Origin of the sequence: Pseudomonas fluorescens (assembly GCF_000967965.1) — a bacterium.
In the GTDB taxonomy this organism is placed as follows: domain Bacteria; phylum Pseudomonadota; class Gammaproteobacteria; order Pseudomonadales; family Pseudomonadaceae; genus Aquipseudomonas; species Aquipseudomonas grandcourensis.
Genome location: NZ_LACC01000014.1, coordinates 54,965 through 112,490, shown reverse-complemented (window position 1 = coordinate 112,490; position 57,526 = coordinate 54,965). Strand labels below are relative to the sequence as shown.

The following is a 57,526-nucleotide window of genomic DNA, read 5'->3' as shown; positions in this document are numbered from 1 at the left end:
CTGCACGTGCCAGACGCGGTGCAGTTCATAGCGCGTCAGGTCCTGGTTGATATGCCCCGGCTTGATGATGTCGTCGTACTTGACCTTCGGCGACTGCAATTTGTAGTTGTTGTACGGGATGTACAGCTCCTGTTTGCCCACCAGCTTCCAGTCATAACGATCCGGAGCACCGTTCATCATGTCGGTGTTGTCGGCGGTGCGCATGCCGTCGGAACCGTTGCCCGGGCCATCGTAAGCCACTTGCGGTGCTCGCCGTACGCGACGCTGACCGGCGTTGTAGACCCACGCCAGGCGCGGTTCCTTGACCTGGTCGATGGTCTCGTGGATCAGGATCACGCTGCCGGCCATGCGCGACGGCGCGGTGATTTCCTGTTTGTAGTAGTACAGGACGTTATCGGCCTGCCCGGCATCGACACCTTCCATCAATTGCGGGAAGGCCAGCTTGTCTTCGTATTCGACGATGGAGTAAGAGCCGTTGGTTTGCGGAGCCGCCTGGGCCGCTATACGTTCCATGTTGCCACCGCGATAACGGTTGGTGTGGTTCCAATAGATCTCCACGCCGTTCTTCGGGATCGGGAACGGGTAGTAACGGGTCTGGGTGAAGTTCACCAGTCCGTTGCCATCGGGCGTCAGCTCGGTGGTCACCGCGCTCTTTTTCGCGATGTCATAGACGTTCTGCGGTGACGCCGCGGTGCGCTGGGTCTTGTACACCGGGATCTTGTAGCTGTCCGGATAGCGCTTGAACATCGCCAGCTGGCCTGGGGTCAGCTTGTCCTTGTACTGGTCGACGTTGGCTGCCGTGATCACGAACTGCGGTTTTTCACCGGCAAACGGATCGCCGAGAAAACCATTGTCGAGTGCCGCCGCACCGGGCTTGAGGCCCCCGGTCCAGGCCGGAATGCTGCCGTTGGCATTGCCCTCTTTCTGCGCCCCCAACGGCGTCAGCGTAGTCCCCAGTTGCGACGCCTCCTGCGGAGAAACCGCGGCCATCACACCGCTGGCCAGCAACGACAGACTCAGTGCGCCAGCGCGCAGAATTAAACGTGCGTTCATGTTCAGTTTCCTCTGGCAGGGTTGCATCAGAAATTCACGCCGAAGCTCAGCGCGGCGTAGTCGCGGTCGACGTTGGTGTTGAAATCGCCACCGAAGTAGTTGGTGTAACTCAGGCTGGCGGTGTAGGTGTTCTGGTAGTCGGCGTCGACACCGAGGCTCACGGCCTTGGAGCCTTCATCGAAGTTCGGGCCGAAACCCTGCACGTCGTGAGACCAGGCAAGGTTCGGCGACAGGTTGATACCGGCGATCACGTTCGGGTAATCGAGCTTGCCGCGCAGGCGATAACCCCAGCTGCTGCTGGTGTAGAAGCCATCGTTGTTGCACTCCTGCGCCGGGTTGCTGGCGTTGGGCAGGCCCGCTGCGGTCCCACGGCAAGTGGCCGCTCCCGCTGCGCCCGGCAGTTCGCCGGAACCGAAGGCCGGACTGCGACCGAAGCGCAAGTCCGTACCGTCCGCCTTGCCCAGGCCGTTGATCTTGTTGTAACCCACCTCGCCCACCAGGGTCAGGCGACTGGCGCCGAAGACCTGATCGAAGAACTGCGTGGCAGTCACCTGCGCCTGGGTCACCGGCATGCGCTTGTAGCCGTTGACCTCGGCCCCCAGAGTGCGTCCGGCGAAACCGGTGGTGATCAGCGGTGACGTCGCGCCGAAGGTCGCGGCGGACAACAGGTCAGCGGTGTTCAGCTGCAGCGGCATGTTTGGCCGGTAGCTGAGTTCGCCACCGAGCGATACGCCGGCGACGTTGGTCTGGAAGCTCAAGCCATACAGACGAATGTCTTCCGGATAATCGATGAAGTAACGCGCACTGCGCGCCGAGGTCACGCCACCGGCCGGGTTGCTCATCTGAGTGATGCTCAGGAACGGGTTGCGGCTGTGGTAATTCATCGCGTAGGCACCGAACTCGGTGTCGTTGGCTTCCGGCACATACCAGCGCAGCGCCAGGCCATACTGGCCACCGTCGCGGGCATCGTTGTCCTTCAGGCGCGGGATGAACGCGTCGTCGGTGCCGGCAGCAATGGCAGCCAAACCGCCAGTGTTCTTCGCGACACCCGGTGGCAGGTCGAGACCGGCGATCACCAGGCGGTCATCACAGCCTTGCGGCACGCCGTCATTGCCGAAGAACGTGCCGCAGTTGTCGACCACCGACTTGTCCCATTGCAGCTGGTAAAACCCTTCGGCGGTGATGTTGTCGGCCAGGCCCTGGGACACATAGAGCAGGTTGACCGGGATCAGGCCCTCCTTCACTTCGGCACCGGGACGACGCAGCGCGGCGACGTCAATCGGGTTGATGCTGTTGATCGAGTTGCCGATGAAGGTACTCTCGCCCCAGCTCACCACTTGCTTGCCCAGGCGCACGTTGCCGACCTGATCGCCAATCGAGTAGTTGTGGTAGACGAAGCTGTCGAGGAACATCGCGCCGGACGACTTGGCCGCACGGTCACGCCCCGAGTCGTCGATGTCATAGAACGGACGGCTCTCGTCCATCAGCTCGAAGTCGTACCAGTATTTGCCGCGCACGAAGGCGCCGCTGTCGCCGTACTTGAGCTCCAGGTCATGCACGCCCTTGAAGATCTTCGAGAAGGTTTCACCCTTCTTGAAGTTCAGGCGGTTGTCGTCGGTGGTCCGGGACGCAGACTTGCCGCCGGTGACACCCTGGGAGTTGAAGTTGGAAATGAATTGCTTGTCTGGATCAGCTGCCGACCAGCTCGCGCCAATCGACAGCGACGAATCGAAACTGCCCTGAATTTCCCCGATATTGAAAGCCACAGCGTGAGCCTGATTGCTCGCGCAAGTGGCAACCATCACAGCGACGGCCAGCAGACTCGGCTGGAAGACTCCGCGCATTGTTTTTGTTGTCATGCGGTTTCTCCGGTTAAGGATTAAGTGTTGGAGCGCCCATGCTAGCGGCGCTCCGTTGGGGGTCTCACACCCGAACGGGTGATTTGAAACAGCGTTATTGATGGGGTTTTGTGCCGCGTAACAACCCGGTTTGAACAACGCTCACCGTGCGTTACGCTCGGTGACACTCACCCGGTAAAAGTCGGTGTTCGCTTGTCGATAAACGCCGCCACGGCTTCGCGGTGATCGGCGGTCTGGTGCGACAGCACCTGGAACGTCGCCGACATTTCCAGCAGCGTGTCGAGTCGGGTGTGCAAGGCCTCGCGCAACAAACGCTTGGCCAGGCGCACGGCGTGAGGCGGGTTGGCGGCAATCGACGCGGCGATGTCCCGCGCCGCATCCAGCAACTGCTCGGCGGGAACAACCCGGGACACCAGGTTCCATTGCTCGGCCTGGCGAGCGTCGATCATTTGCCCGGTCAGGGTCAGTTCGGTAGCGCGGGACAAACCGATGATGCGTGGCAACAACCAGGCACCGCCGTCGCCAGGGATGATCCCCAGCTTGACGAAGCTCTCGGCAAACTTCGCGTGCTCCGACGCCACGCGGATGTCGCACATGCACGCCAGATCCAGCCCCGCGCCGATGGCCGCGCCATTGACCGCGGCGATTACCGGTACTTCCAGATTGAACAATGCCAAGGGCAAGCGCTGAATGCCGGTGCGATATTCCTGACGCAATTGCATGCCCGACATCTGCGCGTAGCGATCCATGTCGCGCACGTTGCCACCGGAGCAGAACGCAGTGCCGGCGCCGGTGATGATCACTGCACGCACACTGCTGTCGCGTTCGATTCGCTCAATGGCTTCGAGGAATTCCGGCACCGCGCTGTTGCCGGTCAGCGGGTTGCGTCGCTCGGGGTCATTCATCGTCAGGGTGACGACATGACCTTCCTGTTCGTATTTCAAAAACGCGCTCATGAATGATCCTCAGGCCGATGGGGACAGGGTGACGTGACGCACGAAATGGCTGGCGCAGGTATCCGGTTGTTCGAGAAACGCCTGGCCGACGATGCCGTTCCACCAGGTTTCCGAGCCGTCGCTGATGCGCCACTCGTGCAGGCGCCGGGTGAACAATTGCAAGTTCAGTTCTTCGGTCACGCCGATGGCGCCGAACAGTGCGTGGGCGATGGCAGTGACTTGAGGCACGGCCATGCTGGTCCGCGCTTTGGCAATGGCCGTCGCCATCAGGTCCGGCACCTGCAAATCGCCGGCAAACGCCAGTTCAGCGGCGATGCGCGCGGCGGCCACTTGCTCGGCCATCACGCTGAGTTGATGCTGCACGGCCTGGAATTTGCCGATGGCCTTGCCGAACTGCACCCGGTCGTTGCAGTACTCCAGCGTCATGGCGAGAACCTGCTCCATGGCCCCGGCGATGGTGGCGGCGTGAATGGCGGCGTTGAACACCCGAACTTCTTCGCCGTTATTGCCGATTGCGCTGCCGAGTGAATCCTGCGGCCAGTACAAGGTGGCGCATTGACTGCCGTGAACGCCCGTGGACTCGCGCCGGGCGAGGCTGCAATCGAGCAGCTGCAACTCGCCTTCCAGGTTGACCAGGGCGAAATCAGCCAACAAACCAAACGCCACACGCGGCACACACAACAGGCCATCGGGCTGGCGACAGGCTGTACCGGCCAGGGTCACCATGCCGGTCGGTGGTGTGATCGGGCAGTCACGCAGCAGAGCGCGGGCGGCAATGCTTTGCGCCGCCGGGACCGGCAGCGCGCAGCGACCGAAGGCGACAAAAATCGGCAGCAGTGCATTCAGCGCAAGTCCCGCTCCACCAGCGACTTCTGGCGTCAGCAATTCGAGAAAGCCGCTGTCTTCCAGGGCACTCCACAGCGTTGCGGCGCTGTCTCCGCCTTCCACAGCACGGACCAGTGCCGGCGTGCAAAAGTCGCTGAGGATCTTTTCAATGGCTTCAGTGAACATGAAGTTTTTCCTATTCGAAGTGCATCAGCGCAGGCCAAGGCCGCGGGCGATCATGCCGCGCAGGATTTCCCGGGTGCCGCCGCGCAACGAGAAAGTCGGCGCGACCTGGTTCAGGTAGGCGACCGTGCGGTACAGCTCCTCATCGACGGGTACATCCGGATGGGCGCTGATCGCCGAGGCAATCGCTGACGGGATCGCCTGTTCGAATTCAGTGCCGATGTCCTTGACCAACGCGGCTTCCACCACCGGGCTTTCGCCCCGGGCGAGCAACGCCGTCAGCGCCAGCGAGAGATTGCGCAGGCAGGTCAACTGCGTGAGGAAACTGCCGAGCAACGCGGATTCCTGTGCAGTGGCGCCGTGACGGCGCAAGGTGTCGGCCCACAGATCGAGCAACACCACGCTGGAGTAGAAACGTTCCGGCCCGCTGCGCTCGAACGCGAGTTCGGCATTCACCTGCTTCCAGCCGCTGCCCTCCTCGCCCACCAACGCGTCTTCGCCGAGCAAGACGTCGTCGAAGGCCACTTCGGAGAAATGCGCGTCGCCCGCCAGGTCGACAATGGGACGCACGCTGATGCCCGGCTGCCTGAGGTCGATGATGAATTGCGACAGCCCGTTGTGACGGTCCTCGGGCGAACCACTGGTGCGCACAAGAGCGATCATGTAGTCGGCGTGATGGGCGTTGGTGGTCCAGATCTTGCGACCGCTCAGGCGCCAGCCTTCAGGGCAGCGGGTGGCGCGGCTGCGCACGCTGGCCAGGTCCGACCCCGAGTTCGGTTCGCTCATACCGATGCAGAAAAACGCCTTGCCGGCGCAGATGCGCGGCAGGAAAAAATCCTTCTGCGCGTCGTTGCCGAATTTCAGGATCAACGGCCCGCTCTGGCGGTCGGCGATCCAGTGTGCCGCCACCGGAGCACCGGCCGACAGCAGCTCCTCGACCAGCACAAAGCGACTGAATGCATCCAGCCCGGCACCGCCATAAGCGGCCGGCAAGGTCAGGCCGACCCAGCCACGTTGCGCCAGTTGGCGACTGAAACCGGCGTCGAAACCGGTCCAGCTGCGGGCCCGCACATCCGCCGGGACGCTCGGCAGATGCTCGGCCAGAAATCCTTTGACCTCGGCACGAAAGGCCTCGGCGTGTGGCGGTAGCGCGGTCAGGCGAAAGGCGTCGAGCAAGCTGCTCACTGGGCACCTCCACTGACTTTGCCGTACAGCGTCACCACGCATGCACCGCCCAGCCCGAGGTTATGGGCCATGGCCAGACGTGCACCGTCGACCTGACGCTGATCGGCGTTGCCGCGCAATTGTCGGGTCAGCTCGTAGCACTGCGCCAGACCGGTCGCGCCCAAGGGATGGCCCTTGGAAAGCAGGCCGCCGGACGGGTTGATGACGATCTGTCCGCCATAGGTGTTGTCGCCGTCCATGACGAACTTCTCGGCTCCGCCCTCGGGGCAGAAACCCAGGGATTCGTAGCAGATCACTTCGTTCTGGGCGAAGCAGTCATGCAGCTCGCAGATATCGATGTCCTGCGGGCCGACACCGGCCTTCTCGTAGACCTGGCTCACGGCGGCGTGGGTCATGTGGGTACCGACCCAGTCGAGCAGCGACGGCTTTTCGAAATTGAAGGACTCCGGGGTGTCGGTGGTCATCGCCTGGGCGACGATTTCCACATCGCGGCGCAGGCCATGCTTTTTCGCAAAACGCTCGGACACCAGGATCGCCGCGGCACCGCCGCAGGTTGGCGGGCAGGCCATCAGGCGCGTCAAGACGCCTGGCAGAATTACCGGGTCGTTCATCACGTCTTCGACGCTGAGCACCTTGCGAAACAATGCGAGCGGGTTGTTGGCTGCATGACGGCTGGCCTTGGCGCGCACGGCGGCGAAGGTTTCCATTTTGGTGCCATATTTGTGCATGTACTCGCGCCCGGCACCACCGAAGGTACGGATGGCCTGGGGCATGCCATCCATATCGGCGGTGAGACCGCGCAGGATCGGCAGGAAGCGCTCGCGGGTTGGCGGGCGGTCGTCCCAGTGGGATTTCAATGCGCCGGCCTGCATCTGCTCGAAACCCACCGCCAATACGCAATCGGCCGAACCGGACTCGATGGCCTTGCGCGCCAGGAACAGCGCGGTGGAACCGGTGGAGCAGTTGTTGTTGACGTTGACCACCGGAATCCCGGTCATGCCCACTTCGTACAGCACGGTCTGGCCGCAGGTGGAGTCGCCGTAGACATAACCGGCATAGGCTTCTTGCACCAGTTTGTAGTCGATGCCCGCATCAGCCAGGGCCAGGCGTATCGCTTCGGAGCCCATCTGCACATAGGTCGGGCTTTCGCTGGGCTTGCGGAACGGGATCATGCCGACGCCGGCAACCAGGACTTTTTCGCTCATGGTGTCACCTGAAAATGAGGGGGAAGGATCACAACTGGCGCGCGATCAGTTCGCGCAACACTTCACTGGTGCCACCAAAGATGCGCGTCACGCGCATGTCGACGAAGGCGCGGGCAATCGGGTACTCGAGCATGTAGCCGTAGCCGCCGTGGAGCTGGACCATGTCGTCGATGCACTGCCAAAGCGTCTCGGTGGCGTACAGCTTGGCGATGGCCGACTCCTGCACGGTCAGGCGACGGCGCATGTGTTCGGCGATGTAGTGGTCGATGGTCAGGCGCACGGCGGTGGCCTTGGCCTTGATGTCGGCCAGCTTGAATTTGGTGTTCTGGAAGTCCCACACGGTCTGGTTGAAGGCCTTGCGGTCCTTGACGTACTCGACGGTCTGCTCCAGCAGGCGTTCGAGCTTGGCGGCGCAGTACAGGGCGATCACCAGACGTTCCTGCGGCAACTCTTCCATCAGGTGCATGAAGCCTTTGTTTTCTTCACCGAGCAGGTTGCCCACCGGCACGCGCACGTCGTCGAAGAACAACTCGGCGGTGTCGGCAGCGTGCTGGCCGACCTTCTCCAGCTTGCGGCCACGACGGAAACCCTCGCGATTGCACTCGACCATGATCAGGCTGCAACCCTTGGCGCCCGCACTCGGGTCGGTCTTGCACACCACCACGACCATGTCGCAAGTCAGGCCGTTGCTGATGAAGGTCTTGCTGCCGTTGATCACCCACTCGTCACCGTCACGCACGGCGGTGGTGCGAATGGCCTTGAGGTCGGAGCCGGTGCCCGGTTCGGTCATGGCCACCGCCAGCACGGTTTCGCCGGAGCAGATTTTCGGCAGCCATTGCTGCTTCTGCTCTTCAGTGCCCAGGCGCACGATGTAGGGGGCGACGATGTCCGAATGCACACCCAGGCTCCAGCCCGAGACACCGGCACGGTACAGCTCTTCGATCAGTACCGCCGAGTGACCGAAGTCGCCACCGCCACCGCCGTATTCGGTGGGCACGGTGAGGCACAACAGGTTATGGCGGCCCGCCTTGAGCCAGGTTTCCCGGTCGACCTGCCCGGCCTCGTCCCACTGCGCCTGCTTGGGCAGGCATTCACGCTCGAAGAAACGCCGCGCGGTTTCACGCAGCATTTCGTGGTCTTCACGGTAGACGGTACGGTTGATGTGCATCGGGATCTCCAGTGGGTTGCCAGGCAGGCACGCGCCTGGTTCGTGGGTCCACTGTATTGGCGGGGGGTGGGTGATGAAGCCACCCGGATCGGGTAGCGGATTGCGGGGGATTTGAACAACGAAAATCAGGCAGGCAACACACCCCCCTGTAGGAGCGAGCCTGCTCGCGATGGCGGCGTCACATTCAACACATCCGTCGTCTGACACTCCGCTATCGCGAGCAGGCTCGCTCCTACAAAGTTTTGTGGTGTGGTTACTTGCGCAGTTCGCGCTTGAGGACTTTGCCCGCCGCCGACAGTGGCAGCTCGTCGCGGAACTCCACGCTCTTGGGGCACTTGTAGCCGGCGATGAATTCACGACAAAACAGCCGCAATTGCTCCTCATCGGCCTGGGCACCGGGCTTGCACACCACCACCGCGTGAACCGCCTCGCCCCACTGCTCATGGGGAACACCGATCACCGCGCACATCGCCACGGCCGGGTGTCGCGACAGTATGTTTTCGACTTCCGCCGAGTAAACGTTTTCCCCACCGCTGACGATCATGTCCTTCAAGCGGTCGACGATGAACAGGTAACCCTGCTCGTCCATCCACGCCGCGTCGCCGGTGTACAGCCACCCGTCGCGCAACGCCCTGGCGGTTTCCTCGGGCTTGTTCCAGTAGCCCTGCATGATGTTCGGTCCGCGCACAATGATCTCGCCCACCGTGCCGCGGGGCACCTCCTGGCCCTGCGGATCGACAATCTTCACGTTAACGCCCAGGCCGCCACGCCCTACCGAGCGTGAAAGGCCGCTGATGCGCGCCTCTGGCGTGTGATTGCACGGCAGATTGCTGGACACCACCGGGCAGGCCTCGGTCAGTCCGTAGGAATGTGAAAGTTCGATGTCCGGCAGTCTGGCCAGCACTTGCCCGACCATATCCCCGGCGCTGGGTGAAGCGCCGTAGGTCAGGCGTTTCAGGCTGCCCAGGTCATACTTGTCAAAGTCAGGATGAGCCAACAGCGCAAGGATCATGGTCGGCACCAGCAACGTCTCGGTGACCCGTTCGTGCTCAATCATCTGCAAGGCCTGCAAGGGGTCGAAACTCGACACCAGCACATGGCTTTCACCGGCCAGAAACTGAATCAGTGCACGGGCCATGCCGGCGACATGGAACAACGGCGCGACATGCATCAACAGGCCGCCGTGGATCGGCGGCATGTCCACCATGCGAGGCATGCACGCCGACCACAGGTTCAGGTGCGACTGCATGACACCCTTGGGAAACCCGGTGGTGCCGCCGGTGTACATGATGCAGGCAAGGTCTTCACCGCCCCGCCCGGCGTCTTGCACTGGCGCAGTCTGGGCAATCAATTGCTCGAAACCCGACATGCCGGCCGGCACGTCACCGTCACCCGCATAAATCAACAGCGGCGCACGACGGGCCCTGGCACAAATGCCTTCGGCCAGCGCTACGAAGTGCTCATCGACGATGAGGATGCCAGTACTGCAATCGTCCAGCGAATAGACGATTTCCGGCACGCTCCAGCGGATGTTCACCGGATTGAGCACCCCGCCGCCCCACCACACGCCCATGATGTATTCCAGGTAGCGGTCGGAGTTCAGCGCCAGCATGCCGACCCGGTCACCGGCCGCCATGCCGAGTTTCTGCAAGGCACCCGCCAGGCGAGCCACCCGTTCGCCAAATTCACGGTAGGTGTGGCGACGCTCGCCATGGATAGTCGCGATGTGGTCCGGGTTCTGTTGCAGCGTGCGTTGCAGGCATTGGGTCATGTACATGCTGTCAGCTCACGCCCCGATCCGTGCCGCGCCAGAACGGTTCACGCAGATCGCGCTTGAGCACCTTGCCCGCACCGGACAACGGCAGTGCAGCACGGAACTCCACGGATTTCGGGGTCTTGTAGCCGGCAATCTGCCGACGGCAGTGTTCAATGATCTGGGCGCTTGCAACCTCGTTGTCCGGCTTGAGCACCACCACCGCGTGCACCGCTTCGCCCCACTGGGCACAAGGAATGCCGATCACTGCGCAGGCGGCGACGGCCGGGTGACTGGCGATGGCGCTTTCCACTTCGCCGGAATACACATTCTCGCCACCGCTGACGATCATGTCCTTGAAGCGGTCGACGATGTAGATGAAGCCATCGGCGTCCATGTAGGCGCCATCGCCGGTGTGCATCCAGCCGCCGCGCAAGGCCTTGGCGGTTTCCTCGGGGTTGTTCCAGTAGCCGAGCATGATGTTCGGGCCGCGCACCACCACTTCGCCGACGGTGCCGCAGGGCACTTCGTTGTCCTGTTCATCGACGATGCGCACCGTGACCCCCAGCCCCGGGCGCCCGGCCGAGCGCAGACGGCCATTGGCGATGCCTTCGGCGCTGTGGTTTTCCGGGCCGTTGGCGGAGATCGGCGGCGCCGCTTCGGTCATGCCGTAGCCTTGGGTGAACTCGACATTCGGCAAGGCCTTGAGCGCCATTTCCAGCAAGGGCACGGCAATCGGCGAAGCGCCATAAGTGAGGCTGCGCAGGCAGCTCAGGTCATGCCTGGCGAAATCGGGGTGCATGATCAGCGCCTGAAGCATGGTCGGCACGATCAGGATATCGGTGATGCGCTCGCGCTCGATGGTGCGCATCACGTCCAGGGCATCGAAGGCCGGAACGAAAATGCTCGGCAGCCCCAGCAGCGAAATCAGGATCACCCGCGACAGCGCCGCCAGGTGGAACATCGGCGCGATGTGCAGGGTCAAGGCGTCCGCCGGCACCGGTACGTCGGCGGCGCGGGCCACGGCAGCGGTCCACAGGTTCATGTGCGACTGCATCACGCCTTTCGGTCGGCCGGTGGTGCCGCCGGTGTACATGATGCTCGCCAGGTCATCGCCGCCGCGAAACGCGTCGTCCACGGGCGTGGCTTCACCAATCAATTGCTCGTAGGACAGCATGCCCTCTGGCAACGGCCCGTCGCCAATGTGAATCAGCAATGGCCGCACCCTGGCGCTGCCGGCAATGCCTTCGGCCAGGGGCAGGAAGGTGTCGTCGATCAGCAGGATGCGGGTGTCGCAGTCGTCCAGCGAATAGACGATTTCCGGCACGCTCCAGCGAATGTTCACCGGGTTGACCACGCCACCGCCCCACCAGGTCGCCAGGAAATACTCAAGGAACCGGTCGGAGTTCAGGCCCAGCAGACCGACGCGATCGCCGGTCTGCATCCCCAGTTGCTGCAAGGCCCCGGCCAGGCGAGCCACCCGGTCGGCCAGTTCGGCATAGGTGCGGCGGCGGTCGCGAAAGACCGTCGCCACGGCATGGGGACGTTGCTGCAGCACGCGGTGCAGGCCTTGGGTCAGATACATGAGGTTCTCCTGTGAATTATTGTTGTCAGGTAACGAACGCGACTCTGGGGATCAGGTACCGGTGTATTTCGGCGAACGCTGCTCGACCTGTGCCATGCGCCCTTCGGCGTGATCTTCGCTGTCGCGCAGCAAGCCCCAGTGCAGATGGGCCTGGGTGACGAAGTCCCGGGGTGCGAGATGGGCGCTCTGCAAGGCCAGGCGCTTGATCGACTGCACCGCGAGCGGGCCGTTGGCGGCAATGCGCTCGGCCAGCTCCAGCGCCGCTGGCAGCAGACGGTCCCTGGGCAACAGATCGATGATCAAACCGATGTCCAAGGCCTGCCCGGCGTTGATCGATTCCCCGGTCAGCGCCATTTTCATGGCATGGGCCGCTGGAATTGCGCGCAGCAAGTACTGCACGCCACCGGCCGCCGGAATGGTCGCGTCGCACACCTCAGGCAAGCCGAACGTGGCGCTGGCCGAGGCAATGCGCAGATCGCATTGCAGCGCCAGCTCAAGACCGCCACCCAGGCAGGCACCATTGATGGCGGCAATCACCGGTTTCCAGATGTCCAGGTCACTGAGGTCGAACAGCCGGCTGTAGCCGCCCTCCTCGGCTTCGGTTTCGCGGCTTTTGAAGTTGCCGGCAACAAAACCGGATGCCGCCAGCAACGACTCCTTGTGGCTTGCTCCGCTGCAAAACGCGCGCTCGCCGGCACCGGTCAGGACGATCACCCGCACCTGCTCGTCATCCTGGCAGGCACCCAGGGTCTTGCGCAGGTGCATCAGATCGCTGACGGTCAGCGCGTTGTTCGACTGTTGCGCATCGAGCGTGATGAGTGCCACGTGATCGATGATCTTGAACTGAATGGCCATGGTGTAACTCCTGCGCTGCGCGATTCTTCATGTTGTTTTTCAGGCGCCAAAACCCAGGCCCAGTTCACGCAAGCGCTCGATGGCCGCGGTGTCGAAGCCCCAGTCGCGCAGTGCCGCACCGCCATGCTCACCACGCTCGGGCGCCGGTTGCGGTTGCGCCGATGGCGTGCCGAGGAAACGCGGAGCCGGAACCGGTTGCACCACCCCGTCGACCTCGATGAAGCTGCCACGGGCAATGCCGTGTGGGTGCCTGGCCGCTTCGGCGAGCCCAAGCACCGGCGCAACGCAGGCGTCGCTGCCTTCGAAGGCCTCCTCCCACTGCTTGCGGGTACGACCGAAGAACGCAGCGGTGAGTGCCTCACGCAACCGTGGCCAACCCGCCCGGTCGTGCTGACTGGGCAGGTCTGCGTTGGAAAGCCCGAGAATGTCCAGCATCTGCCCATAAAAGCGCGATTCAATCGGCCCGATCGCCATGTACTGGCCGTCGCGGGTTTCGTAGGTGTCGTACCAGGGCGCACCGCCATCGAGCAGGTTGCTGCCGCGCTGTTCTTTCCAGTGACCACCAGCCAGCAGGCCCCAGATCACCGAGCCCAGCTGCGCCGCACCTTCGGTCATCGCCGCATCGACCACCTGCCCGGTGCCGCCGCGCTGCACATTGAGCAGCGCCGCCAGTACGCCCATCGCCAGCAACATGCCGCCACCGCCGTAGTCACCCACCAGGTTCAGCGGCGGCACCGGCCGACCACCGGCCGGGCCAATACTCGACAGCACACCCGACAAGGCGATGTAGTTCAGGTCATGGCCGGCGCGGTCGGCCATCGGGCCGGTCTGGCCCCAGCCGGTCATACGGGCGTAGACCAGACGCGGATTGCGCAGTAGTGCGACTTCCGGGCCGAGGCCCAGGCGCTCCATCGTGCCGGGGCGAAACCCTTCAATCACCACGTCGGCGCGTTCAATCAATTGCAGCGCGACGGCGACACTGTCGGGGTGTTTCAGGTCGAGGGTGACCGAACGGCGGTTGCGCCCGGTGATGTCCGCGCGCTTGCCCTCAAGCTTCGGCCCCAGGTCACTGGCCTTCTGCGGCCGGTCGATGCGCACCACGTCGGCACCCATGTCGGCCAACAGCATGGTGCCAAACGGCGCCGGCCCGATTGCCTCAAACTCCACCACCCGAATGCCGCTCAGTACGCCCATCGCCAACGCTCCGTGATTCTTCTGGAGCGCCAGCAGCACTCCTATTGTTGTGCCATCCAGTAGATCAATCCCGGCCCCACCGACCACCACCCGCATCGGGTGGTGGCCGCCAAAGACAGGGTCATCCCGCCCATGGTCTGGGTTACACTCGATGAGATTCGGCGCACTCACAAAACAAAAAAGAATCGGACAGCCCCATGGATAAACACCGCAAGTCCAATGCATCGGACACCCATGCCAGCCAGGTCTTCAATCCGGTTCAGTCCCCGATCGTCAGTACCAAACTGACTCCGCCGCGCAGCGCGGGGCGCCTGATTTCCCGCGAGCGCCTGCAGGAGCAAATGCTCAAGGCCCGCCGCCTGCGTTGCATCGTGCTCAAGGGGCCGGCCGGGTGTGGCAAGACTTCGACCCTGATTGCCTGGCGCCAGGCGCTGTTGCCGCTGGGGTTCGATGTGGCGTGGCTGACGCTGTCGGCCGATGACAACGAACTGGCGCGCTTTCTTGACTATCTGTTGGCGAGCCTCGGCCAGATCGACCCGACGCTCGTGCGCGAAGCGACTCAACTGGAAGGTCGCGGCATCGACAGCGAAGCCGTGGAACGCACTGTCATCACTCTGGTGCGCAGCATTGCCAGCCGTGGCCGTGAGCTGGTGCTGGTACTCGACGACCTGCACCACCTGACAGACGTGGGCATTCATCAGGCCCTGCAATGGCTGATCGACTACGCCCCGGCCAACCTGCACCTGGCGCTGGTATCGCGCAGCGTCGTGCCGCTGTCCCTGGCGCGGTTGCGCAGCCAGGAACTGGTGCTGGAGCTGAACCTGCGGGACTTGCGTTTCACCGCCGCCGAATCCGAACAGTTCCTAAAGGCGCAGTTGGGCGAGATCAGCGCCCGGGACGCCCGGATGATGCATGACCTGACCGATGGCTGGGTCGCCGGCCTGCAACTGCTTGCCGTCAGCCGCAAAAAGAATCGCCCGCCTGCCGCCACAGAGGCAACGTCGGTGCAAGCGCAGCTACGGGACGATCAAGCCTTCGCCAGGTTTTTCGAAGTCGAAGTGTTGTCCCACCTGTCACCGACCGACCTGGACCTGTTGCTGCTCATGGCCGTGTGCAACCGTTTCTGCGCCTCGTTGTGCGCGGCCTTGAGCGGTCACCCGCAGGTGGTTGCCGAGGCGAACGCGCTGCTGACGCGGCTGGAGCGGGACAACCTGTTCCTGATTCCGGTGGACAGCGCCGAGCGCGAAACCTGGTATCGCCTGCACCCATTGCTGCGCGAAACCCTGCTCAAGTATTTCGACTCGCGAAGCCACGCCGAGCAGCAAGCGGTGCACGTTCGCGCATGGAACTGGTTCCGCGAGCACAATCACCTGGATGAAGCGGTGCACCATGCGGTCATGGGCGGCGACCCGTCGGCCGCCGCCGATCTGGTGGAACAACACTGCGAGGCGCTGTACGCCCATGGCGACCTGCGCATGTTGATCGAGTTGGTGCGGCTGTTGCCGGTCGAACAGGTACAGGCCCGAGTCAAGCTGCGCATTCTCAAGACGCGGATGCAGCTGTATGCCAGGGACTTCGTGGCCTGCACCGCCAGCCTCGAACAACTGTTTCGCGACGTTCCCGAGAGCGAAGTCCATGACCGCTTCATGATCTCGCTGCTGCGCGCCTCTTTGGCCCTGCAGCGGGATGACACCGATGCGGCCATGACGGTCCTGCCGCAATTGCTCAACCCGCCTGCGGGCAGCAACAGCGTGGCCATCGGCTCCTGTGCCAACATCCTGTCCTGGCTGTACATGCACCGCGGTGAATACGAAAAGGCCCGGCAGGTGCAACTCGACCGGCCGAACCTGCTGATCAATGGCCAGCCTCTGTTGGGGACCACGGCGGGCAGCCTTCAGGGTCGTTGCCTGATCGGCTTGAGCCTGGCCCTTGAAGGCCAGATGACCCAGGCGGAACGGGTTTACCGCGATGTGTTGCATGAAGCCGGCCAATGCGGCAAGGGCGGTGCCGACGCGACTTATCTCTCCGCTGCGCTGCTTGGCGAAGTGCTGTACGAAACCAACGACCTCGACGCCGCGTTCAAGATGCTCTCGGGCTGGATCGACATTCTCGAACGGATCTCGATTCCCGATTCCGTGCTGCGTGTGCTGCAAGTGCTGTGGAATGTGCAATGGCTGGCGGGCAACCATCAGGAGGCCCTGGCGTTCGTCGAGCGCCTTGATGAGTACGCGATCAAACTCGGCCTGGAGCGCCTGCAAGCCTACTGCCTGACCTGGCAGGTGCGCTGGTTGCTGACACTCGGGGAAACCGCACAAGCCCAGGCCAAGCTGGCGCGCCTGGATGCCATCGACGCGCGCCACCCGGACGCCGGGCACACGGCACTCAAGGAAATCCACATCCTGGCCGAGAACGCCCGCGCTCGCTGGCAACTGGCGCAGGGCGACCTGGACGGCGCCTTCGCACGCATAGAGCAGCTGATCCAAACCTGTGAAAGGCACCGCCGCCAACTTGGAGCGGTACGCCTGATGGTGCTCAGTGCCGTGATCGAGTCCGAACGGGGTCACCATGAGCAGGCGCGGGACAAGGTCATGGAGGCGCTGCGCCGAGGGCAACGCTTCGGCCTGGTGCGCAGCCTCATCGACGCCCATCCGGACGGGTTGAAACTGATCTGCGATATCACCAGCCGGGAAGTCCTGGACCCGGTACTGGCGTTTTATGTCGAACGCTTGCAGGCCGCCGGGGCCACAGCGCCTGCGGTCTCGAAAACCAAGCCCGCGACGGCGGCAACCAGCAAACCGCTGGCGGCCGGGATCGAGCCCTTGAGCGAACGGGAGATCGAAGTGGTTCGACTGCTGGCCCAGGCCCTGCCCAACAAGAAAATCGCCCGCGCGCTGGGGCTGTCCCCGGAAACCGTGAAATGGCACCTGAGCCATATCTACAGCAAGCTCGGCGTCAGCAGCCGCGATGAAGCGGTGGCGCGGGTGCGGGATCTGGAATCGCAGGGTGATCCAGGCACTGGTACTCACTAACTGCCAATAGAGAAACCTGTGGGAGCGGGCTTGCCCGCGAAGGCGGTGTGTCAGTCAACACAGATGTTGAATTTGCTGGCCTCTTCGCGGGCAAGCCCGCTCCCACAGGGATTGTGTTGTCTTCAGTGATTTTTTAACCGCCACCCACCTCGGGTGGCGTTCACTCGCGCCCCCCCACCTATCGTAACCCTCAGATCACAGGCGCAGTTCGCGCCTTGCGTAAGCGCTCGGCCTATGGCCGGCCTGGCATTTTTGAGGAGTCTTGCGTGCACATCGCCCGAACCGTTTTCCGCGACGACCATGAGATGTTCCGCACCACCGTGCGCCGTTTTTTCGAGCGTGAATGCCTGCCGCGCCAGGCCGCCTGGGACAAGGCCGGTCAGGTCGACCGGGAAACCTGGCTCAAGGCCGGCCGCGAAGGCCTGCTCGGCATCACCCTGCCCACTGAATACGGTGGTGGCGGCGGCGATTTCGGCCACTGCGCGGTGTTCAACGAAGAGTTCGCCCGGGCTGGCGTGAGCGGCGCCTACTTCGGCATGCACTCCGACGTGATCGCCCCCTACATCAACCGTTGCGGCAACGAAGAACAGAAACAGAAATGGCTGCCGGGCATCTGCGCAGGCGAAATCATCCTCGCCATCGCCATGACCGAACCCGGTACCGGCAGCGACCTCAAGGCCGTGCGCACCACCGCCGTGCGCGATGGCGACGAGTACGTGATCAATGGCAGCAAGACCTTCATCAGCAACGGCCTGACCGCCGACCTGGTGATCGTCGTGTGCAAAACCGACCCGGCCGCTGGCGCCAAGGGCATCAGCCTGATTGCCGTGGAAACCGGCCGCGCCGGTTTCAAGCATGGCCGCAAGCTGGAAAAGGTCGGCCAGCACGCCCAGGACACCGCCGAACTGTTCTTCGACAACGTCCGCGTGCCGGTGGGCAACCGTCTGGGCGAGGAAGGCCTGGGCTTCAGCTACCTGATGGGTGAGCTGCCGCAAGAGCGTTTCTCCATCGCCGTGTCCGCCGCCGCCAAGCTTGAGCGCCTGCTGGAGCAGACCATCGAGTATGTGAAAGACCGCAAGGCCTTCAACCAGACCGTGTGGGACTTCCAGAACAGCAAATTCAAACTCGCCGACATCAAGGCCCAGGCCACCGCCCTGCGGGTGATGGTCGACTACTACCTGGGCGAACACATGCGCCGCCGGCTGACCCTCGAAGAAGCCGCCATCGCCAAGCTCCACACCACCGAAACCCTGTGGAAATGCATCGACGACATGGTCCAGCTGCACGGCGGCTACGGCTACATGATGGAGTACCCGATTGCCCGCGCGTTCGTCGACATGCGCGTCAACCGCATCTACGGCGGTACCAGTGAAGTCATGCGCGAAATGATCGCGCGCAAGCTCTGAACCTCTCAAACAACAAGGAAAACAACGATGAGCAATAAAGTGTTCGTTGCTGGCGTCGGCATGATCCAGTTCAAGAAACCGGGGACCAACGAGCCCTACGACATCATGGGTGAACAGGCGATTCGCCTGGCCCTGGCCGATTGCGGGCTGGACTTCAGTGACATCCAGCAGGCCTACGCCGGCTACGTCTACGGCGACTCCACCTGCGGCCAGAAAGCCCTGTACCGCGTGGGCATGACCGGCATCCCTCTGATCAACGTCAACAACAACTGCGCCACCGGCTCCAGCGCGCTGTTCCTGGCCCGGCAGGCCGTGGCCAGCGGTGCGGTGGACTGCGCCCTGGCATTCGGCTTCGAACAGATGAATCCGGGCGCATTGAAGTCCGCCTGGACCGACCGCGCCCCGGCCACCGAGCGCGCCCTCAAGCTGACCAACGAACTGGTGGGCATGCCCGACCTGCCGACCGCCATCCGCCAGTTCGCCGGTGCCGGTTACGCGCACATGCAGAAGTACGGCACCCGGCTGGAAACCTTCGCCAAAATCCGCGCCAAGGCCAGCCGCCATGCCGCCAACAACCCGCTGGCCGTATTCCGCAACGTAGTCACCCCGGAAGAAGTCCTGGCTGCGCCAATGTTGTGGGAAGGCGTGCTGACCCGCCTGATGGCCTGCCCGCCAACCTGTGGCGCCGCTGCGAGCATCGTAGTGTCCGAGTCCTTCGCGAAAAAGCATGGCCTGCGCACCGACGTGCTGATGGCCGGGCAGGCCCTGACCACCGACCTGCCGAGCACCTACGACGCCAAGGACATGATCCGCGTGGTCGGTTTCGACATGACGCGCATGGCAGCGGACATCGCCTACAACCAGGCGGGCATCGGTCCACAAGACATCGACGTGATCGAACTGCACGACTGCTTCGCCCAGAACGAGCTGCTGACCTACGAAGGCCTCGGCTTGTGCGCTGAAGGCGGCGCCGAGCAACTGGTCAACGACGGCGACAACACCTACGGCGGCAAGTGGGTAACCAACCCCTCCGGTGGCCTGCTCTCCAAGGGTCACCCGCTGGGCGCCACCGGCCTGGCCCAGTGCTACGAGCTGACCCACCAACTGCGCGGCACCGCCGAACAGCGCCAGGTGCCGAACGCGCGCATCGCCGTGCAGCACAACCTCGGTCTTGGCGGCGCCTGCGTCGTCACCGTGTACCAGAAAAACTGAAGCGACCGGGTAATCAAGGAGTCACTCAGATGATCGACAAAAAACACATCGGCAGACAACTGCCCACCTTCCTCGCCACCGCCGAAGCCGGGCAACTGCGCTTCTTCGCCAAGGCCACCGGAGAAACCAACCCGGTCTACTTCGACGAGCAGGCCGCTCGCGATGCGGGGCATCCGAACCTGCCGTTGCCACCGACCTTTCTGTTCTCGCTGGAATTCCAGATCCCGTCCAACGCCTGGCGCTTTGAGCTGGGCATCGTCACCGCACGCATCCTGCACGGTGAGGAGTCGTTCCGTTATCACCGCATGGCCTATGCCGGCGACACCCTGCGCTTCGACGTGCGCATCGCCGACATCTACGACAAAAAAGGCGGCGCACTGGAATTCGTGGTGCGCGAGACCCGAGTCACCAACCAGCACGGTGAGCACGTCGCGGACCTGCGCAGCGTGCTCGTGCAGCGCAACAGCTGAAGCGGAGAATCCTGATGAACGCGATTAGCCTGGAAAAAATCAACATCGGCGACACCCTGCCACCGCTGGCGCTGCCGCCGATAAACCGCACCACCCTGGCGCTGTTTGCCGGTGCGTCGGGCGACCACAACGCCATTCACATCGACACCGATTACGCGCGCAAAGCCGGCATGGCCGACGTGTTCGCCCACGGCATGTTGTCGATGGCCTACCTCGGTCGCCTGCTGACCCAGTGGGTCGATCAGCGTCAGTTGCGCGAGTTCGGCGTGCGCTTTCTCGGCATCACCCACCTGGGTCATCAGATCACCTGCACCGGCACCGTCGTCGAGCGCTTTGAAGTCGACGGCGAGCAACGCATCAAGGTCGAAGTGCGCACCACCAACCAATACGGCGACACCAAAATTGTTGGTGACGCTGTGATCGCTCTGTAAACAAACCCAAGAATTGAGGAGCAACACCCCATGGCAAAACTCGAAGGCAAAGTCGCACTGGTCACCGGTTCCGGTCGTGGCATCGGCCAGCAGATCGCCCTGAAACTGGCAAACGAAGGCGCGCGCATCGTGATCAACGACCTGGACGCCGATCCGGCCCATGAAACCGCAGAACTGATCCGCAAGATGGGTGGCGAAGCCGCGGTGTGCCACGGCAACGTCAGCGCCCCGGATTTCGCCGAGCGCTACATCAAGACCGCGATGGACAACTTCAACGGCATCGACATCGTCGTCAACAACGCCGGCTACACCTGGGACGACGTGATCCAGAAGATGACCGACGAGCAGTGGTACGCGATTCTCGACTGCCACATGACCGCACCGTTCCGCATCCTGCGTGCCGCCTACCCGATCATCAAGGCGCAGGCCCAGGCGGACGCCGCAGCAGAGCGCGAAGTGTTCCGCAAAGTGGTGAACATCTCGTCAGTGTCGGCGCTCAACGGCAATGCCGGGCAGATGAACTACTCCTCGGCCAAGGCCGGTGTACTGGGCATGACCCGCGCGCTGGCCCGGGAATGGGGCCGCTTCAAGGTCAACGTCAACGCCGTGGCCTTCGGTTTCATCGAAACCCGCATGACCAGCGCCGACGCCCATGCCGGTGCCACCGTGAACATCGAAGGCCGCGACATCCGTGTCGGCATCAGCCCGGAAGCGGCCAAATCGTTTGCCCAGCGCAACCCGCTGGGCCGCCCGGGCACCACGAAGGAAGCGGCCGACGCCGTGTACCTGTTCTGCTCGCCGGAGTCGAACTACATCACGGCCCAGACCATCGCGGTGGCCGGCAATCTGCAGTAACCGACAAGCACCAAGCAAAACCACTGTGGCGAGGGAGCTTGCTCCCGCTGGGCTGCGAAGCGGCCCCCGACAATCTGTCAGTTGCTGCGTATCGGCAGAGATACGACTGCTTCGCAGCCGAACGGGAGCAAGCTCCCTCGCCACAACTGCCCCCTCGCCACATTGGCTCTGCTGACTTTGAGATCGATGACCGCAGGATCACACCATGAACATGACTGAAACCAATATCCGCCAGGCCGCCATCAAACTGATCTCGCGTAATGGCTACGGCTCGATGAGCCTTCGGCAGCTGGCGGCTGAATCGGGGATCAACCCCTCGACGCTGTACCTCTATTACCAAGGCAAAGGCGAGTTGCTGCTGGAGCTGGTTCTGGAATATTTCCAGGGGTTGTCCCAGGCATGGGCACGCAGCCGCCCCGCCGTTGCGCGGGCCGATACGAAACTGCGCACGTTCATCGCCTGCCATGTGCGTTATCACCTGGAACATCAGGATCAGGCCATTCTCGGCAACCTGGAATTGCGAAGCCTGGATGAACAATCCCTGACCCAGGTCCACCAGGCGCGACGGGTTTACCTCAAGGGTCTGCAAGATCTGCTGGAGCAAGGCGTGCGTGAAGGCTCGCTCAGCTGCGCCGAACCCAAACTGATGGCGCGCACCCTGTTCAACATGCTGACGCATGCCTGTGTCTGGTATCAGGCCGATGGCCGCTGGAGCGTCGACGACGTGATCCGCCATTACTCGGAACTGGTGCTGAAAATGCTCGGTGCCGTGCCCATCGCATCACCTCGCACAACCGTGCGCCGTGCAGCCATTACACGCCGCACTATGCCGATGGAGGCAGTTTCATGAGCGACCTCATGCAGCCCTTTTCCATGGCCGGCAAAACCGTATTGGTAGCCGATGCCACCACCCGGCTCGGCGCCCATTTCGCCCGGCTGATCAGCCTCGCCGGCGCCCGTGTGGCCCTCGGCGCGCAATACCCTGCGCAACTTGAGCAGCTGGTAGCCGACCTGCGCTGGGAGGGTGGTGAAGTGCTGATCGTCAGCCTCGACAGCGCCCGCCGTCCCAGCATCGAAGCGGCGCTTGAGGCCGTCGAGGAACGCTTCGGCAGCATCGATGTACTGATCAACAACAGCGCCGAGCGTGAGCATGTGGTGCTGAACAATCACCTGGTCCATTGCACCAGCCTGCACATGATCAAGGCCGAACGTGGCGGCAGCATCGTCAACATCGAACCGCCGCCCCGACCGATCAGTGAGCCCAACCCTTGTTTGCGCTCCAACAGCAGCCTGATCCGCATGAGCCGGGCCATGGCCCAGTCACTGACGCCGCACCGGATCCGGGTCAATGTGATTGCCGCCGGACGCGGCAACGACGCGGGTCTGCAGGAACTCAACGGTCCCTTGCTGTTGCTGGCCAGTGGCGCGGGTGCCAGCGTCACCGGTGCGGTGTTGCATATCGACAACCACGCCACCTGATATGGGTGGCGTTTAGTTTCTGACGCCCCTTGAACATCGGAACCGGTCGCCCTGCGCGACGCCCGTCAACAAGGAGCCAGTCAGATGACTCGCATAAAAAAGTGGCTGCCGAAACTCGCCTTGGTGGCGACAACGGTCATGGCAATGGCGGCGAATGCCGCTGACAAACCCAACATCCTGGTGATCTTCGGCGATGACATCGGCCAGACCAACATCAGCGCCTATTCCATGGGTGTGGTCGGCTACAAGACACCGAACATTGATCGCATCGCTCACGAAGGCATGCTGTTCACCGACTACTACGCGGAGAACAGCTGCACCGCCGGGCGCTCTTCGTTCATCACCGGCCAGTCACCGCTGCGCACCGGCCTGACCAAGGTCGGCGTGCCAGGGGCGCCGATCGGTATCCAGAAGCGCGACATCACCCTCGCCCAGGCCCTCAAGTCCCAGGGTTACGCCACCGGCCAGTTCGGCAAGAATCACCTCGGCGACCGCGACGAATATCTGCCGACCAACCACGGCTTCGACGAGTTCTTCGGCAACCTGTACCACCTCAACGCCGAAGAAGAACCCGAGCGCCCGTACTGGCCCAAGGACGACCCGGACTTCGTCAAATCCCGGACTCCCCGTGGCGTGATCCACAGCTACGCCGACGGCAAGATCGAGGACACCGGCGCACTGACCACCAAGCGCATGGAAACCATCGACGACGAAACCACCGCCGCCGCGCAAACGTTCATCGAGAAACAGGCCAGGGCCGACAAGCCGTTCTTCGTCTGGATGAACACCACCCGCATGCATGTGTTCACCCACGTGCGTGAATCGATGAAAGGCCAGAGCGGCATGCCCGGCAACGATTACGCCGATGGCATGATCGAGCACGACGGCGACGTCGGCAAACTGCTGCAGACCCTCGACGACCTGAAGATCACCGACAACACCATCGTCGTCTACACCACCGACAACGGCCCGAACCAGTTCTCCTGGCCGGACGCGGCGACCACGCCGTTCCGTAACGAGAAGAACTCCAACTGGGAGGGTGCCTATCGCGTACCGGCGATTGTGCGTTGGCCGGGCAAGATCAAGGCCGGTGAAGTGTCCAACGAGATGTTTTCGGGCATGGACTGGTTCCCTACCCTGCTCGCGGCGGCTGGCGATACCGAGGTGAAGGACAAGCTGTTGAAAGGCTGGTCACCTATCTCGGGCGGCACCAGTTTCAAGGTGCACCTGGACGGCTACAACCAGTTGCCCTACCTGACTGGCCAACAGCCTAAAGGGCAACGCCGCGAGTTCTACTACTTCAACGACGACGGCGTGCTGGTGTCCATGCGCTTCGACAACTGGAAAGTGGTCTTCGCCGAACAGCGCGAACCGGGTGGTTTTGCGGTATGGAGCAGCCCGTTCGTGCCGCTGCGGGTGCCCAAGCTGTTCAACCTGCGCATGGACCCGTATGAGCGGGCTGACCTGGTCTCGGACCAGTACAACGACTGGCTCGTGAAGAACTCCTACCTGCTGGCCGCAGGTGTGGCCAAGGCTGCGCGCTTCCTGCAGACCTTCATCGAGTACCCGCCGAGCCAGAAACCCGCCAGTTTCAGCGTTGATCAGATTCGCGCGGCGGTCGATGCGAAAATCGAAGAGAGGCAGAAAAACCAGGCCAAACCCTAAGCGCCTCTCCAAGCCGACGCCGACTGAATGCCAACGGCCAACCCGCCCAGGTGAAATTAAGCTTGGGCTAAGGTTGTTCCTTTAATCTTCGACACTTTCGGGTCGTCGAGCATTTCGAAGATGGGTAGTGTCGATACAAACGCCAAACCTCCGTTCAGCATCGTTCTGGTTAATTACAAAACCCCGGAGCTCACCAGGATCTGCCTGGAGCTGTTGCAGGAGCATGTCCAAAAAGCCGGCATTGCGGTCTGGGTGGTCGACAACGGTTCGGCGGACGCCAGCGTCGAATATTTGCGCTCGCTCGACTGGATCAACCTGATCGAGCGCGATGCCCCTACCAAAGAGCCGGGGCACATCGCCCACGGCAAAGCGCTGGACATGGCGCTGGCCAGGGTCAGCACCGACTATCTGTTCCTCATGCACACCGACACGTTCGTCTTCGATGCAAACGTCTTTGCGATGATGATGGAGCACTGCACCAAGGATCAAAACGTCATCGCGGTCGGTTGCACCGAGCAACTCAACCGCGGACTGCCAAGGACCGCGTGGCGCTTCACTTCACGCCTGATCAAGCACCACTACCGACGCTTGAAGCAATCGCTGGGCCTGCGATCAAAGGAGCCGAAACCCTACCGGGAAACCTACGTGAAAAGCTTTTGCACGCTGTGGAATGGCAGACTGATGAAGCAGCAGGGATTGCATTTTCAGATCGATGACCGTGTGCCCGGTTATGAGCTGCAAGACCGCGTGATCGGGCTTGGCTACAAAGTCGTGTTTCTTTCGCCCGGCAAAATCTTCAAGTACCTGGATCACGTCCAGTCCGGCACCGTCGCCGCTGCGGGCGGCTATGGCCAAGATCACCGGCGGACCAAAATGTACCAAGACATTCTCAAGCGCTTCGGTGCGACCAACTCCTCGATGTCTTGAATAAACCCGCGCCCACAAAAAAGCCCACTGATCGTTGCCGGATCAGTGGGCTTTTGTGCATCAGGCTAACGCTGATTCACTGCTTCATGATGAACGTCGCCAGGCTTTTCAGGTCGTCCGAGCTCAACTGCGCGAACGGTGGCATGGGCACATCCCCCCACTTTCCGCTACCGCCGTGCTGAATGCTCGACATGACCCGGGCCAGCCCCTGCGGGTCATTGGCATACTTGGCCGCCACATCGTGATAGGCCGGGCCGACGACCTTATGATCGACCGCGTGACAGGACAGGCAGGCGTTGTCCTGGAGCAAGGCCGAGGCAACTTTCGCTACCGACACCGTGGGTGGCTGATCCGCCGGCGGGTTGGAGACAGCCTGAACATCGGCATCGCTCGCCTTCGCACTGCCGTAAGTCACCGCCAGGTAAGCACCGATAACACTCACATCCTGGTCGCTGATCGGAGCGCCGTACACGTGCTGCATCTTGCCCGCTTCGGCGGTCCACTGCGCCAGGCTCATGCCCGGCGGCTGGAAGTTGATGTAATCGGCCGAATGGCAGACAGAACACTTCTGCTGCGCCAAAGCGTAGCCAGGCATCGTGCTGGGCTTGAACACCGCCGTTTCAGGCGGCAGCGTAATGGACAGCGGCGCGGCGCCAGCCAGGGTGGTGAGAAAAACCGGAGCCGCGCAGAGCAAGGCGGTCATGCATTTCACAAGTTTCATGCGGCCCTCCTCAGGCGACGGTCACGTGGGTGGTTTCGACGACGTGGCGGCGGTAGCCAGCGGGGTTCCAGTCGGCTTGCAGCGGCTGCGTCTCGCCGGCACTGTTGCTGGCTCGCACCATCAACAGAGTGGCGCCCTTGCCGGTAAAGGTGATCGGCAGTGTCCACTCACGAAAGGAGTAACGGCCAAGGTCCTGCCCGAGTTGGGTCTCGCGCCAGGTTTTTCCACCGTCGATCGACACCTCAACCTTGTTGACCCCAACGCCCCCGTCGAAAGCGATGCCCTTGAGCAGCACGCTTTTGTTCAGCGGCAATACATCGCCGTGTTTAACGCTGGTGATGAAACTGCGCACCGGCAATTTGGAAATCGGCACGGTTTTCGCCGCCGTGGTGCCGGGGGCAATGCAGAAGCAATCGTTGTCTGGAACCCGGTACCCCTTGGCCATGAAGAAACCGTCGAAGGTATGGTCGACGACTTCGATCTCACTCAGGTGCTTGACCCAGTACGTGCCGAAATAGCCTGGCACCACCAGGCGAATCGGGTAACCGTTGAGAAATGGCAGGTCGGTGCCATTCATCGACCAGGCGATTATCGGCTCGCCGTCCATGGCATGGCTGATGTCCAGCGCCTTGATGTACTCCGGCGTGCTTGGCAGCACCGGTTTATCGAGCCCACGGAAGGTCACTTGTTTGGCCTCGGCTTTTACCCCCGCCTTTTCCAGCACAGCCTTGAGCGGTACCCCCACCCACCGCGCATTGCCCATTGAGCCATTGCCCAACTGAGCGCCGAACACCCGGGGCATCGAGAAGCCACGGCTGTTGCCCGAACATTGATTCACGGCGACCACTTCAACCGGTTCGGCAAGGGCCTTGAGCTCGGCAAGGGACAGTGACAACGGCGTGTCGACCGTGCCCTTGATCGTCAGGCGGTAGCTGTCCGGATCGATGCTGGTCGGGAAATTGGCCAAGTGGTAACGCACGAAAAAGGCGTCATTAGGCGTGATCGGCCCTTCGTTGAAGACGGGGAATGGCGTCTCCAGATGCGGCGGCCGCGTGGTCACCAGGGTCAACGGGCGTTTTTGCGGGTATTGCACCAGCGGTCGTGGGCCGGCGGCAAAGGTCACTTCCTCCGCGGATTCGCTGGCCGCTGCGGATTCGTCGGCTGCCCTGGCCAGGCTTGCCAACGGCGAGGCCGCCAAAGCCAGAGTGAAAGCATCGCGTAAAACCCGCCGACGGGTCGGTTTGCTGTTGTCTACAAAGCTGAACTTCATTCTGCGCTCTCTATGATTTGTTTTATTGAGATGCAACTGACTGTGGGAGCGAGCTTGCTCGCGATGTCGTTAACGATAGCGCGTGCTTACTGACTAACCGTAGCGCACTTGAGTCAATCGTCGGAACGCCGCCCGGAGCAAGCTCGCTCCTACAAATTCCCGCCAGGGCGGAGAGGTATCAGGCTTACGGTTTCGCCTTACCGTGGTCGGTAAACAAATCAGTATCGTCAGGGCCAAACTGTCTGCTTCTCATTGAGCGTCAGTGACTTGACAATTGATGACAGGACCCCCCGTTATGGACGGCGTAGACACTCCGGGTTCAAAGCGCTGCCTGTGCCATCGCCCACAAAAAAGCCCACTGACCGTCGCCGGTTCAGTGGGCTTTTTTTGATCCGGTCTCTAGTTACAGAGCCATATCACTCGCAGCATTAGCCTTCGGTGCCTTAACAGCAGTGTCGACAGTCACTGGTGTCACGGCCGGTGCGATCACCGCGGGTGGCGGAGTCAGTTCCAGCACCTTGGCGGTGTAGGCCCACTCTTCAGCGACTTTCTCAGGGCTGGCGTTCAGCTGAGTGCCGTAGCTCGGTACGATCTGGTGCAGTTTTGCCTGCCAGTCAGGGGTCGCGACCTTGTCCTTGAAGACTTTCTGCAGCACGGTCAGCATGATCGGTGCAGCGGTCGATGCGCCTGGGGAGGCGCCCAGCAGGCCGGCGATGCTGCCGTCTTGGGAAGCGACGATTTCGGTGCCCAGTTTCAGCACGCCACCGGCGGCTTCGTCACGCTTGATGATCTGCACGCGCTGGCCGGCTTGCCACAGGCGCCAGTCTTCAGCCTTGGCGTTCGGGAAGTACTCTTTCAGAGCGTTCATGCGGTCTTCGTCAGACAGCATCAGCTGGCCTGCAAGGTACTCGACCAGCGGGTATTCCTTGATGCCGACCTTGGTCATTGGCCACACGTTGTGCGTGGTCGTGGTGGTCAGCAGGTCCAGGTACGAACCTTCTTTCAGGAACTTGGTGCTGAAGGTCGCGAATGGGCCAAACAGGATCACGCGCTTGCCGTCCAGCACGCGGGTGTCCAGGTGCGGAACCGACATCGGCGGAGCGCCAACAGAGGCTTTGCCGTAGGCCTTGGCCAGGTGTTGCTCGGCGATGGTCGGGTTCTCGGTCACCAGGAACGAGCCTCCTACCGGGAAGCCTGCGTATTCCTTGGCTTCAGGAATGCCGGACTTCTGCAGCAGGTGCAGGGCACCGCCGCCGGCGCCGATGAACACGAACTTGGCGTCGGTTTCGGTCTTGCTACCGTCTTTGAGGTTCTTGTAGCTGACGCGCCAGCTGCCGTCTTCGTTCTTGGTGATGTCCTGCACTTCGCTGGACAGCTTCAAGTCGAACTTCGGTGTGGTTTGCAGGTGTGCAACGAACTGGCGGGTGATTTCGCCGAAGTTCACGTCAGTACCCAGCGGACTCCAGGTGGCCGCGATCTTCTGGCTCGGGTCACGCCCTTCCATCATCAGCGGCACCCACTGCTTGATCACAGCCGGGTCTTCGGAGTACTGCATGCCAGCGAACAGCGGGCTCGCTTGCAGGGCTTCGTAGCGTTTTTTCAGGAACTTGATGTTGTCATCACCCCACACGAAGCTCATGTGCGGCGTGGAGTTGATGAACGAACGCGGGTTCTTCAGCACGCCTTGCTGAACCTGCCAGGCCCAGAACTGACGGGAGATCTGGAACGCTTCGTTGATTTCAACGGCCTTCGGGATCGAAACCTTGCCGTTCTCGTCTTCCGGGGTGTAGTTCAGCTCGGCCAGGGCGGAGTGACCGGTACCGGCGTTGTTCCAGCCGTTGGAGCTTTCCTGGGCGACACCATCGAGGCGCTCGACCATTTCCATCGACATGCCAGGTTCCAGCTCATTGAGCCACACACCCAGGGTCGCGCTCATGATGCCGCCGCCGATCAGCAGTACATCGACTTTCTTGGCCTCCTCCGCGTGGACAGAAGACATCCCCATGGACAAAGCCAGCCCCAGCAGGGCCGTGTTCACTTTCTTAAACATCTGTAGCACCTATGATAAAACGCCATCCGCCCTTCCATCCTCACGCGCACAGCCCCATGTTTCACGGCAGTCACGGGTGCGGCACTCAAGGATTGCAGGGTGGGCACACAAGGCCGATGAACCGCATCGGCCCCACTTTAATGTCCCTTCTGAACTGACTTTTTATCTTTATTGGCTTCAGCTACTTGAGCGACAGTGATTCCGTCGGCACGTCTCAAGGACATGCAAACTGAACAGGTCAAACCAAGTTGGCGCGAAGAATATCACGACAAGGCTCACCCGCGCGTCTGTTCCAGACCGGTTAGTCCGGGCCCGGGCGCCCGGCCTTCTATACTCATCCTGTTTTTCACCATGAGTGTGTGAGGAACAGCCTTGAGCGAAAGTAACAGCCATGAGCGATAGGAGCAGTCATGAGCGACAAAGACGATCTGCGCAAGTACTCCTCTCAAGTGATCGACGGCGTGGAGGCGGCACCGGCACGCGCCATGTTGCGGGCCGTGGGCTTTACCGATGCAGACTTCACCAAGCCGCAGATCGGCATCGCTTCGACCTGGGCCATGGTCACGCCCTGCAACATGCACATCGACAAGCTGGCGCTCGAAGCTGAAAAAGGCGCGAATGCAGCCGGTGCCAAGGGCGTGATCTTCAACACCATCACCATTTCCGACGGCATCGCCAACGGCACCGAAGGCATGAAGTATTCGCTGGTGTCCCGCGAGGTGATCGCCGACTCCATCGAAGTGGTCACCGGTTGCGAGGGTTTCGACGGCCTGGTGACCATCGGCGGCTGCGACAAGAACATGCCGGGCTGCCTGATCGGCATGGCACGGCTGAATCGCCCGTCGATCTTTGTCTATGGCGGCACCATCCAGCCGGGCGCCGGCCACACCGACATCATTTCCGTGTTCGAGGCCGTGGGCCAGCACGCGCGGGGCGATATCAGCGAGATTCAGGTCAAGCAGATCGAGGAAGTGGCGATTCCCGGCCCCGGTTCCTGTGGCGGCATGTACACCGCCAACACCATGGCCTCGGCCATTGAAGCACTGGGCATGAGCCTGCCCGGCTCCAGCTCCCAGGACGCCATTGGCGGCGACAAGGCCTCGGACAGTTTCCGCGCCGGCCAGCAGGTGATGGAGTTGCTCAAGCTCGACCTCAAGCCTCGCGACATCATGACCCGCAAAGCCTTCGAGAACGCCATTCGCGTGGTGATCGCCCTCGCCGGCTCGACCAACGCCGTGCTGCACCTGCTGGCCATGGCCAACGCGGTGGATGTCGAACTGACCCTGGATGACTTCGTCGAGTTGGGCAAGGTTTCCCCGGTGGTCGCCGACCTGCGCCCCAGCGGTAAATACATGATGAGCGAACTGGTGGCCATCGGCGGCATTCAACCGCTGATGAAGCGCATGCTCGAGGCCGGCATGCTGCACGGCGATGTGCTGACCGTCACCGGCCAGACCCTGGCGGACAACCTGGCCAGCGTGCCCGACTACCCGGCCGGCCAGGACGTGATCCGGCCTTTCGACCAGCCAATCAAAAAGGACTCCCACCTGGTCATTCTGCGCGGCAATCTCTCGCCCACCGGCGCCGTGGCCAAGATCACCGGCAAGGAAGGCCTGCGCTTCGAAGGCACGGCCCGGGTCTATCACGGCGAGGAAGGTGCGCTGGCCGGCATTCTCAATGGCGAAGTGCAGCCCGGCGACGTGATCGTGATCCGCTATGAAGGCCCTAAGGGCGGCCCGGGCATGCGCGAAATGCTGTCACCGACGTCGGCGGTCATGGGCAAAGGCCTCGGCAAGGAGGTGGCGCTGATCACCGACGGGCGTTTTTCCGGTGGCTCACACGGGTTTGTGGTCGGGCATATCACGCCGGAAGCCTTTGAAGGCGGGCCGATTGCGCTGGTGGAGAATGGCGACAGGATCATCATCGATGCAGAGACCCGGCAGATCACGGTGGATGTCTCCGATGCCGTGCTGGCCGAGCGCAAGTCGCGCTGGGTGCGGCCGGAATCGAAATACAAGCGCGGGGTGTTGGCCAAATATGCGAAGACGGTGTCCAGTGCATCGGAGGGCGCTGTGACCGATAAATATCTTTAATCCCCGACCTGTAGGAGCTGGCTTGCCAGCGAAGGCGGCCTTGAATTGTGCATCGATCTTTCGGACCTCTTCGCCGGCAAGCCAGCTACAGTGCTCTGCAACCTCAAAGCCCGCGACAGCTGCCCCCACCGAAGCGGTCTGCCCGATCACCTTGCTGTGGTCATCGAGTGTTCTTGCGCCATGCCGCGCAAAGACACCAGCAACAGACTGACAAACGCACCGGCGACCGCGATGGCCATGTCCTTCTGCGAATCCCACGGATCGTTTTGCGCGCCGACGAAGGCGTTCGCCGTGTCATTGCCCAGGAAGGCCCCGCCGATCCATTCCACCAACTCATACACGGCGGAGGTCGACAGCATGATGTTCAGGGTCACGAAAAACAGCCAGAACCCGCGCAGCGGCGTCAGTCGCCGCAGGACTTCACGCACCGGATAAGCCAGCAGCAGCCCGTAGCTCAGATGCACCAGTCGGTCGTAGTGATTGCGGTGAACACCAGGCGCCCGGTCGAAACTGAAGCCCAACCACGCCGAAGACCAATGATCGTAAGGCACCAGAGAATAGGTGTAGTGGGCGCCCAGTTCATGCACGCACAGAAACGCAAACACCAGCGTGATGGACATCGCCGACAAGCGGAATCGCCGAGAAACCGCGACCAAGGTCCCCACCAGCAACAGCACCAGCAGGTTTTCCAGCGCCCAGTCCACCCGGCTGCGGGGAGAAAACCCCGACACTCCGACAATCAGCACAAACACCATGAGCAACGTCAGGTCGAGCCGTAAACGCGGGTCAAGCTGCATGGCGCAATACCTCAAAGTCAGGACATCGCCCTTTTAACTTCGAGGCAAGGGTGCCAGGCAAGTTCGCTTTTTTCCTTCATCTCATGATAGGTTGTACGATGACTGATGAATATTCATCCAGTTATCGCGCTATCCCTACAACAACAAGGAAACACCCATGAAAAAAGCAAAAGTGCTGATCGGTTTTCTGTGCCTGTTCAGCGGCTACGTCGCCGCCACCCCGGCTGTCGCAGACAAGGACGTGGCCCAGGCGGTCGACCACCTGACCCAGGCCATGCTGCACAAAGACATCCCGGAGCTGAACGCCTTGACCGCCGAAAACCTGACCTACGGGCACTCCAGCGGCAAGATTCAGGACAAGCAGGCCTTCATCGCCGACATCGAAACCGGCAAAAGCGCCTTCAAGACCCTTGAAATGCAGAACCAGACCATTACCGTCTCCGGCGATGTCGCACTGGTCCGTCATCACTTCTCGGCGCAAGCGCTCAAAGGCACTGAAGTGGTGCCAACGGAAATCGAAAACTTCCAGATCTGGCAAAAGCAGGACGGTAAATGGCTGTTGGTAGGACGTCAGGCGTTCAAGTTCTGATGTACGCGTAAAGAAGCCGCACCGCTAGACCTGTGGGAGCGAGCTTGCTCGCGATGACGGAACGTCAGTCGACAGCATAGGTGTCTGACACACCGCTATCGCGAGCAAGCTCGCTCCCACAGGGGAATATGCAAGGTCAGTTGCCCTTCCACTCCCGCGGGCTCATCCCGGTCTTGCGCCGAAACGCCCGGGCCAGCGCCGAGGGACTTTCGTAGCCGACCTCCTCGGCGATCAACGCAATCGGTCGACCTTCGCGCAGGCGTTTCTGCGCCAGGCTGATGCGCCAGCTCACCAGGTAATCCACCGGCGTCTGCCCGACCACCCGGCGAAAGTGCTCGGCGAAACTGGCCCGCGACATGTTGGCGGCGACCGAGAGCTCGGCCACGCTCCAGGCCTTGGCCGGGTTTTCGTGCATCAGGCTCAGGGGCCGCGCCAGGCGCGCATCGGCGAGGCCGGCCATCATGCCCGGTTGCTGGCCAGTGGTGCTCAAGATGTGCCGCAGTAACAGAATCACCAGCAGCTCGAACAGGCGATCCATCACCGCTTCGCGTCCGCACGTACCGTCAAACGCCTCGTTGAACAGCCATTCCAGGGTCCCGGCCAGGGTCGGGATTTCATCGAGCTTGAGCACCAGATAATCCGGCAGCGCCGCCGCCAGGGCATTGCCCGCTCCGCCGTCGAAATCCAGGGTCGCGCACACCAGTTGCGTGCCGGACGCTTCAGACGCGAACAGGCGATGTCGATAGGGCCGGGGGAAAAAGATCAGGCTCGGTTCGGTCAGTTGCAGGTCCGGCTGGTCGCCCATCTTGAGCAGCAACTCGCCCGCTTGAAGCAGGTGCAAATGACCGCTGGTCTGTTGGCCGTCGTAGGCGGCGGTGCCGCAGAACGTACCGCTATGGAAGGTGCCGGCATTGACGCCGAAGTGTGTGAGCAACGTGGACAAGCGATCCATGACAGGCTCCCGGAAGCAGTTCTGGACGATCTGTCGCATATCCTCGACGATTTGCACCCAATACGCCAGACCTTCTCCCTAACATGAGCTCCGTACCCAGCGCATTCCGCGCCTTACACCACGGAGTATCACCATGACCCGCATTGCCCCGATCAGTCTGGAACACGCCACCGACGCCACCCGCCCGCTGCTGGAAGGCGTGCAGAAGAAAATCGGCTTTCTGCCCAACCTGTTCAAGGTACTGGCCCACGCCCCGGCGGTGCTGGCCTCGTATCTGCAAAACTCGGCCGCACTGGGCAAGACGTCCTTGAGCGCCACGGAAAAAGAAGCGGTGTTCCTTGCCACCTCGCAGGTCAACGGCTGCGACTACTGCCTGGCCGCTCACACGCTGTTCGCCAGTAAGGCCGGGCTGTCGGGCCAGGACATTCTCAGCGCACGTCAGGGTGAGCTCAACGCCTATGCCACCCTCGCCCGCCAAGTCACCGAAAGCCGTGGTCACCTGACGGTCGAACAGATCGCCACAGCCCGTGCTGCCGGCATCGATGACGGCAAGATCATCGAAGTGATCGCCCATGTGGCCTCGCAGACATTGACCAACTACCTGAACAACGCAGCGTTGACCGACATCGACTTCCCGGCTATCGACGCCTGAATGAATCGTTGACTCAGGCAAACGAGTAACCGTGGCGAGGGAGCTTGCTCCCGTTGGACTGCGCAGCAGTCCCAGCTTCTCGTATGAAGAGCCGGGGCCGCTTCGCTGCCCAACGGGAGCAAGCTCCCTCGCCACAGGTGCAGTGTCACATCTGATTGACCGGAATCACCAGTCGGTCAGGTATTGGTTTTCAACTTGGTCCACAGCCGCGTGCTCAACCGTGCGATAGCCGCGGGCAAGTCCTCGACGGTAAACAGCTTGTCCATCACGCTCTTCGGCGGATAGATTGCCAGGTCCTGCTTCACCGCCGGGTCGACGAAGGCATCCGCCGCACTGTTGGGATTGGCGTAATGGATGCTGTTGCTGATGTTGGCAATCACCTTCGGCTCCAGCAGGTAGTTCATGTAGGCGTAACCGTTCTTCTCATGCGGCGCGCTCTTGGGCATGACCACCATGTCCAGCCACAACGTGGAACCTTCGTCCGGGATCGAGTAGGCAATATCGATCCCGTTTTTCGCCTCCCTGGCGCTGGCGGCGGCCTGCACGATGTCACCGTTGAATCCGATCACCGCGCAGACGTTGCCGTTGGCCAGGTCGCTGATGTACTTGGAGGCATGGAAGTACTGGACGTAAGGCCGGATCTTCAGCAGCGCCTGCTCGGCTTTCTTGTAGTCGGCCGGCTCATGGCTATGGGGCGGCAGGCCCAGGTAATTGAGGGTGATCGGCAGGATCTGCGTCGGGTTGTCGATGATCGCCACCCCACACTCGCTGAGCTTCTTGATGTTGTTCTCGTCGAAGAACAGGCTCCAGGAATGGGTGACGTCGGTATTGCCGAAGATCGCCTTGATCTTCTCGACGTTGTAACCGATGCCCGCCGTGCCCCACATATACGGATAGCCGTACTGGTTGCCCGGGTCGTTGACCTCAAGCTTTTTCATCAGCGCCGGGTCGAGGTTTTTCCAGTTGGGCAACTGGCTCCTGTCGAGTTTCTGGATGGCGCCGGCCTTGATCAGGCGCGACAGGAAGTGGTTCGACGGGCTGACCACGTCATACCCGGTGTTGCCGGTCATCAGCTTCGATTCCAGCACTTCGTTGCTGTCGTGGATGTCGTAGGTCGCCTTGATCCCGGTTGCCTGGGTGAAGCTGGGCAAGGTGTCGTCGGCGATGTAGCCGTTCCAGTTGGAAATATTGACGGTTTCGTCGGCATACGTGGCGGCGGAAAAGGTCGAGATCAGGGCCACAAGGGAAAGCGTATTGACGCGCATGTTGAATCACCTTCGATGGGAAGTGCTTTTGTTCTTGTTGTGAAATGGGTGTTTTCAGATTTCGCTTCTGGCCCGGACCGTTTCCACGCGCATACGCAGCATGGCACCGATGTCGAGCAACGGCTTGGGCGGCAGCCAGCCGGGCTGCGCCCGTTGAATGACCGACTGCGTCAGCGGCGAATCACGACCCGAGGCCCACTCCGCCAGCAAGCGGCCCCACAACGTGCCCCGCGCCACGCCGGAACCATTGCACCCGGCCACGGCGAAAACGCCCTCCTCGACTTTGCCGAAATACGGCTGCCCGGAACGCGAAGCGCTGAGATGGCCGGTCCAGGTGTATTCGATGTCCTGCTCGCCAAGCATCGGGAAACGCCGTTGCAACCCCAGCACATGGTGTTGGCGGCGGGTCGACAATTCGCTCAAGGACAGATCCCGGGAGCGGTATTCCGCGGTGTTGCGGATCATCACCCGGCGATCCGGGGTCAGGCGCACCGTGGCCCCGAGCGGACGGGTCGACAGCACGCCCCAGGACGCTGGCGCACCGAGGGCTTCAAACTCTTGATCGCTGAGGGGCCGCGTGAGGCTGGCGCTGAGTTCCATCGCGAATGTACCGCTGTCATCGATGCCCGCGCGGGGGATGAAGGCGTTCAGGCAGACCAATACCTGTTTGGCCTCGACACAACCGTTTTGGCCCCGGGCGCGAATTTGGCCGTTGCCCTGGCGCTCAAGGCCTGTGATATCGGTGTTCTCGTAGACCGTCACTTTCGGCGGCAGGGCATCGAGCAAGCCCCGAGCGTACTTCGCCGGTTGCAGCAGCGCATTGCCGTTGCCGCACCAGATCGCGGCGCGGTAGTGCCGGCTGCCGAGTTTTTCGAGCAACGACTCGCCTTGCAGAAACTGCGCGCTGGCGCCCACGGCACGCAAGGTCTGCAGCTTGGCATCGACCTGGGTCAGCTTGCGCGGATCGCTGACGGCAAAGAAATAACCCGACTCCCTGAAATCGCATTCGATGCCATGGCGGGCAATCTGCTTACGGACCTCGTCGGCGGCTGCGCGGCCGATGGACGTATCCACTTGATACCCGGCAAACCCGTCGCTACCCAGTAGCTCCCCAGCGGCAGGATGCTCATGGGCCACCACAAAACCGGAGTTGCGCGCCGAAGCGCCTTGCGCAGCCCGCTGCCGGTCAACGACCACGATGCGTGCCTGGGGGTGCAATTGCGCCAGGGCATGCGCCGCACTGAGGCCGGTGATGCCGGCACCGATCACCAGCCAATCGGCCTGTTGCGTGCCCTTGAGCGGCTCACGCAGGGGTGAACTCCCCGCTTGCGCAATCCAGCCACAGATATTTTCCATGTGTCACCTCAGGTTCTTGTTCTGCGTTCCGTCTCGACCCACTGCATGCAGGATTTGCATAAATGGTTTTCGAAGACGGTGGCGATGACTAGAATCTAAAGGCTCCAAACGCGGGCAACCAACGTTATTAAATCATCGAGGTATTCTGAAAACGCATGGACAAGATTCGCCACGTGCCCTCGCTGCAGGGCTTGCAGGCCCTGGTCGAAGTTGCCGGGTCGGGCAGCTTCACCCAGGCGGCGCAAAAGCTCTGCCTGACCCAAAGCGCCGTGAGCCGACAGATCCAGCAACTGGAGAGCCACTTTGGCGTGGCGCTGTTTGTCAGGAGCAGCCGCAGCCTTCAACTGACTGCCGAGGGCGAACAGGTGCTGACCAGCGCCCGCAGCATCCTCGAACAGCTGCGCACCCTCGAAGACCGGCTCGCGCCGAAAAAGCGCCCGTTCCGCATTCGCATGCACGTGTCACTGGCGGTGCGCTGGTTGCTGCCCAGGCTGAGCGAGTTCTACCGGCATCACCCGGACGTATCCCTGGCAATCGAAACCGTGGCCACCGAAGTGGTCGAGCCGGCCAGTGACAGCGATGCCTATATCCTTTACCTGCCCGAGCCGTCCGGAGCGCCGGATTGCCTGACCTTGTTCGAGGAGGCGTTGGTGCCCGTGTGTGCACCAGGGCTTGGCACCCCGACCCGGCCATTGGCTTCGCTGGAGGACCTGTCGGGGTTCGCGTTGCTGCACCGCTCCTCCGATCAACATGACTGGCAGGTCTGGCTGTCAGCCCATGGCGGCAAGTCGTTGCATGACTATCGGCACATCCCCTTCAACCTCGACGAACTGGCGCTCGATGCCGCCGCCCGGGGCCTGGGCGTGGCGATGACCGACATGACCCTGGCCGGTGAGTCGATTCAACGGGGCGAACTGGTGATCCCGTTTGGTGAGCCGTTGAAGACCGGGGGGATTTACTCGCTGTGCCTGCAACCTTCGGCCGCCGCGCATCCGGCCTGCGCACCGGTCATGCAATGGTTCACCGCGCAAACCACTGCATGACCCTGTGGGATTGCTCAATCATCCTCATGCAACTTGATGCCGCGTTTATGCAACACATGGGGCACAACCAGCACCAGCAGCGTCAGGGCGAGGAAGAACGCCGAGATCGGTTGCGTGAGGAACACCGTCCAGTCGCCCTGGCTGATGGACAAGGCGTTGCGCAGTTGTTTCTCGGCCATCGGCCCCAGCAGCATGCCGACGATCACCGGGGCGACGGGGAAGTCGAAACGGCGCATCAGCACCCCGCCCCAGCCAATGCCCAACATCAGGATCAGGTCGAAGGAGGAATGGCGCATGCCATACACGCCGATGGTGGCGAAGACCAGGATGCCGGCGTTCAGGTACGGCCGGGGGATTTGCAGCAGTTTGACCCACAGCCCCACCAGCGGCAGGTTCAACACCAGCAGGATCACGTTGCCGATGTACAGCGAGGCCACCAGCGTCCAGACCAGCTCCGCGGAGGTTTCGAACAGCATCGGCCCCGGTTGCAGGTTGTAGTTCTGGAACGCCGCCAAGAGGATCGCCGCGGTGGCGGACGTCGGGATGCCCAGGGTCAGCAGCGGTACCAAAGACCCGGTTGCGCTGGCGTTGTTGGCCGCTTCCGGGCCGGCCACGCCTTCGATGGCGCCCTCGCCCTTGTTGGCGGAAAACTCCTTGGGGTACTTGCTGAGTTTGCGTTCGGTGGAATAGGACAGGAAGGTCGGAATCTCCGCGCCACCGGCCGGAATCGAGCCAAACGGAAAACCGATCAGCGTGCCCCGCAGCCACGCGGGCACCGAGCGTTTCCAGTCGGCGCGGGTCATCCACAACGAGGTCAGGCGATGCCGTCCTTCGTTTGATTCGGTTTGATAGAGCAGGCTGTACAAGGCCTCGCCCACCGCGAACAAGCCGACCGCCACCAGCACCACCTCGATGCCGTCCACCAGTTCCGGCACGCCGAGGGTGTAGCGGGCAATGCCCGAGGTCGAGTCCAGACCGATCAAACCGATGGTCAACCCGACACCCAGCGAGGCAAACCCGCGCAGCATCGAAGCGCCGAGCACCGCCGACACGGTGGTGAACGACAGCACCAGGATCGCGAAGTATTCGGTCGGGCCGAAATTCAGGGCCAGCCTGGCCACGATGGGCGCAAACAGCGTCAGCAAAATCGTGGCGATGGTGCCGGCGACGAATGAGCCGATCGCCGCCGTCGCCAGCGCAGGTCCGGCCCGGCCGTTGCGTGCCATGAGGTTGCCTTCCAGGGCGGTGACCATGGAAGACGACTCTCCGGGCGTGTTGAGCAGGATCGAAGTGGTGGAGCCACCGAACTGCGCGCCGTAATAAATACCGGCGAACATGATTAGCGCGCCGGTGGGGTCGACCTTGGCGGTGATCGGCAACAGCAAGGCCACCGTCAGCGCCGGCCCGATCCCCGGCAACACGCCGATGGCGGTACCGAGCAGGCAGCCGATGAACCCCCACATCAGATTGATCGGCGTCAGCGCCGAGGAAAACCCCATCGCCAGGCTTGAAAGAATGTCCACGGTGTCGATCTCCTTTCAAAGCCAGATGTTGATCAGCGACGGCAGGGAAACCCCAAGCCCGGCGTTGAACAGCCAGTAGATCGGCAGGGTCAAGGCAATGCCGATGGCCAGGTCCCGCAGGGGATGACGGCTGCCGAACCCCCGCGCCGCACAGGCAAACAGCAACCCGGCGGCCAGCACGAAACCGATCAGGTTGATCAGCACCGCCACCCCGACAAGCCCCGCTGTCACCCATGCAGCACCGGTTTTGCCACCCGGCACCGTGGTGGCGTCGTTATCCAGCTCGCGAAAACCGCCACTGACGGCCTGATACCCCAGCAGCAGGCCCACGGCACCCAGAAAGGCTGCCACGACATAGGGGTAAACGTACGCCGGGAGGATGACGAAACCCATTTCGGGCGGAAACCGGTAGGCGCCCATCGCCAGCACGACACTGATGGCGATCAGGCCGATGCCGACCGCCAATTGCGTCGGCACCACTGCGCGCTGTGTGGCCATCTCAGAGCAGCCCGACCTTGACCAGCATGGCGTGCAACCGTACGTGTTCTTCTTCGACGAATTTGCCGAACTCATCGCCGGTCAGCACGCTGGGCGTCCAGGCGTTGGTCTGGAGATTGTCTTGCCAGACCTTGCTGTTGGTGGCGGCCATGACCGCGTCGATCACCTCTTTACGCTGCTGCGGGGTGAGGCCCGCTGCACCGTAAACGCCGCGCCAGTTGCCGATCGTCACGTCATAACCGCTCTCCTTGAGGGTCGGTGCATCAATGCCGGCAACCCGCTCCGGCGCGCCGATGGCCAGGACGCGGAACTGACCGGTCTTGATGTATTGGCCCAGCTCGGCGTAACCGCCGGTGATCACCTTGAGCTGGCCGCCCAGCGCCTGGGCAACCACCTCGCCACCGCCACCAAAGGCCACGTAGTTGACCTTGTTGACCGGCACATCCAGCTTGCCCGCCAGCTCGGCGATGCCGATGTGATCCACCGAGCCCTTGGAGCCGCCGCCCCAGGTGATGCTCGTCGGGTTGGCCTTGAAGGCCTTGATCAGGTCATCGAGGGTCTTGTATTCAGACTCCTTGCGCACGGCGATCACGTTGTACTCGGTGAACAGCCGGGCAATGGGCGTCACATCCTTCAGGCTGATCTGCGGTTTGTTCTGTTCGATGCCCGCGACCATGATCGCGCCGACCACCAGCAATGCATTCGGGTCACCCTTGGTGCTGTTGGCAAATTGCGCCAGCCCCAGGGTCCCGCCCGCCCCGCCCTTGTTCTCGAAGGTCACCGCCTTGGCCGTATTGGCCTCGACCATGGCCTTGCCCAGTACCCGGGCGGTCTGGTCGTAACCACCGCCCACGGAACCTGGGGCCATGAATTTCACGGTATCCAGCGCGAACGCGGGTGCGACAAGCACGGCAGCGGTCAAACCGGCGGCCATGCAGCGACTGAAACGACGGATCAAAGCGGACATGGGCATCTCCTGATTGCATTGTTTTTATAGGTGCCGTTTGCCCATCGAGGTGTTCGATGAACATAGGCCTGCGAACAAGCTTAGGCCATGGATCCGTGGGTTGATTTGTTTTGCTCAAACCTCCCGCCAATGGCCTGTAGGAGCGAGCTTGCTCCGGGCGGTGTTCCAACCGGCGTTTCATTACAACTTTGTCATCAAGCTGTTGGTCGGCTGTCCGGATCACTTCGTTAGCCTGAACTCACTGTCAGGCCAACCACCGGCAGCCACCCTGCCCTTGTAGAGAGAGATTCGTCATGAAAATGTTGATCGCGGGTTTTGCCGCCCTGCTCGCCACCGGTTCGGCATTTGCCGCCACCCAGCCCACCTCGGCGGTCATCCACGACAAGGACGGCTTCTATGTCCCGGTGGATGTGGCCAAAGTGCTGTCCATGACCGACCTCAACGGCCAGTGCGGCATTGTTCCGGCGCAGTTCAACTACCTCGACCACCAGGGTCGTGAGCACCAACTGGACTATCAGGTCCAGGGCGTAGGTTGCATTGGTGAGAACTGAGCGGATGCCCGTATTCACCGCCGACCGGGCTACACTTTCGCCACTGGCTCGCCCCTGTAGCCCGACCGGATCAGGCAGGTTTGCATGAACATCCTCGTTGTCGAAGACGAACCCAAGGCCGGCAACTACCTGCTCAACGGCCTGCAGGAACTCGGATACACCGTGAGCCTGGCGCGGGACGGCGTCGATGGCTTGCACCTGGCCCTGGAACACGATTTCGACGTGATTGTGCTGGACGTCATGATGCCGAAGATGGACGGCTGGGAAGTCCTGCGCCGCCTGCGCAAAGAAGCCGACACACCGGTGCTGTTCCTCACCGCCCGGGATGACATCGCCGACCGTATCAAAGGCCTCGAACTGGGCGCCGACGATTACCTGATCAAGCCGTTTTCCTTCGCCGAACTGGTGGCACGCCTGCGCACCCTGACCCGGCGCGGTCCTACCCGGGAAGAAGAACACCTGCACGTCGACGACTTGCAGATCGACGTGCTCAAGCGCCGCGTCAGCCGCGCCGGCAACCGCATCACCCTGACCAACAAAGAGTTCGCCCTGCTGCACCTGTTCGCCACGCATCAGGGCGAGGTGCTGTCACGTTCGATGATTGCCTCGCGGGTCTGGGACATGAATTTCGACAGCGACACCAATGTCGTCGATGTCGCGGTGCGCCGCCTGCGCCTGAAAATCGATGATCCGTTCCCGCTCAAGCTGATCCACAGCGTGCGCGGCATCGGCTACCGCTTCGACACTCAACCCTGAACGCCCCCATGAATGCGATGACGCCACTGCAATCCGCCTCCCGCCTCAGCCACTCCCTGACCCTGCGCCTGGCGCTGGTGTTTGCCCTGCTGGCGTTTGTCTCACTGGCGCTGCTGGGCGTGGCGCTGTACCGCGACCTGGAGCGCGAGCTGATCCATCGCGACGACATTGCCCTGATCACCCGTATCGACCAGTTGCGCACTTTCCTCAACGACAGCAATACCCTGGACCTGATCAAGGCCAAACCGGCGCTGTTCCAGAACATGATGGGCAACCGCGAGGCCCTGCTGACCATCGGCACCCCTGGCCAACCGCCGTTGCTGGTGGTCAACCCGGGCAACCTGACGATGCCGGTGCTGAGCCCGGTGGCCATGGATCATCGGCTGACTTTGAGCGACGTGCAGCATTTGCCCAGCGTCAATGGCGTGCCGTTTTCCGCCCTGGCGGCGACCATCGATTCCGGTGACTTGGGCAGCCTGCAAGTGGTGACCGGGCGCCTGATGACCGAACGCACCGCCGTACTCGCCGACTACCGGCTCAATGTGTACCTGTTCGCCAGCGTCGCGGCGATTCTGCTGGCGCTGTCCGGTTATGTGCTGGTGCATCGCGGCCTGTTGCCCGTGCGGCGCCTGGCCCGTCACACCCAAAGCATCGACGTCGGCAACCTCAACGAACGCCTCGACAGCCAGGGCGCGCCGCTGGAACTGCTGCCGATGATCGACGCCTTCAACGCCATGCTGGACCGCCTGGACAAAGGCTTCATCCAGCTGGGCCAGGTGTCGACCGACATGGCCCACGAACTGCGCACACCGATCAACAACCTGCTGGGCGAAACCCAGGTGGCCCTGCAGCAGAACCGCAGCACCGACGCCTATCAGCAGCTATTGGCCTCGAATGTCGAAGAGCTGGAACGCCTGGCGCGCATGCTCGACAACATGCTGTTCCTGGCCCGCACCGATCCGCGCAGTGCCCTGCGCCAGCGTCAGGAACTGGATGCCGCCGACGAAATGCAACGCATGGCCGATTATTTCGAAGGTCCGGCGACCGACGTTGGCATCTGCATCGATGCACGGGGCAGCGGCTTGATCTGGGCCGAGCCGATGCTGCTGCGTCGGGCATTGGCCAACCTGTGCGCCAACGCTATCAAGTACGGCGCGCCACATTCCGAGCTGTGCATCCACGCCACCCCAACTGCCGACGGCATCCAGGTGCAAGTGCGCAACCACGGCCCGACCATCCCGGCCCGGCATCTGCCACGGCTGTTCGAACGCTTCTACCGGGTCGATGAGTCCCGCGAACGCTCGGCCCAATCCAATGGCCTGGGCCTGTCGATCGTGGCGACGATCATGCAACTGCACAACGGTGCCTGCCATGTCAGCAGTGCCGACGGCATCACCTGCTTCGAACTGTTTTTCCCGGCGCGGCAACAGCATGAGTAGCGTTTGAGCGAAAACCACATGGGGCACTTCCGACAAAACAATGCTCAAGGGTGCGTGTCATGACCTAACCTCATTGGCTATGTGACTAACAACCCGTCGAGCTCGCCGATGCGCAATGTCTTGAAGTCAATGATTTACGTCGCCTTCGCGGTTCTGGCGGCAAGCACGGGATGGCTGTTGGCGGGGGACATGGCCGACGCACCTGCTCCTATTCCTGCTCCTGCTCTTGCCCCCGCTCCCGCCCCCGCCCCCGCAGCCCCAATCATCAGCATCTCCGACAGCGAATTGCTGGGGGTGCAAAGCCAGCTCAACAGCCTCAAGCAGCAGGTTTCCCTGGCCACCAATTACACCCAGCTGGAAAGCTCACAGGACCAGGTGCAGGTACTGATTCAGGAGATTGAACGCCTGTCCACATCGCTGCTGCCTGGACAGGCGCAATTGCAGGCGCAACTCAACGTGCTGGGGCCAGTGCCGCTTGACGAGAACGCTCAGGTGACGACTGCCATTACCTCCCAACGAGACGCCCTCGGCGAGCAAAAAGACAAGATCGACAGTCAACTCAAAACCCTGGCCGCGCTAAAAATAAGTGCCGCCGAGCTGATCACGCAGATTGCCAGCATCCGGCGCAGCCTGCTGGAAGCGGAAGTGACCCAGCAGACCAGCAGCATCCTGAGCCCGAGTTTCTGGTCGCCATTGTTCGCTCTTCCGAATGAGGACCGTCAACGTTTCAGCGCCCTCATCGAGCAACTCAAGGCCACGCACCGGGCCGCCTGGCAACCCGGACAACGCGGGATCACGGCCGCCCTGCTCTTGCTGGCCCTGGTCATTTGGACCGTAGGTCGAAACCTCGCCGGCCGGGGCCTGGCGTGGCTGTGCTTTCATCGAATGCCAGCAGGCCGGCTGCGGCGCAGCTCCCTTGCGCTGGCGTCGGTGATGGCGACGGTGCTGACTGCCGGCATCGCCCTGCAATTGCTGCATTTTGCCGGGACCCGGCAACTGCCCTACCCCCCCCTGCTGGACGACCTGGCGCAGTATCTGGAAAAGCTGGCCTATACCTGCGTGCTGATCACCGGGCTGAGCCGCGCACTGCTGTCGACCAAACATCCCTCATGGCGCCTGCCCGATATTGCCGATCCGGTAGCGCTGGCGATGGAGCCTTATCCGCAGTTGCTGGCCAGCCTGCTGCTGGTGCTTGTGACCCTGGTGCAGATGAGCAATGTCACCGGCATGAGCGCCGAAGTGGTGTTGTTCGGTCGGGGCATCGTGGCATTGGTCGCGGCACTGGTGATCGGTGCGCTGTTGTTGCGTGTCAGCAAGACGCGCAGAGACCTGATCGTTGCCGGCGAAGCCCCCGAAGGCGTCACCACCTTCGCCGGTCTGATTTACACCTTCACCGGCGTTGCCGTGGTGGTGTCACTGTTCGCCCTGTTGATCGGCTACGTGACGATGGCCCGGTTCATCACCTATGAAATGGTCTGGATATTCATCATCTGCGCCGGTTTCTACCTGCTCACACAGGTCTACCAGGACACCTGCGACTACGTTTTTTCGCCCCGGCAACCCACCGGCAAAGTAATCAAACAACTGCTGGGCATCGGCAATCCACGCCTGGAGCAGATCTGCACCGTCATGTCCGGGGCTGGCCGCGCCATCCTGATGCTGATCGGCGTCATTGCCCTGTTTGTCGGCGGCGTGGGGACGACGCTCGGGCAACTGGTCACCGGCACCGTGGCCGTACTCGGCGGCGAAGGGCTGCGCAAACTCAACATCGTCCCGGACAACCTGCTCAATGCCGTCCTCGCCCTGGTGATCGGCATCTACCTGATTCGCTCCTTTCGACGCTGGCTGGATAACGAGTTCCTGCCCAAAACCGAGATGGACCCGGGCATGTGCGCCTCGCTCAGCACCCTGTTTGCCAACATCGGTTACGCGTCCGTGGTGCTGCTCACGCTGTCGTCGCTGGGGATCAAGTGGACCAACCTGGCGTGGATCGTCAGTGCATTGTCAGTGGGTATCGGCTTTGGCCTTCAGGAGATCGTGAAGAATTTCATCTCCGGCCTGATCCTGCTCACCGAGCGTCCGGTGAAGGTCGGCGACCTGATCAGCATCAGCGGCGTCGAAGGCGATATACGACGGATCAACGTGCGGGCCACGGAAATACAACTGGCCGACCGCTCGATCATGATCGTGCCCAACTCCCACCTGATTTCGCAGAACCTGCGCAACGTCACCCTCGGCGGCAGCGCCCAGGGCGTGGTGATACTCGAACTGATGTTCCCGCTGGACATCGACCCGGAGCTTGTGCAAAACCTGCTGATGGACACCTATACCGAGCATGAATCCATTCTGGATAAACCAGTGCCGTTTTTGCGCTTCAGTCAGCTGAAACCGGAAGGCATCACATTGACCATCACCGGTTATGTCGGCAGCCCACGCACGGTCGGCGCGATCAAAAGCGAGCTGCTGTTTGAAATTCTCAAGCGGCTGGGGGCTGCCGGGATTGAACTGGCGAGATCGCCTGCCGCGTGATGCTTTGAAAGTGTTAAAGATGCGACCGTAGCCTTACATGGACAACTAGCGTTTGAGATGGACTTCGCTATCCAGATGAATCGCCTGCAAAAAAGCACGGTCGTGAGAGACCACGATCAATGCCCCTTGATACTGATTGAGCATTTGCTCCAGTGCGATTCGGCTGGGCAAGTCCAAATGGTTGTCTGGTTCGTCCAGCAACAGCAATTGCGGTGGCCGCCGTGCATACAATTGCGCAGCGAGTGCTATTTTCAGGCGTTCGCCGCCACTCAACTGGCAGGTCTTAAGCATCGCACGGTCAGCATCAATCCCCATCTGCGCCAAGCGGGTTCGTGCCTCGGCTTCGGGCAATTCAGGATTGCTCTCGTAGAGCCATTGCACCGCCGTGCGTTCGGGATACTGCAATCCGGCGTGTTGATCCAGCCAGCCGACATGGCAACTGCGGATGAGTTCGCCTTCGTGCGCCGGCAGTTGGCCAGCAATCACTCGCAACAGGGTCGACTTGCCGCTGCCATTAGCGCCCAGGATTGCCATGCGCATAGGCCCCGTCAACGTCAGATTGATCGGTGCCGCGTAGCCGAACGGGAGAATGAGGTCGTTGAGTTGCACAATCAGCTTGCCATTGGGCACTACGCTTTCCGGAGACAACATCATGCGTTGAATGTCCGGTGCACACCGCGCACGGCCCTCGGCGATCCGTTGTTGCTGCTGTTCCCGGGCCACCTGTTGATTGAGGCGCAATCTTCCCTGACTGTTTTCGCTGCGCTCTTTCTGGGCATTGGTGATGAGTTTGGTCTGGCTACCCTCTCGAGCCTGACGGTCACCGCGGGCATTACGCCGTTGCTGACGCTCCATTTGTACGATCATCTCGCGTTGCTCACGTTTGGCCTGCGACCGCTCACCTTGTAATGCCGACTGGAACGCCTGCTGCTCCTGCTCGCGCGCCGCTGCATATTGACTGTAGTTGCCGCCATAAGCCGCCAGCCCCAGGGGTGAAAGCTCGACAATTTCGTTGACGTGTTCCAGAAGGCTGCGGTCGTGGCTGATCAACACGAGACCGTTGGGCCAGCGCCCGATCTGCTGCGCAAGCTTGTGTTGCTGATCAATATCCAGGTGGTTGCTGGGCTCATCGAGAATCAGCCAGTCGGCCCTCGATAGCCACGCGCCCAGCAGCGCTACCCGTTGCCGTTCGCCACCACTGAGTGCGTCGGTGCGCGCGTCGGCGTTCAAGTGACCCAGGCCGATCTGCTGTAGCTCCACCTCAAGGCGCGCGGCGCAATCCCATTGGTCGACCGCCAGCACATGGTCGTCATCATCGACGCTACCTTGGGCAATGCGCGCAAGCGCCGCCAGAATATGGTCGACACCGGCCAGCGCGGCGACGCTGGGATAACGTTCGGGTTCGAGGAGTTGGGGCACGGCGTAAACCCGACCTTCGCGACGGACAATGCCGCTGGTGGGCAGTTGCTCGCCAGTGAGGATCCGGCCAAGCAAGGACTTGCCACAGCCATTGGCGCCCACGATGCCGGTGGCCCTGGTATTGAAGGTGTGGTTCAAGTGATCGAACAGAACGCGCCCATCGGGCAGGTTGAACGACACTTGATCAAGTTGAAGTAACCGTTGAGTCATGACGCCCATACAACCAACAAACCGCATTGATCGCAACAGCAGCCATAATTTTCAGAAAGCTCCGTCAGACTCATGCTGAAAGTTCATTGTCGCCCCAGGCAATAACCAATCACTTAGCCTTCTAAGCGAATATCGATGGCATGAACCGCTTTTAGATGTTTTGCCTGCGCCGCAATGGCACTGGTGGGACAAATCCCTGTAGTAGCTGGCGCAGCCGAACGTAAGCTGCGCCAACTGCTAGATATAACTCAATGGGCGATACACACCGACTTGAGCTCGGTGTAAGCCTCGATCACCGCACGACCAAACTCACGGCCCATGCCCGATTGCTTGACGCCACCGAACGGCATCGCCGGGTCGAGCAGCACGTGGGCGTTGACCCAGACCGTACCGGCTTCGATGCGCGGCACCAGGTTCATGGCTTTGCCCAGGTCGTTGGTCCACAGGCTGGCGGCCAGGCCGTAGCGGTTGTCGTTGGCCAGTTCGATCACGGCGTCTTCGTCGTCGAACGGCATCACGCCCAGCACCGGGCCGAACACTTCTTCACGGGCCACGGCCATGCTGTGGTTGATGTCCGCCAGAATGGTCGGTTGCACGAAGAAACCGTCGCCTTCCAGCAACTCGCCGCCAGTCACCACCCGCGCACCTTGCTGGCGGGCCAGTTCGATGTGCTTGAGTACGCTTTGCTGTTGCTTGCGCGACACCAGCGGGTTGATCGCTGCTTCACAGTTCATGCCCGCGCCAATCGGCATCGAGGAGACGGCAGCTGCCAGGGCTTCGACGAATTGGTCGTGGATCGAACGGTGCACGTAGAAGCGCGAGGCTGCGGCGCAGACCTGGCCGTTGTTCAGCAAGCCGCCGAGGAGTGCGCCTTGCACGGCTTTTTCGATGTCGGCATCGGCGAGCACGATCATCGGGTTCTTGCCGCCCAGTTCCAGGGAGAAGCGCGTCATGTTTTCCATGCACGCCACGCCAACACTCTTGCCCACGGCGGTGGAACCGGTGAACGACACTTTGCTCACCAGAGGATGCGAGGTCAACACGCCGCCAACGGAGGCGCCGCCACCGGTGACCACGTTGAATACGCCAGCCGGGATGCCGGCTTCCAGCGCCAGTTCAGCCAGGCGCATGGCGGTCAGCGGGGTTTCCATGGCCGGCTTGATGATCACCGTGCAACCGGTGGCCAGGGCTGGCATCAGTTTCCAGGCGGCGATCAGCAGCGGGAAGTTCCATGGCACGATGCCGACCACCACGCCTACCGGCTCACGCTTGGTGAACGCGGTGAATTTGGCGCCCGGTGGCAGCGGGATCGACACATCGAAGGTCTGGCCTTCGATCTTGGTCGCCCAGCCGGACATGTAGCGCATGAATTCCACGGTGGCGTTGAGGTCCAGCGCGCGGGCCATGTTGATCGACTTGCCCTGGCTCAGGGTTTCCAGCTGGGCCAGTTCTTCGGCGTGTTCTTCGACCAGGCGGGTGAAGTTCAGCAGGATGCGTTCACGGTCCGCCGGGCGCAGGCTCGACCACACGCCGGACTTGAACGCCTTGTGGGACGACTGCACGGCGCGCTCGACGAGTTCCAGCGGCGCATCGAGTGTTTCGCACAGGGTTTGTCCGGTGGCCGGGTTGACCACGGCGATGCTGTCGCCCTCGGCAAGCACCCACTGGCCATCGATGAAGCAGCCGTGGCGACGTTCGAGGAATGCAGCAACCTGGGGCAGGATTTCAACGTTGCTCATAATTCACCTTTCATTCAGACGAGTTGTTCAGGCGCAATTGCGGCCTGATCAGTGTTGTTCTTTGAGGAAGCACGCGACCGCCTGGCGGTCGTCGGCGGAAGCCAGGCCCATGTAGGGCATGTAGGTGCCCGGCACGAAGGCCTGGGGCTGGGTGATCAGTTGCGTGATGTTCTCGGCCTGCCAGTCGACGTCTTTGTCGCGCATGGCCTGGGAGTAGCTGAAACCCGCCAGCGAGCCGGACTTGCGCCCATACACACCGAACAGGTTCGGCCCCATCATGCCGGTCGTGCCCTTGGTCACCGCGTGGCAGACACTGCACTCGGTGGCAAACACCTCGCCACCACGGCGCGTGTCCGGGGCGCACTCGGCGGCGGACACCACCTGGACCAGGGTGAAGGACAACAAACCGATCAGGGGCAAACGCAGCGAAGTGAACATAGGAAAACGACCTTGAAAATCCACGCGCCCGCCAGCAGGCGAACGCCAACACTAAAAATGCCGAGGCAACGGTGCTTCGGCAGGCTGGTAGGGATTGTCGGTGGTCGCCGGCACGCAGGTTTTGCCCTGCGTGCCAGTTGTATTGGCCGGGCTGCCAAACCGGGCAATCTGGCATGCACAACCAACTAATTGGCAAACAGGGAAAAGGGCAAACAATAGCCTCGCCTTAGTATCCGGACAGACCGCAAACCTGCGCTCAAGAACAAGAACGGATGCCACACCATGCTCAAGTCCCCCTTGCTTCGTCTCTCGACGCTCGCGCTGATGATCAGTGCCGGCAATGCCGGTGCCTATGAACTCTACGCCGATGACGACAGCCACCTGAACGCTACCCTCGAAGCCGTATTCGGCATTTTCCACAGCCAGGAAAACTACGCCCTGTCCGGTCGCCTGAATGAAGGCAGCTCATCGTGGCGCGAGGGCTACATCAAATACGGCTTGAGCTTCGATCAAGGCCTGGGCGGTGTGGGCACCGCGTACGGCGCGGGGAACATGCTCAGTTCCGGCACCTGGGGCGACGGCGATGCCGCCGGTTTCACCGACGGTTCGGAACGCACCACCAAGTTCGAAGACGCCTACCTCGGCTGGCGTTCGGCCGATCTGTTCGGGGCGTTGGGCAAGGACGGCGTCGACCTGTCTTTCGGCCGCCAGAACATCGTGGTTGGCGACGGTTTCCTGATCGATGGCGATGCGCTGAACATGGGCAAGGGCCTGGCCGACGGCCAATTCAACCGTGGCGGCGCCTATTACCTGGCAGCACGCAAAGCCTTCGACGAAACCGCCGTATTGCGTCTGGGCGGCAAGGAAGGCTGGCGCAGCGACCTGATGTGGCTCAAATCCGACAACCGCGCCCAGGCCAAGACCGAAATGTACGTCGGCACCCTGGAGCACGTGGCCGAGGCCGGTACGGTCGGCCTGACCTACATCAAGACCACCGATATCGATGAACAGTACGCCTCGCCGATCCAGCTCGAACGCGACGGCATGAAGACCTACAGCCTGCGTGCGGCGGGCAACGCCGGGGTGAAAAACCTGTTCCTGTCCGGTGAATACGCCAAGCAGGACAAGCCTCACACCTCCAGCGAAGACGCCTGGTACCTGGAAGCCGGCTGGACCTTCTCCGACGCGGTCTGGACACCTAGCGCCAGCTACCGCTACAGCCGCTTCTCGGAAGGCTACGACACCCTGTTCTACGGTTTCAGCCGTGGCTACGGCACCTGGTTCCAGGGTGAAGTGGCGGGCAACTACGCCGGGCCGTTCAACAGCAACTCGCGCATCCAGAACGTCACGCTGAAAGTCTCGCCGCTGGAAAACCTCAACGTCGGCGCGATGTACTTCAACTACGACACCATCGACCGCAACCTGGGCAACACCGATGGCCACGAAGTCGACCTGTACGCCGAATGGCACGTCAACGACCACCTGACCGTGATGCCGTTGGTGGGCATCTACCAACCGGACAAGAGCGCCGAAGACGGTGGTACCCAACTGGGTAACAACGACAGGAACGTCTACGCCCAGGTGGTGTTCGCCACCGGTTTCTAATCTCGGCCGCGGGCAACGGCGCTGTCGTTGCCCACGTGGAAGTTGAATCAGTTGGTGGGGAGCTTTCGTATCTGAGATTTGCCGTGCCTGATACACCACCTTCGCGAGCAAGCTCCCACACTGGATTTTTGCCATACACAAATCTTGCGTTCACCAAAGATCCCTGTGGGAGCGGGCTTGCCCGCAAAGAGGCCATCACATCCAGCATCAATGCTGACTGACACTCCGCCATCGCGAGCAGGCTCGCTCCCACAGAGATCTACGCCAGCCCACATAAATCTGGCACCCACAACCAACCACATGGCATGCGCGCAAACATGTCGCCGCGCACCCCGGGCGTAGTATCGAAGCCGACCTCGGAGCAATACCCGCTCCAGGGTGCCCTGCAATGCAACGCTGAACCCCCTCCATTTCTCACTAACAACAATAAATCGACCTTCGGGTCGCGGGAGATTTCTGTGCTCAAGAAAAGTGCGCTGGGCTGGCCAAAGATTGCCGGCCTCGGAATTGCGTTGGTGGTGGCCGGGCAGTTTTCCGGCTGGAACTTCGGGCTGGCGGCCGGTGGCTGGCTGAACATGTTGATCGCCATGTTGTTGATGGCCCTGCTCTGCGGCGGCCTGGCGTTGTGCGTGGCGGAGCTGTCCACCGCGCTGCCCAGCGCTGGAGGCGTGTTCGTCTATGCGCAAAGTGCCTTCGGGCCGTTCGTGGGTTATCTGGTCGGCGTGGCTTGCGCACTGGCGCTGACCATCGGTACCGGCGCGGCCGCGACCTTTATCTGCGCCTACACCGAATCGATTTTCGGCCTCGGTGGCTGGCCGGTGAAGATCGCCCTGTTCGCGGTGATCATCGGCATCCACATGCGCGGTGTCGGTGAGGCCATGGGCCTGACGTTCATTGCCGGCGTGATCGCCGTGGTCGCCCTGCTCACGTTTGGCGTGGCCATGGCGCCCCATGTCGAACTGGCCAATTTGCTGACATTGCCGGCCAACGTCGCGACACCGGTCAGCCTCGGCGGCATCTTCGCCTGTGTGCCGTTCGCGATCTGGCTGTTCATCACCGTCGAGCAAACCGGTTCGGCAGCCGAGGAAGCGCACAACCCCGGCCGCACAATGCCCCGGGGCATTCTCGCAGCCATCGGTACCCTGCTGGTGACGGCGCTGGTGGTGCTGGTATGCGCACCGGGTGCCGGTGGTGTCGAGCTGGTGGGTTCGGCGGGTGATCCGCTGTACGCAGCGATGTCCAGCAACAGCGCCTTCGGTGAGGGTTCGTGGCTGGCCAAGGTGATTGGTTGCGGCGCGGTGTTCGGCCTGATCGCGACCTTCTTCTCGCTGGTGTACGCCGCGTCCCGTCAACTGTTCGCCATGGCCCGCGATGGCCTGTTCCCGCAGTGGCTGGGCAAGACCGGCAAGCGCGGCACGCCTTACCCGGCGCTGATGCTGATCGGCATGATCGGCCTGCCGCTGTCCGAAGTGGACCCGGCCACCGTGATGCTCGCGGTCGTGCTGCTGCTCAACGTTTGCTACCTGTTGATCTTCGGCGCGTACCTGCATATCAAACGCAACCAACCGGACCTGCCACGGCCGTTCACCCTGGTCGGCGGCAAACTGGTTGCCTGGCTGGGCCTGGTCCTGACGCTGGTGGTGATCGCCGCCTGTTTCCAGCTCGACATGCTGATGCTGATCGCCCTCGCCGTGACCTTCACCCTGTGCATTTTCAACTACCTGCTGCGCAACCGTCGCACCACCGCCATCGAGGTTCCAGACCATGCCTGAAGACACTCTGCTACAACGCCGCCATCGCGTGCTCGGCAGCGCCTCGCCGCTGTTCTACGACAAACCTCTGCATCTGGTGCGTGGCGAAGGCGTCTGGCTGTTCGACGTCGATGGCCGCCGCTACCTCGACGTCTACAACAACGTGCCCTGCGTCGGTCACTGCAACCCCCACGTGACCGAGGCCATGCACCGCCAGGCCACCACGCTGAACATCCACACCCGCTACCTGGATGAACAAGTGGTGCGCTACGCCGAGCGCCTGACCGCGACCTTCGCCGAACCGCTGGACACCGCGATGTTCACCTGCACCGGCAGCGAGGCCAATGAACTGGCGCTGCGCCTGGCGCGGTTCGCCAGTGGCGGTACCGGCATCATCGTCAGCGACTACAACTACCACGGTAACTCGGCGTCACTGGCCGAAGTCACCACCGCCCTGCCCTCGCCGGAACCCTTTGCCGCCCACGCCCGCGCCGTGCCGATTCCGTGCCTGTACCGGGCACCGGCCGGCACCACCGAGGCGCAACTGGCCGAGCAATACGCAGCCAACATCGCCACCGCCATTGCCTCGATGCAGGCCCAGGGTATTCGCCCCGCCGCGCTGCTGATCGACACCCTGTTCGCCAACGAAGGCTTGCCACGGGTTCCAGCCAGCTTCGTCAACAAGGCCGCGGCGCTGATCCGCGCTGCGGGTGGCCTGTTCATCGCTGATGAAGTGCAGTCCGGTTTCGGTCGTACCGGCGATCACCTGTGGGGCCATCAGGCCCACGGCGTGGTGCCGGACATCGTCACCCTCGGCAAACCGATGGGTAACGGCTATCCCCTGGCCGGGTTGATCACCCACAAGGCGCTGGTCGAATCCTTCGGTCGCCACGCCATGTACTTCAACACCTTCGGCGGCTCGCCGGTGGCGGCAGCGGTGGGCATGGCGGTGCTGGATGTGATCGAGCAACAGCAACTGCTGATGAATGCGCAAAACGTCGGCGCCTATGTACAGCAACGCCTGCAAGTGTTGGCGAGCAAACACTCGATCATCGGCGACGTGCGCGGCAAGGGCCTGTTCTTCGCCATGGAACTGGTGCGCGACCACGCCAGCAAGGAGCCGGCCGGACTGGAGGCGCGCAAGGTGGTCAACGACATGCGCGAGAACGGCGTGCTGATCAGCAAGATCGGCGCCGGCGACAACATTCTCAAGCTGCGCCCGCCGCTGGTGTTCGGCCTCGACCACGCTGACTTGTTCGTCGACACACTGGACAGCGCCCTGAGCGCGATTTGAGGCTTTTGCCATGACTGAATTCCACACCCTTGCATTCGACACCCTGAGCCATGACCAGCAAGTGACCCGTCTGCACGAACTGGCGCGCCATGCCCTGCAACAGTGGGACGGCGAATTCGCCGACATCGAACTGGTGAAGTTTCGCGAGAACGCGGTGTTCTCGGCCCGCCGCCACGACGGTCAGCGGGTGGCCTTGCGTATCCATCGCAATGGCTATCACTGCGAGGCCGCGCTGCGCTCCGAGCTGCAATGGATGGAAGCCCTGGCCGGCGCAGGCATTACCGTGCCGCAGATTATCCGTGCGCAAAATGAAAGCCATCTGATCGAAGTCACCCACCAGGCCATCGGCGAGGCGCGGCACATCGACATGCTCGCCTGGCTGCCAGGCGCCACCGCCGGCACTTCCGAGGCCGGGGTGCAGGCCGATACTGAAATCGATTTCCTGTTCAACGAAGCCGGTGCGATTGCTGCGCGCATCCATCTGCACTCGGCGGATTGGCAACAGCCAGACGAGTTTGTCCGGCATGCCTGGGATGAAGAAGGCTTGATCGGTGCCAACCCGTTCTGGGGGCGTTTCTGGGAGCTTGCGCAGCTCAGCGATGAGCAGCGGGATCTGTTGCAACAGGCCCGGCGCAAGGCGCGCAAGAACTTGCGTCAATACGGGCGGCACCTGGGCAACTTCGGCATGATTCACGCGGACCTGGTGCCCGAGAACCTGCTGATCGAAGGCCCGCACCTGCGCCTGATCGACTTCGACGATGCCGGGTTTGGCTGGCACATGTTCGAGTTGGCCACGGCCTTGTACTTCTGCCTGGATGACCCGCGCTATGAGCAGATGAAGGCGGCGCTGCTCGACGGCTACAACGCGGTCAAGCCGCTGACCGAGGCGGATCGCAGGACACTGGCGCTGTTCCTGATGCTGCGCGGCACCACGTACCTGGGCTGGATTCACACCCGCCAGGGCACGCCGACGGCGATAGAAATGGCGCCGATGTTGATTGAGCGGGCTTGTTTGTTGGCTCGGGAATATTTGCAGCAGTAACGATGCTTTTGTGGCGAGGGAGCTTGCTCCCGCTCGGCTGCGCAGCAGTCGTAAACCCGGTCATTGCGGTACTTCTGAAGCACCGCAATGGCTGATTTTGGGGCTGCTTCGCAGCCCAGCGGGAGCAAGCTCCCTCGCCACAGGATTACCTTCCGCCTCAAGAGCCGCTATCCCGCCGGATCAAGCCTGTCCAGCGCCCGATTCACCGCCAACTCCCCCAGCATGATCACTTGCGCGATGCCCAGCAGGGTGTTGCGGTGCGTACCTTCCAGGAAACCCGCCAGGTCATTGACCATCACGTTCGCCGAGGCCAGCGATTCGCAGGCGTGGGCCAGCAGGGTTTCGGTGTCGATGTCGGGGTTGATGGTGAACAGTGTGGAGGGTTTGTGCGGGGCGGCCATGATGTGCAGGCCCGGGTTGGGGCAGGAATCGTTGTCTGGTGGATCAGGGGTAACCTTTGACATGTTTCGAACTCCGAAAATGGAGCCGTCACCGAGTCGCTGCTAAACGATGGGTGGCAGCTGTGCGCAGGTTAGCAGACCGGGGAGTACGATACCGGCGCGCCCGAAGACGCCCTGCGCACAGCTACCATGAAGTCCAGGCATGAAAAGACCTGACTGTTTGGAATGCAGATGCGCTTCGTAACACCACGGGCTGCTAAACCCGATCACTGGGAATCAGTGACGCGGACCAAGTTACCGATGGCCTCCAGGGCGCACAAGCCGGCGGATTCTGGCGTACCTGTAGGCAACGACGCAAGACGTTGTAGCTTGCAGGAAGTGACGCCTACAGCCGTTAAACAGGCATATCGAGCGGACGCATTTGTGGCGAGGGAGCTTGTCGGATCGCCGCACCGTCCCGCTCGGCTGCGCAGCAGTCGTAAAACAGGTAACCGCGGTTTGACTGACTCATCGCAGATTCAGCTTTTGGGGCCGCTTCGCAGCCCAGCGGGAGCAAGCTCCCTCGCCACAATCAGCAATGCGCCCCGGCATGCTCAACGCGATGAAACAACCGGTTGAAATACACCAGGCTGTCGCGCGGCTCCCGCACCCCAACCTTCGTCAGTTCCACGAACATCACCGAATGCGAGCCCACTTCCTTGCACTCGGTGATCCGCCCCTCAAGCTGCACCAGGGCATCGCGCAGCACCGGCACGTCGGCGGCGCCGTCGTCCCACAGGTCCCAAGCGAAGCGTTCGTCCATCGGCACCTTGGTCATGCCGGCGAAATGACGGGCCAGTTCTTCCTGCTCGCCACACAGCACGTTGACGCACAGGTGGCCGTTGGTGCGGAACACGTCGTGGGTGGCGCTGTTGCGGTTGACGCACACCAGCACGGTGGGCGGCGAGTCGGTCACCGAGCACACGGCGCTGGCGGTGATGCCGCAACGACCGCCGGGGCCGTTGGTGGTGATGATGTTCACCGCGGCAGGCAGCTGCGCCATGGCGTTGCGAAAGTCGATTTGCTGCTGGCTCAGGTCGGCCATGTCGATGCCCCTTCCTTCAGGAGGGCCGCTATCTTGCGGCCCGTAGGTGATGGAACAAGACTAAGGCTGCGGGCGCGGTACAACCATTCTGACGATCCCCATGGCAGGGTTGGGTTTCCGCTAGTCGACTAGGTGGTTTCTTTATCGCAAGGGCCGGCCACAGTGGGTATTCTGCATACTGGCTCCAGAAAGATGAG

48 protein-coding genes (1 of these 48 only partly in view) are annotated in these 57,526 nt (G+C 62.1%); 22 read left to right on the top strand and 26 right to left on the bottom strand.

Features of this window, described 5'->3' with window-relative positions; genetic code table 11:
* The 11 genes from VC35_RS12670 to VC35_RS12620 form a co-directional block, all read right to left on the bottom strand.
* Positions 1 to 1,053 carry the 5' portion of a DUF1329 domain-containing protein gene (locus VC35_RS12670; RefSeq protein ID WP_046040417.1) on the bottom strand. It extends 315 nt beyond the left edge of the window, so only the first 1,053 of its 1,368 coding nucleotides appear in the window; the start codon lies at positions 1,051 to 1,053; its stop codon lies off the left edge, out of view.
* A 26-nt stretch (positions 1,054 to 1,079) separates the two neighbouring features.
* Complete coding sequence (locus VC35_RS12665; protein ID WP_046040416.1) at positions 1,080 to 2,912, bottom strand: DUF1302 domain-containing protein; 1,833 nt, start codon at positions 2,910 to 2,912, stop codon at positions 1,080 to 1,082.
* Positions 2,913 to 3,079: 167 nt separating this feature from the next.
* On the bottom strand, positions 3,080 to 3,868 hold the full coding sequence (locus VC35_RS12660; RefSeq protein WP_046040415.1) for a crotonase/enoyl-CoA hydratase family protein: 789 nt from the start codon (positions 3,866 to 3,868) through the stop codon (positions 3,080 to 3,082).
* A 9-nt stretch (positions 3,869 to 3,877) separates the two neighbouring features.
* A complete protein-coding gene (locus VC35_RS12655) occupies positions 3,878 to 4,879 on the bottom strand; it encodes an acyl-CoA dehydrogenase family protein (RefSeq protein ID WP_046040414.1) in 1,002 nt (333 codons plus the stop codon).
* Positions 4,880 to 4,903: 24 nt separating this feature from the next.
* On the bottom strand, positions 4,904 to 6,061 hold the full coding sequence (locus VC35_RS12650; RefSeq protein WP_046040413.1) for an acyl-CoA dehydrogenase family protein: 1,158 nt from the start codon (positions 6,059 to 6,061) through the stop codon (positions 4,904 to 4,906).
* Positions 6,058 to 7,266 carry a lipid-transfer protein gene (locus tag VC35_RS12645; RefSeq protein WP_046040412.1) on the bottom strand — a complete coding sequence of 403 codons (1,209 nt, stop codon included), beginning with the start codon at positions 7,264 to 7,266 and terminating at the stop codon, positions 6,058 to 6,060. Before VC35_RS12645 ends, VC35_RS12650 begins: the two co-directional genes overlap by 4 nt.
* 28 nt (positions 7,267 to 7,294) lie before the next feature.
* Positions 7,295 to 8,434 carry an acyl-CoA dehydrogenase family protein gene (locus VC35_RS12640; protein ID WP_046040411.1) on the bottom strand — a complete coding sequence of 380 codons (1,140 nt, stop codon included), beginning with the start codon at positions 8,432 to 8,434 and terminating at the stop codon, positions 7,295 to 7,297.
* A gap of 253 nt (positions 8,435 to 8,687) precedes the next feature.
* A complete protein-coding gene (locus tag VC35_RS12635; protein WP_046040410.1) occupies positions 8,688 to 10,211 on the bottom strand; it encodes a long-chain-fatty-acid--CoA ligase in 1,524 nt (507 codons plus the stop codon).
* A 4-nt stretch (positions 10,212 to 10,215) separates the two neighbouring features.
* Positions 10,216 to 11,772, bottom strand: coding sequence for an acyl-CoA synthetase (locus VC35_RS12630; RefSeq protein ID WP_046040409.1), 1,557 nt, complete (start codon positions 11,770 to 11,772; stop codon positions 10,216 to 10,218).
* Between the two features lie 51 nt (positions 11,773 to 11,823).
* The gene (locus tag VC35_RS12625; RefSeq protein WP_046040408.1) at positions 11,824 to 12,627 is read right to left on the bottom strand and encodes an enoyl-CoA hydratase/isomerase family protein; all 804 of its coding nucleotides are present in this window, start codon (positions 12,625 to 12,627) and stop codon (positions 11,824 to 11,826) included.
* Positions 12,628 to 12,666: 39 nt separating this feature from the next.
* Positions 12,667 to 13,821, bottom strand: coding sequence for a CaiB/BaiF CoA transferase family protein (locus tag VC35_RS12620; protein WP_046040407.1), 1,155 nt, complete (start codon positions 13,819 to 13,821; stop codon positions 12,667 to 12,669).
* Positions 13,822 to 14,018: 197 nt separating this feature from the next.
* Here VC35_RS12620 and VC35_RS12615 point away from each other — a divergent pair, with 197 nt between their 5' ends.
* The 10 genes from VC35_RS12615 (at position 14,019) to VC35_RS12570 (ending at position 25,295) form a co-directional block, all read left to right on the top strand.
* Entirely contained in the window at positions 14,019 to 16,850 is a 2,832-nt protein-coding gene (locus VC35_RS12615) for a winged helix-turn-helix domain-containing protein (protein ID WP_046040406.1), read from the top strand.
* A 305-nt stretch (positions 16,851 to 17,155) separates the two neighbouring features.
* The gene (locus VC35_RS12610) at positions 17,156 to 18,256 is read left to right on the top strand and encodes an acyl-CoA dehydrogenase family protein (RefSeq protein WP_223466283.1); all 1,101 of its coding nucleotides are present in this window, start codon (positions 17,156 to 17,158) and stop codon (positions 18,254 to 18,256) included.
* Between the two features lie 27 nt (positions 18,257 to 18,283).
* Positions 18,284 to 19,468, top strand: coding sequence for a lipid-transfer protein (locus VC35_RS12605; RefSeq protein WP_046040404.1), 1,185 nt, complete (start codon positions 18,284 to 18,286; stop codon positions 19,466 to 19,468).
* A gap of 29 nt (positions 19,469 to 19,497) precedes the next feature.
* Entirely contained in the window at positions 19,498 to 19,938 is a 441-nt protein-coding gene (locus tag VC35_RS12600) for a MaoC family dehydratase N-terminal domain-containing protein (protein WP_046040403.1), read from the top strand.
* A 14-nt stretch (positions 19,939 to 19,952) separates the two neighbouring features.
* The gene (locus VC35_RS12595) at positions 19,953 to 20,369 is read left to right on the top strand and encodes a MaoC family dehydratase (RefSeq protein ID WP_046040402.1); all 417 of its coding nucleotides are present in this window, start codon (positions 19,953 to 19,955) and stop codon (positions 20,367 to 20,369) included.
* A 30-nt stretch (positions 20,370 to 20,399) separates the two neighbouring features.
* Positions 20,400 to 21,224: an SDR family NAD(P)-dependent oxidoreductase gene (locus VC35_RS12590; RefSeq protein ID WP_046040401.1), complete on the top strand. Its 825-nt coding sequence runs from the start codon at positions 20,400 to 20,402 to the stop codon at positions 21,222 to 21,224.
* Positions 21,225 to 21,429: 205 nt separating this feature from the next.
* Entirely contained in the window at positions 21,430 to 22,074 is a 645-nt protein-coding gene (locus VC35_RS12585) for a TetR/AcrR family transcriptional regulator (protein ID WP_046040400.1), read from the top strand.
* The gene (locus VC35_RS12580; protein ID WP_046040399.1) at positions 22,071 to 22,703 is read left to right on the top strand and encodes an SDR family NAD(P)-dependent oxidoreductase; all 633 of its coding nucleotides are present in this window, start codon (positions 22,071 to 22,073) and stop codon (positions 22,701 to 22,703) included. Before VC35_RS12585 ends, VC35_RS12580 begins: the two co-directional genes overlap by 4 nt.
* 84 nt (positions 22,704 to 22,787) lie before the next feature.
* Positions 22,788 to 24,368: an arylsulfatase gene (locus tag VC35_RS12575; protein WP_046040398.1), complete on the top strand. Its 1,581-nt coding sequence runs from the start codon at positions 22,788 to 22,790 to the stop codon at positions 24,366 to 24,368.
* A gap of 120 nt (positions 24,369 to 24,488) precedes the next feature.
* Positions 24,489 to 25,295 carry a glycosyltransferase family 2 protein gene (locus tag VC35_RS12570; RefSeq protein ID WP_046040397.1) on the top strand — a complete coding sequence of 269 codons (807 nt, stop codon included), beginning with the start codon at positions 24,489 to 24,491 and terminating at the stop codon, positions 25,293 to 25,295.
* Positions 25,296 to 25,371: 76 nt separating this feature from the next.
* On the opposite strand, the gene sorB is transcribed toward VC35_RS12570, so the two are convergent.
* The 3 genes from sorB to mqo all read right to left on the bottom strand — a co-directional run bounded on the left by sorB (position 25,372) and on the right by mqo (position 29,336).
* Positions 25,372 to 26,016, bottom strand: coding sequence for a SorB family sulfite dehydrogenase c-type cytochrome subunit (gene sorB, locus VC35_RS12565; RefSeq protein WP_046040396.1), 645 nt, complete (start codon positions 26,014 to 26,016; stop codon positions 25,372 to 25,374).
* A gap of 10 nt (positions 26,017 to 26,026) precedes the next feature.
* A complete protein-coding gene (gene sorA / locus VC35_RS12560; protein WP_046040395.1) occupies positions 26,027 to 27,286 on the bottom strand; it encodes a SorA family sulfite dehydrogenase catalytic subunit in 1,260 nt (419 codons plus the stop codon).
* Between the two features lie 403 nt (positions 27,287 to 27,689).
* Positions 27,690 to 29,336 carry a malate dehydrogenase (quinone) gene (mqo, locus tag VC35_RS12555; protein WP_046040394.1) on the bottom strand — a complete coding sequence of 549 codons (1,647 nt, stop codon included), beginning with the start codon at positions 29,334 to 29,336 and terminating at the stop codon, positions 27,690 to 27,692.
* A gap of 410 nt (positions 29,337 to 29,746) precedes the next feature.
* Here mqo and ilvD point away from each other — a divergent pair, with 410 nt between their 5' ends.
* Positions 29,747 to 31,429, top strand: coding sequence for a dihydroxy-acid dehydratase (gene ilvD, locus VC35_RS12550; protein ID WP_046040393.1), 1,683 nt, complete (start codon positions 29,747 to 29,749; stop codon positions 31,427 to 31,429).
* A gap of 146 nt (positions 31,430 to 31,575) precedes the next feature.
* Here the strand turns inward: ilvD and VC35_RS12545 are convergent, their stop codons facing one another.
* Positions 31,576 to 32,226, bottom strand: coding sequence for a DUF2238 domain-containing protein (locus VC35_RS12545; RefSeq protein ID WP_046040392.1), 651 nt, complete (start codon positions 32,224 to 32,226; stop codon positions 31,576 to 31,578).
* A 157-nt stretch (positions 32,227 to 32,383) separates the two neighbouring features.
* Here VC35_RS12545 and VC35_RS12540 point away from each other — a divergent pair, with 157 nt between their 5' ends.
* Positions 32,384 to 32,815 carry a nuclear transport factor 2 family protein gene (locus VC35_RS12540; RefSeq protein ID WP_046040391.1) on the top strand — a complete coding sequence of 144 codons (432 nt, stop codon included), beginning with the start codon at positions 32,384 to 32,386 and terminating at the stop codon, positions 32,813 to 32,815.
* A gap of 136 nt (positions 32,816 to 32,951) precedes the next feature.
* On the opposite strand, the gene VC35_RS12535 is transcribed toward VC35_RS12540, so the two are convergent.
* The gene (locus VC35_RS12535; RefSeq protein WP_046040390.1) at positions 32,952 to 33,767 is read right to left on the bottom strand and encodes an AraC family transcriptional regulator; all 816 of its coding nucleotides are present in this window, start codon (positions 33,765 to 33,767) and stop codon (positions 32,952 to 32,954) included.
* A 133-nt stretch (positions 33,768 to 33,900) separates the two neighbouring features.
* Here VC35_RS12535 and VC35_RS12530 point away from each other — a divergent pair, with 133 nt between their 5' ends.
* Complete coding sequence (locus VC35_RS12530) at positions 33,901 to 34,419, top strand: carboxymuconolactone decarboxylase family protein (RefSeq protein ID WP_046040389.1); 519 nt, start codon at positions 33,901 to 33,903, stop codon at positions 34,417 to 34,419.
* 176 nt (positions 34,420 to 34,595) lie between these two features.
* Here the strand turns inward: VC35_RS12530 and VC35_RS12525 are convergent, their stop codons facing one another.
* Complete coding sequence (locus tag VC35_RS12525) at positions 34,596 to 35,684, bottom strand: polyamine ABC transporter substrate-binding protein (RefSeq protein WP_046040388.1); 1,089 nt, start codon at positions 35,682 to 35,684, stop codon at positions 34,596 to 34,598.
* 54 nt (positions 35,685 to 35,738) lie between these two features.
* The gene (locus VC35_RS12520) at positions 35,739 to 37,040 is read right to left on the bottom strand and encodes an NAD(P)/FAD-dependent oxidoreductase (protein ID WP_046040387.1); all 1,302 of its coding nucleotides are present in this window, start codon (positions 37,038 to 37,040) and stop codon (positions 35,739 to 35,741) included.
* A gap of 155 nt (positions 37,041 to 37,195) precedes the next feature.
* On the opposite strand from VC35_RS12520, the gene VC35_RS12515 reads away from it, so the two are divergent.
* A complete protein-coding gene (locus tag VC35_RS12515; RefSeq protein ID WP_046040386.1) occupies positions 37,196 to 38,083 on the top strand; it encodes a LysR substrate-binding domain-containing protein in 888 nt (295 codons plus the stop codon).
* A gap of 14 nt (positions 38,084 to 38,097) precedes the next feature.
* Here VC35_RS12515 and VC35_RS12510 read toward each other — a convergent pair whose 3' ends face one another.
* Genes VC35_RS12510 through VC35_RS12500 form a run of 3 tightly spaced genes read right to left on the bottom strand, consistent with a single transcriptional unit; the run spans position 38,098 to position 41,071 of the window.
* Positions 38,098 to 39,606, bottom strand: a complete 1,509-nt coding sequence (locus tag VC35_RS12510) for a tripartite tricarboxylate transporter permease (protein WP_046040385.1) — start codon at positions 39,604 to 39,606, stop codon at positions 38,098 to 38,100.
* 15 nt (positions 39,607 to 39,621) lie between these two features.
* On the bottom strand, positions 39,622 to 40,104 hold the full coding sequence (locus tag VC35_RS12505) for a tripartite tricarboxylate transporter TctB family protein (RefSeq protein ID WP_046040384.1): 483 nt from the start codon (positions 40,102 to 40,104) through the stop codon (positions 39,622 to 39,624).
* Between the two features lies 1 nt (position 40,105).
* A complete protein-coding gene (locus VC35_RS12500; protein WP_046040383.1) occupies positions 40,106 to 41,071 on the bottom strand; it encodes a Bug family tripartite tricarboxylate transporter substrate binding protein in 966 nt (321 codons plus the stop codon).
* A 293-nt stretch (positions 41,072 to 41,364) separates the two neighbouring features.
* Here VC35_RS12500 and VC35_RS12495 point away from each other — a divergent pair, with 293 nt between their 5' ends.
* The 4 genes from VC35_RS12495 to VC35_RS12480 all read left to right on the top strand — a co-directional run bounded on the left by VC35_RS12495 (position 41,365) and on the right by VC35_RS12480 (position 46,346).
* Positions 41,365 to 41,622 (top strand): DUF2790 domain-containing protein, encoded by a 258-nt coding sequence (locus tag VC35_RS12495; RefSeq protein WP_046040382.1) that lies wholly within the window; start codon positions 41,365 to 41,367, stop codon positions 41,620 to 41,622.
* A gap of 84 nt (positions 41,623 to 41,706) precedes the next feature.
* Complete coding sequence (locus tag VC35_RS12490; protein WP_046040381.1) at positions 41,707 to 42,378, top strand: heavy metal response regulator transcription factor; 672 nt, start codon at positions 41,707 to 41,709, stop codon at positions 42,376 to 42,378.
* 8 nt (positions 42,379 to 42,386) lie between these two features.
* Positions 42,387 to 43,817, top strand: a complete 1,431-nt coding sequence (locus VC35_RS12485) for a heavy metal sensor histidine kinase (RefSeq protein ID WP_046040380.1) — start codon at positions 42,387 to 42,389, stop codon at positions 43,815 to 43,817.
* A gap of 108 nt (positions 43,818 to 43,925) precedes the next feature.
* Complete coding sequence (locus tag VC35_RS12480) at positions 43,926 to 46,346, top strand: DUF3772 domain-containing protein (RefSeq protein WP_046040378.1); 2,421 nt, start codon at positions 43,926 to 43,928, stop codon at positions 46,344 to 46,346.
* Between the two features lie 45 nt (positions 46,347 to 46,391).
* On the opposite strand, the gene VC35_RS12475 is transcribed toward VC35_RS12480, so the two are convergent.
* From VC35_RS12475 to VC35_RS12465, 3 genes are all read right to left on the bottom strand, one after another.
* Positions 46,392 to 47,975, bottom strand: coding sequence for an ABC-F family ATP-binding cassette domain-containing protein (locus VC35_RS12475; protein WP_046040499.1), 1,584 nt, complete (start codon positions 47,973 to 47,975; stop codon positions 46,392 to 46,394).
* Positions 47,976 to 48,223: 248 nt separating this feature from the next.
* Entirely contained in the window at positions 48,224 to 49,714 is a 1,491-nt protein-coding gene (locus tag VC35_RS12470) for an aldehyde dehydrogenase family protein (protein WP_046040376.1), read from the bottom strand.
* 48 nt (positions 49,715 to 49,762) lie between these two features.
* The gene (locus VC35_RS12465) at positions 49,763 to 50,152 is read right to left on the bottom strand and encodes a c-type cytochrome (protein WP_046040375.1); all 390 of its coding nucleotides are present in this window, start codon (positions 50,150 to 50,152) and stop codon (positions 49,763 to 49,765) included.
* Positions 50,153 to 50,434: 282 nt separating this feature from the next.
* Between VC35_RS12465 and VC35_RS12460 the strand changes: the two genes are divergently transcribed.
* From VC35_RS12460 to VC35_RS12445, 4 genes are all read left to right on the top strand, one after another.
* A complete protein-coding gene (locus VC35_RS12460) occupies positions 50,435 to 51,757 on the top strand; it encodes an alginate export family protein (RefSeq protein WP_046040373.1) in 1,323 nt (440 codons plus the stop codon).
* A gap of 458 nt (positions 51,758 to 52,215) precedes the next feature.
* Positions 52,216 to 53,529: an amino acid permease gene (locus tag VC35_RS12455; protein WP_046040371.1), complete on the top strand. Its 1,314-nt coding sequence runs from the start codon at positions 52,216 to 52,218 to the stop codon at positions 53,527 to 53,529.
* The gene (locus tag VC35_RS12450) at positions 53,522 to 54,802 is read left to right on the top strand and encodes an aspartate aminotransferase family protein (protein WP_046040370.1); all 1,281 of its coding nucleotides are present in this window, start codon (positions 53,522 to 53,524) and stop codon (positions 54,800 to 54,802) included. The genes VC35_RS12455 and VC35_RS12450 overlap by 8 nt, the downstream gene beginning before the upstream one ends.
* A gap of 10 nt (positions 54,803 to 54,812) precedes the next feature.
* On the top strand, positions 54,813 to 55,844 hold the full coding sequence (locus VC35_RS12445) for a phosphotransferase enzyme family protein (RefSeq protein ID WP_046040369.1): 1,032 nt from the start codon (positions 54,813 to 54,815) through the stop codon (positions 55,842 to 55,844).
* A gap of 167 nt (positions 55,845 to 56,011) precedes the next feature.
* On the opposite strand, the gene VC35_RS12440 is transcribed toward VC35_RS12445, so the two are convergent.
* Together VC35_RS12440 and hpaC are read right to left on the bottom strand one after the other, a co-directional pair.
* Positions 56,012 to 56,308, bottom strand: a complete 297-nt coding sequence (locus tag VC35_RS12440; RefSeq protein WP_046040367.1) for a DUF6124 family protein — start codon at positions 56,306 to 56,308, stop codon at positions 56,012 to 56,014.
* A gap of 508 nt (positions 56,309 to 56,816) precedes the next feature.
* On the bottom strand, positions 56,817 to 57,329 hold the full coding sequence (hpaC, locus tag VC35_RS12435) for a 4-hydroxyphenylacetate 3-monooxygenase, reductase component (protein ID WP_046040366.1): 513 nt from the start codon (positions 57,327 to 57,329) through the stop codon (positions 56,817 to 56,819).
* Positions 57,330 to 57,526: the final 197 nt, after the last annotated feature.

Excerpts from the sequence above, each read along its gene's own strand:
- VC35_RS12635 (WP_046040410.1), bottom strand. The coding sequence starts at position 10,211 with ATGTACATGACCCAATGCCTGCAACGCACGCTGCAACAGAACCCGGAC.
- VC35_RS12660 (WP_046040415.1), bottom strand. The coding sequence starts at position 3,868 with ATGAGCGCGTTTTTGAAATACGAACAGGAAGGTCATGTCGTCACCCTG.
- VC35_RS12520 (WP_046040387.1), bottom strand. The coding sequence starts at position 37,040 with ATGGAAAATATCTGTGGCTGGATTGCGCAAGCGGGGAGTTCACCCCTG.
- VC35_RS12610 (WP_223466283.1), top strand. The coding sequence starts at position 17,156 with ATGTTCCGCACCACCGTGCGCCGTTTTTTCGAGCGTGAATGCCTGCCG.
- VC35_RS12465 (WP_046040375.1), bottom strand. The coding sequence starts at position 50,152 with ATGTTCACTTCGCTGCGTTTGCCCCTGATCGGTTTGTTGTCCTTCACC.
- VC35_RS12535 (WP_046040390.1), bottom strand. The coding sequence starts at position 33,767 with ATGGATCGCTTGTCCACGTTGCTCACACACTTCGGCGTCAATGCCGGC.
- VC35_RS12620 (WP_046040407.1), bottom strand. The coding sequence starts at position 13,821 with ATGGGCGTACTGAGCGGCATTCGGGTGGTGGAGTTTGAGGCAATCGGG.
- VC35_RS12665 (WP_046040416.1), bottom strand. The coding sequence starts at position 2,912 with ATGACAACAAAAACAATGCGCGGAGTCTTCCAGCCGAGTCTGCTGGCC.
- hpaC (WP_046040366.1), bottom strand. The coding sequence starts at position 57,329 with ATGGCCGACCTGAGCCAGCAGCAAATCGACTTTCGCAACGCCATGGCG.
- VC35_RS12440 (WP_046040367.1), bottom strand. The coding sequence starts at position 56,308 with ATGTCAAAGGTTACCCCTGATCCACCAGACAACGATTCCTGCCCCAAC.
- VC35_RS12595 (WP_046040402.1), top strand. The coding sequence starts at position 19,953 with ATGAACGCGATTAGCCTGGAAAAAATCAACATCGGCGACACCCTGCCA.
- VC35_RS12540 (WP_046040391.1), top strand. The coding sequence starts at position 32,384 with ATGAAAAAAGCAAAAGTGCTGATCGGTTTTCTGTGCCTGTTCAGCGGC.
- ilvD (WP_046040393.1), top strand. The coding sequence starts at position 29,747 with ATGAGCGACAAAGACGATCTGCGCAAGTACTCCTCTCAAGTGATCGAC.
- VC35_RS12630 (WP_046040409.1), bottom strand. The coding sequence starts at position 11,772 with ATGTATCTGACCCAAGGCCTGCACCGCGTGCTGCAGCAACGTCCCCAT.
- VC35_RS12590 (WP_046040401.1), top strand. The coding sequence starts at position 20,400 with ATGGCAAAACTCGAAGGCAAAGTCGCACTGGTCACCGGTTCCGGTCGT.
- VC35_RS12525 (WP_046040388.1), bottom strand. The coding sequence starts at position 35,684 with ATGCGCGTCAATACGCTTTCCCTTGTGGCCCTGATCTCGACCTTTTCC.
- VC35_RS12645 (WP_046040412.1), bottom strand. The coding sequence starts at position 7,266 with ATGAGCGAAAAAGTCCTGGTTGCCGGCGTCGGCATGATCCCGTTCCGC.
- VC35_RS12655 (WP_046040414.1), bottom strand. The coding sequence starts at position 4,879 with ATGTTCACTGAAGCCATTGAAAAGATCCTCAGCGACTTTTGCACGCCG.
- mqo (WP_046040394.1), bottom strand. The coding sequence starts at position 29,336 with ATGTTTAAGAAAGTGAACACGGCCCTGCTGGGGCTGGCTTTGTCCATG.
- sorA (WP_046040395.1), bottom strand. The coding sequence starts at position 27,286 with ATGAAGTTCAGCTTTGTAGACAACAGCAAACCGACCCGTCGGCGGGTT.
- VC35_RS12480 (WP_046040378.1), top strand. The coding sequence starts at position 43,926 with ATGCGCAATGTCTTGAAGTCAATGATTTACGTCGCCTTCGCGGTTCTG.
- VC35_RS12585 (WP_046040400.1), top strand. The coding sequence starts at position 21,430 with ATGAACATGACTGAAACCAATATCCGCCAGGCCGCCATCAAACTGATC.
- VC35_RS12490 (WP_046040381.1), top strand. The coding sequence starts at position 41,707 with ATGAACATCCTCGTTGTCGAAGACGAACCCAAGGCCGGCAACTACCTG.
- VC35_RS12505 (WP_046040384.1), bottom strand. The coding sequence starts at position 40,104 with ATGGCCACACAGCGCGCAGTGGTGCCGACGCAATTGGCGGTCGGCATC.
- VC35_RS12515 (WP_046040386.1), top strand. The coding sequence starts at position 37,196 with ATGGACAAGATTCGCCACGTGCCCTCGCTGCAGGGCTTGCAGGCCCTG.
- VC35_RS12625 (WP_046040408.1), bottom strand. The coding sequence starts at position 12,627 with ATGGCCATTCAGTTCAAGATCATCGATCACGTGGCACTCATCACGCTC.
- VC35_RS12445 (WP_046040369.1), top strand. The coding sequence starts at position 54,813 with ATGACTGAATTCCACACCCTTGCATTCGACACCCTGAGCCATGACCAG.
- VC35_RS12530 (WP_046040389.1), top strand. The coding sequence starts at position 33,901 with ATGACCCGCATTGCCCCGATCAGTCTGGAACACGCCACCGACGCCACC.
- VC35_RS12485 (WP_046040380.1), top strand. The coding sequence starts at position 42,387 with ATGAATGCGATGACGCCACTGCAATCCGCCTCCCGCCTCAGCCACTCC.
- VC35_RS12500 (WP_046040383.1), bottom strand. The coding sequence starts at position 41,071 with ATGTCCGCTTTGATCCGTCGTTTCAGTCGCTGCATGGCCGCCGGTTTG.
- VC35_RS12600 (WP_046040403.1), top strand. The coding sequence starts at position 19,498 with ATGATCGACAAAAAACACATCGGCAGACAACTGCCCACCTTCCTCGCC.
- VC35_RS12475 (WP_046040499.1), bottom strand. The coding sequence starts at position 47,975 with ATGACTCAACGGTTACTTCAACTTGATCAAGTGTCGTTCAACCTGCCC.
- VC35_RS12470 (WP_046040376.1), bottom strand. The coding sequence starts at position 49,714 with ATGAGCAACGTTGAAATCCTGCCCCAGGTTGCTGCATTCCTCGAACGT.
- VC35_RS12570 (WP_046040397.1), top strand. The coding sequence starts at position 24,489 with ATGGGTAGTGTCGATACAAACGCCAAACCTCCGTTCAGCATCGTTCTG.
- VC35_RS12605 (WP_046040404.1), top strand. The coding sequence starts at position 18,284 with ATGAGCAATAAAGTGTTCGTTGCTGGCGTCGGCATGATCCAGTTCAAG.
- VC35_RS12640 (WP_046040411.1), bottom strand. The coding sequence starts at position 8,434 with ATGCACATCAACCGTACCGTCTACCGTGAAGACCACGAAATGCTGCGT.
- VC35_RS12450 (WP_046040370.1), top strand. The coding sequence starts at position 53,522 with ATGCCTGAAGACACTCTGCTACAACGCCGCCATCGCGTGCTCGGCAGC.
- VC35_RS12575 (WP_046040398.1), top strand. The coding sequence starts at position 22,788 with ATGACTCGCATAAAAAAGTGGCTGCCGAAACTCGCCTTGGTGGCGACA.
- VC35_RS12545 (WP_046040392.1), bottom strand. The coding sequence starts at position 32,226 with ATGCAGCTTGACCCGCGTTTACGGCTCGACCTGACGTTGCTCATGGTG.
- sorB (WP_046040396.1), bottom strand. The coding sequence starts at position 26,016 with ATGAAACTTGTGAAATGCATGACCGCCTTGCTCTGCGCGGCTCCGGTT.
- VC35_RS12495 (WP_046040382.1), top strand. The coding sequence starts at position 41,365 with ATGAAAATGTTGATCGCGGGTTTTGCCGCCCTGCTCGCCACCGGTTCG.
- VC35_RS12615 (WP_046040406.1), top strand. The coding sequence starts at position 14,019 with ATGGATAAACACCGCAAGTCCAATGCATCGGACACCCATGCCAGCCAG.
- VC35_RS12460 (WP_046040373.1), top strand. The coding sequence starts at position 50,435 with ATGCTCAAGTCCCCCTTGCTTCGTCTCTCGACGCTCGCGCTGATGATC.
- VC35_RS12580 (WP_046040399.1), top strand. The coding sequence starts at position 22,071 with ATGAGCGACCTCATGCAGCCCTTTTCCATGGCCGGCAAAACCGTATTG.